The following is a 42,647-nucleotide window of genomic DNA, read 5'->3' on the forward strand; positions in this document are numbered from 1 at the left end:
GCATAGAATGCTCGAAGCTTACAAGTGTTGACGAGCTGGCAATGGAGTATTCCGAGCATCTGCAAAGGATTTCCCACATCAGCAATAGCAATATCCTGCCTGTTGCCGAGTCTTATCGCCCGGATATTACCCCTTTACCCCAACAGGGGCAGCATGATGCTGGCATCGTTGACCATAATGAAACGCCGGTTCTGCATTCAGTGAGTAACGCTACGATGACCCAGCTGAGGGAAAAACAAAGGATCCTGGATGAATGGAGAAACTGGGCTTCTCAGGGTAAACCGCACGAAGAGCGTTATTTGGCAGTCAAGAAATTAAGAGAGTTTTATCGGCATCACCAGGTTACGGAGTTAAGCCTGCAAGGACTCGGCCTGAGTTCATTACCGCAATGCTGGCCGGCAACCATTACCACGCTAGACTTATCGAAAAACAGGCTCAAATGTGTGCCGGGCGCGTTGCCAGCCAAGCTTGAGAAGTTGGACATCTCTTTTAATAGCTTATCGCTACTTCCCGGATTGCTACCTGATTGCCTTAAAAAAATGAGTGCCTCAAGCAATAAACTCATGCTCTTGCCCCCTTCGTTACCCGCCAAGCTTGATACGATGGATATTAGTCACAACAATGTGATCAATTGGCCGGCTGCCCTGCCCCGCAAGTTGCGGATTCTCATTGCCAATGATAATGCATTCACCCAGTTGCCCTGGCCCATACCGCCCTGTCTGGAGCGATTGGAGCTCAAGGAAAATCTGATATCGACCGTAGAAGGTAAATGGTTCTTCCAGCCCAGTCCGCCGACCGTCTCTTTGCAGAATAATCCCCTGACCGAACAAGCACGGCAGGATATCGATGAAGCCCACAAGCATGCTCATTATGGAATTCAACGTTTTCATTCTTCTCCTGAACGCTCAGTCGCTCAAATGAACAATAAAGCGACGGGTTCGATTCAATCTAATATGACGGGCAAACCTTGTCTGCTTAAATCTGCTGCCGGCTGGTATCCTGCTGACCAACTGCAACAGATTCTGACGCGCTGGCAGCCGTACAAGCGCGAACCTTATGCGGCCAATTTCGCTTATTTTCTAGACCGGCTCGCCAACACCGCCACTGCGAAAAATACCACTTTCATACAAAGCGTTAGAGAATGGCTGCATAAACTGTCATTGCACAGCATGTTGCGTGACGAAACATTCTCCTTATGCCGGACGTTACTGAATGCGAGTGATAACCGGATAGCACTGACCTTTAATACCATGACGATGCTGGGGATCAGGATTGATATAGAACAAGGCCTCTATCAGCATGTTCCCGATAGGCTTTACGCCCTTTCTAAAGGCATATTCAGGCTGCGCAAGCTGGAAACACTTATCTGGCAATTCATCATAAACACAAAGCCCGCTAATCAGATTGACGTTTACCTTGCTTATCAAGTCGAACTGAGAGACAGATTGAATCTGCCGTTATTGGTTACCGAGATGACGGCTTATGATCCGCAGATGATTGGTGAACAAGAATTTTCCCAAGCGGTAGCAGAAACTCTGCGTAGCGAAGAAGCTGATTTTATCCACTGGCTTGCCGTTGAATGGGCACCGTGGCTGACAATGATCGAGTATGAGTATCCGGCACTGTATCAGGTGGCGAAAGCTGATATTCAACAGTCGATTGAAGAACAATTCGATCATATGCTCAACAGCAGGTTAGCCCCCGATCACCTGGAAAACGACGACGATGCGCGCAGGATTGTCGGTTTGCAAATCATGAGTGAATTCAAGGCAGCACATTTCATGCCAATGACCCGCTTGATTATCCAGGACAAGAGCCTGGATCGAGATAAAAAGCCCATACGGTCAAAGAGCCAGCCAATGCCCCGCCAGACAGGGGCCGATAAAAGAGGCAATGTTTCCTGAAGCATCAACCGCTCAAGAAATAAAGCGCTGGCCGGCAAACAGATAGGCTTACCTTAAGGCGCTAAACAGAATCTGCATGTTTTGGCTGAGGCAACCATCTGGCACAGTGAACTAGGATCACAAACAAGCAACAGGCTAAATGGCAGGCGTAAAAAAACCGGCTTTACGCCGGCTTTTTTATTTGGTGGAGCTAAGCGGGATCGAACCGCTGACCTCTTGCATGCCATGCAAGCGCTCTCCCAGCTGAGCTATAGCCCCGAAATTCTCGGATGACCACATCAATAGCGGATACATAAACCAACCTGGTGATTGGTGGAGCTAAGCGGGATCGAACCGCTGACCTCTTGCATGCCATGCAAGCGCTCTCCCAGCTGAGCTATAGCCCCATTCCGTACTTATCGAATCCGGTGGACGGGGCGCATAATATGAAACCCGGCAAACGGTGTCAACGGCTAAATCACTCAATTGCATCAAACGCTGAAAAAGCCGCCAAATCAGCGGCCAGTGCTGCAAACTCAAGCGCGCTTGGCAATGAATTCCAGCGCCATGTCAATGCGCGCCAGGGAACGGGATTGCCCGATGGCATGTACTGTGACATCCAGGCCCGGTGACTGGCCCGCGCCGGTTACCGCAACCCTGAGCGGCATGCCGACCTTACCCATACCCACGCCAAGCTCATCAGCGGTATGCTGGATAGCTTCATGTACCGATTCAGGGGTCCACTGGGTTAATGCCGCCAGCTTGGCGCGAACCTGCTCCAGCGGCTCACGGGCAACCAGGCGCAGGTGCTTTTTGGCGGCATCGGCATCAAACTGTTCAAAGTCTTGATAAAAATAGTGGCAGCTGGCGGCCATTTCCTTGAGGGTCTTGCAGCGATCGCCCAGCAGTCGTACCAGATCGGCCAGCTGCGGTCCGTTCCGGGTATCAATCCCCTGCTGCTCGATATGCCATACCAGATGGGTAGCCACGTATTCAGGAGCCAGATGGTTGATATAATGATGGTTCAGCCACAGCAGTTTTTCAGTGTTGAACGCACTGGCCGATTTACTGACCGCATCCAGAGAAAATAACTGTTTCATCTCGTCAATGCTGAAGATTTCCTGATCGCCATGTGACCAGCCCATGCGAACCAGATAATTAAGCAGCGCTTCAGGCAGGAAACCGTCATCCCGATATTGCATAACACCGACCGCGCCATGACGCTTGGAGAGCTTTTTACCATCATCGCCAAGGATCATCGACACATGGGCATACTCTGGCACCTGGGCGCCCAATGCCTTCAGAATATTAATCTGGCGCGGTGTATTGTTGATGTGATCTTCTCCGCGGATGACATGGGTAATTTCCATGTCCAGATCGTCAATCACCACACAGAAATTATAGGTCGGCGAACCATCCGTACGACGAATGATCAGATCATCCAGTTCCTGATTGCTGAATTCAATTGGACCGCGGATCAGATCGTTAAAGATAACCGAGCCTTCCTGGGGATTACGGAACCGGACCACGCAGGGTTCGTGGTCATCATGGTGCTCGTGGCTGTCGCGGCAACGCCCGTCATAACGCGGTTTTTCACCCTGTTCCATTTGCTTTTCACGCAGGGCTTCCAGGCGCTCTTTAGAGCAATAACATTTGTACGCGGTACCTGATTCCAGCATCTCGTCGATAACGGCGTTGTAGCGATCAAAACGCTTGGTCTGGTAATAGGGACCCTCATCCCAGTCCAGATTCAGCCAATTCATCCCATCCATAATGGCGTGTATGGCTTCCTGCGTGGAACGCTCAAGATCGGTATCTTCGATGCGCAACACGAATTCGCCCCCGAGATGACGGGCAAACAGCCATGAATAAAGTGCGGTACGGGCGCCGCCCACATGCAGATAGCCAGTGGGACTGGGGGCGAAACGGGTTTTAATCTTCATCAGAAACACTGCCTTAATACGCTTGGCTGAACGCTGGAAGTCGGGCTTCCGGCGATATAGAAAAAGTGGGCAATATTCTACCACTCCCCCATGAATCCTCAACGCTTACCCACTTTTGCTGTTGGCATTCCGCTCATTTCGAATATAAAAACTGCCGGCTTGACTAAATTTGCGCCGAACACGCTTTTTACCATCAAAAATCGTTGACTCACTTTCAAGTATCCCTATAATGCGACTCCACACAGCGGGGGTGATTAGCTCAGCTGGGAGAGCACCTCCCTTACAAGGAGGGGGTCGGCGGTTCGAACCCGTCATCACCCACCAGACTTTTTTAAGTCGCTCTGCTGTGAGAAATAAAAGTAATACGCTGTAAGAAGTGGGTGATTAGCTCAGCTGGGAGAGCACCTCCCTTACAAGGAGGGGGTCGGCGGTTCGAACCCGTCATCACCCACCACTTCTTGAGTCTGTATTGTTTTGATTTTCGTTTTTCAGAATGGGGTGATTAGCTCAGCTGGGAGAGCACCTCCCTTACAAGGAGGGGGTCGGCGGTTCGAACCCGTCATCACCCACCATCATTTCTGAAGCTTTAGTGGGTCGTTAGCTCAGTTGGTAGAGCAGTTGACTTTTAATCAATTGGTCGCAGGTTCGAATCCTGCACGACCCACCACTTTCAAGCCCTGCACGACCCACCACTTTCAAGCTTATCTTCGCAGTCAAATCCAAACTGTTCTTCAAACATGTCGCACTGTCGTGCGGGATGAGAACCTGCGTTCAGGTTCGAGCCGAGCGCAGCGAGACAGCGTTGCCGTACGGCAACGACCCGAAGGGCGAGGCCACAGGCCGAGTCATCCTGCTAAAAAAAATATCCCTGAGGCGGGATATTTTATCTGCTTGCTCAATAACGACCTGCTAATGACCGCCGCCGCCGCCCTTGGCGCTGAAAGGCGGTTTGGCCAGCCAGATAACCAAGATAAGCGACATGAAGATCCACCCCATCAAGGTGAAGTAATCGATGGTCGACAGCATATAGGCCTGCCCTTCCACCAGCTTGTCCAACTGAGCCATGGCGGTTTGGCTGCTGCCTCCCAATTGATCAATGTAATCGCGGGTGACCGGATCATAAGTGTTAACATGCTCGGTAAGCTGGGCATGGTGAAAAATTTCCCGCCGTTGCCAGATCCAGGTGGTCAATGAAGAGGCAAAACTGCCGCCCAGTACCCGCAGGAAGGTCGCCAGTCCCGAGCCGTCAGCAATATCTTTCGGCGGCAAACTGGACAATAGAATACTGGTGGTCGGCATAAAGAATAGCGCTACACCGATACCCATGAATCCCTGGATCATCGCGATGTGGTAATAGTCTACCTCAGTGGTGAAATCCGCCCGCATAAAGCAGGAAATCCCGATGACCAGAAATGACCCTCCGGCCAGCAGCCTGAGGTCAAATTTATGGGCATAGCGACCAACCAGCGGCGACATGAACACCGGCAGGATGCCGATCGGCGCCGCCGCCAGTCCGGCCCACACTGGGGTATAACCTAACTGGGTCTGCAGCCATTGAGGCAACAGCAGATTGATACCGAAGAACCCGGAATAGCCCAGCACCAGCGCCAGGGTACCAAAAGAAAAATTTCGGTACTTGAATAGCCGCAGATTGATAATCGGATGCTTGTCGGTGAGTTCCCAGATAACCAGCGCTGTCAGCGAAACCACCGAGATAAGAGTTCCAATAACGATGAAATTGGATTCAAACCAATCCAGATCGTTGCCTTTATCCAGCACGACCTGCAAAACCCCGACACCGATAATCAGCAGCATCAGGCCGATATAATCGATGGGCTGGTGATGTGCCTCTTCCGGCCGGTCCTTTAACTGGGCGAAAACCAGCATCGCCGCCAGGACGCCTATCGGCACATTGATAAAGAATATCCATGGCCAGGAATAGTTATCGGTTATCCATCCGCCGGCCAGCGGGCCGACGATAGGAGCGACGACGGTAACCATCGCCAGCAGTGATAGCGCCATACCTCGCTTGGCCGCCGGGAATATGGCCAGCAGCAGCGTTTGCGCCATTGGGTAAAGCGGACCGGCAAAGAATCCCTGCAGGGCGCGGAACAGCACCAGTTCGGTCATGTTCTGCGCCACGCCGCACATAAAGGACGTAATGATGAACAGCACCACCGAGGCCAGAAACAGCTTCATCTGGCCAAAACGGCGAGACATCCACCCGGTCAGCGGCAAGGCAATGGCATTGGATACCGCAAATGAGGTGATGACCCACGTCCCCTGTTCTGAACTGACGCCCAGATTTCCGGAGATTGTCGGTAATGCCACATTGGCAATCGTGGTATCCAACACCTGCATAAACGTCGCCAGCGAGAGGCCGACGGTGGCGAGCACCAGGCTAGGCGGACGAAACGATTGTTCACTCATGGCTGCTCCGCATTAACCTTTTTTCTGGCCGGCGCTACGGGCCTGCTCGCCATTTTCATGGATGATGCGTTCCACCAGGGCATCCGCTTCAACCAACTGATGATCGAATACATTGGTGGTGTAGCGAGGCTGGTGCTGCGGTTCGGGCACCAGCACTCCGCCGTCCTGATTGTGCAAATCGACGGTAACGGCGGTCGACAGACCGATACGCAGCGGATGTTTATCCAGGTTATCCGGCTCCAGACGAATACGTACCGGCAGACGCTGGACGATCTTTATCCAGTTGCCGCTGGCATTCTGCGCCGGCAGCAGGGAAAACGCGCTGCCGGTACCGACGCCCAGGCTCTCTATTTTACCCCGATAGGCGATATCGCTGCCGTACAGATCGGCTTCTATCTCAACCGGCTGGCCGATGCGCATCTGCAGCAGTTGGGTTTCTTTGAAATTGGCGTCAATCCAGACCTGGTCCAGCGGTACCACCGCCATCAGCGCGGTGCCCGGCTGTACGCGGCTGCCGACCTGTACCGACCGTTTAGCTACATAGCCGCTTACCGGTGCCAGCAGGGTACTGCGCACATGGTCCAGATAAGCTTTGCGCAATGCCGCCGCCGCGACTTTCACGTCCGGATGGGAACTGATGGTGGTGTCATCGACCAATGCCGCCGTGGTGTCCAATTGCTGCTGTGCTGACGTCAGCGAGGTTTCTGCGGAGGTCAGGGCGTCGCGGGAATGTGACAGCTCTTCTTGAGAAATCGCTCCATTCCGTGCCAAGTTAGCGCGGCGCTGATAGTCCGAGCGGGCTCGTTCCAGCTCGATTTTCTTGGCGGCAACCATGGCTTTGTAATTATTCACATTGCTGTACATGCCGCGCACCTGACGAACCGCTTTTGCCAAGTTGGCTTCCGCATTCTCCTGACTGACCAACGCATCGCTGGGATCAAGGCGCACCAGGATCTGGCCCTGACGCACAAAATCACCATCATCGGCGGCAATGGCCGTCACCGTTCCCGCCACTTGCGGCGTGATCTGGACCAGGTTACCGGTGACGTAGGCGTCATCCGTCGTCTCAAAATAACGGGCATGCAACCAGTAATAAAGCCCGTATGCAATGGCCCCGGCGATCACCAGCAACAGCAGGATCACCAAAAACAATTTACGCTTGCCGGACTTTTTCGGTGCGGCGGATTTGCCGTTTTCAGCGCGGGCGCCCTCGCCCGTCTGCACGGTATTATCGTGTTTTTCAGCCATAAAAGATCAATTCCTGATGTGCTTAGTTCGCAGCCACGGTTGAGGTGGCGGTTGACGGACCTGAATTCTGATACCCTCCCCCCAGCGCCTGCATCAGCAGGATGGCGGTGTCGGTACGGTCAGCAGTGATGCTGGCCAATTCTCTTTCGCTCTGGATAAGTTGCTGTTCCACGCTCAATGCATCGATATAGTTGCCAATACCGGCGCTGTAGCGTTCCATGGCGCTGTCCCATGAGGCCTGCGCAATATCACGGGCGCGCCGCTGCTGCTGGATCTGTGTTTCCATCGATGCCAGCCGTGAAATGGCATCGCCAATATCACCCAAGGCATCGACCAGGGACTGGTTATACTGCGCAACCGCCAAATCGTAATCCGCATTGCTGCCGGCCAGATCGGCGCGACGGCGGCCGCCATCGAATATAGGCAGCGACAGCGCTGGCCCAATGGAGAAATAACGGCTCGGCGCGCCAAAGAAGGCATCCCCCAGCAGCGATTTGGTGCCGGCGGCGGCAGTCAGGTTGAGATTGGGGTAAAAGGCAGTGCGGCTGACTTTGATATCTTTGGTCGCCGCTTCCACCCGCCAGCGCGCGGCGACCAGATCAGGCCGACGGCCCAGCAATTCAGCCGGCAGCTGCGGCGGCAGGCTGACCGATTCCGGTGCAATCAGTTTGGGACGCGGCAAGCGCTCTGCGCCATCCGGCCCCTGGCCCATCAGTACCGCCAGACGAATGCCGGCGGTACGCACCTGCTGGCGCGCATCAGTCAGCGTCGCCTCGGCAGAAGCTTCCAGGCTTTCGGTCTGCTGATATTGGAATTTACTGTCCAGGCCGGCATTGTAGCGCCGTGAAGCCAGATCCAGCATGGTCTTGGTGCGCTTGAGATCCAGTTCAGCCAGACTGACCAGCGCCCAGGCATGGCCGTAGGTATTGTAAGCGCGGGCCACATCGGCAGCCAGCGTCAGCCTTGCCGCCTGCCGGTCCACTTCTGCCGCATTGGCACGCCCGACGGCGGCTTCCCAGGCGGCACGCTGACCGCCCCACAGGTCAAAGGTATAGTTGAAGTGGGCCGAAAGCGTACGCAGGGTGCCATACTGTTTACCCATGCCGTTAGGATCATCCACCCGGGCATTTCGCGAACGGGTCATGCCGGCATTGGCATCAAGCGTTGGCAAGCGTTCGGCTTCGGCTGCCAGCACCGAGGCGCTGGCCTGACGAGCACGGGCATCAGCCACCTGCAGGTCGGGGCTGTTTTGCAGCGCATGCCTGATGATGACATCAAGCTGTCTGTCGCCCAGGGTATTCCACCAGTCGACGGCCGGCCAGTGGGCGGATGAAAGCGTAGCGCCCGACAGCGTATGCTGACTGGCAAGGGATGAAGCATCCAGCGCCCTGCCCTGGGTATGCAGCCCATTTGGCATGGCGCAGCCTGCAAGCACGAGTGCGCTGCAAAGCGATAACAGATGAATGCGCGACGGCATAGTAAAAGAGACTCCTTAAATACCGGTATGATGTGTCACAAGCTTGGTCAGCAGGCGATCCAGTTCGTTACGTTCGGCGGGGGTGAGCGGCGCCAGCAAATCATTGAAGGTATCGACTACCACCTCAGGAATATGTCGGCAAAAATCCTGACCACCGGAGGTGAGCTTGATGTGCATTTGACGTCGGTCAGTGGGGCAGCGCTCCCGGGTAATCAGTTTTTTATTTTCCAGCCGATCCAGCATCCTCGACATGGCGCCGCTATCCAGCACCAGGCAGCGGGACAGATCGGCTGACGTTGATACCCCGTCACGACTCATCAACAGCAACACTTTGCACTGGGCGGCGGTTATCGCATAGGGGATAAGGTAATGCTCCAGCAGACGATCTTTATGCGCGTTCAACTGATGGATTTGACGTCCCCAGCGATGAACGGCGTTTAAATCGGCCAGTAAAAAGTGTGTCATCAGGGTCTATGCCTAGGCAGTAATTTACAATGTAACTATACGCCGGCAATTTATGCTCAACAACCGTCAGTTTTGTAAGCAGATATTTACATTATGCGTACTGGTTCACATTTTTATTAAAACACTAGGCAATGGAATCGTATTGAAAACCATTATCATCACCTTCAAAAGCGTGTAAATTAAGACCTTATTTTTTCGGGGCGGACAGTGACGGCAGTAAAATGGCCTTAACTCATCACCACCACCGGTCTATGATCAAGGAGCACACAGTGGTAACTGGGGCTAAGGCAACAATCAATGCCGGTCTGGCGGCGATATTATTGGGCGTTATCGCATGGGCGGCCGCCCTCGGACCGGTGCTGGCGGCGGATGAAGGCTGGCCCCGGACGATCCAGACCCTTAAAGGGCCGCTCAAGCTGGAACGGGCGCCTCAGCGTATCGTATCGACCAGCGTTACCCTTACCGGCACGCTGTTGGCAATCAATGCGCCGGTGATTGCCAGCGGTGCTACCCATCCTAACAGTCGGATCGCCGACGGTCAGGGTTTTCTGACCCAGTGGGGCGACATCGCCCGACAGCGGCAGGTCAGTGTGCTTTACCAAAGCCTGCCAAACGCTGAAGCCGTGGCCGCCAACGCGCCGGACCTTATTATTATCGCCGCCACCGGCGGCGATTCGGCGCTGGCGCTTTATGATCAGTTGTCGGTCATCGCCCCGACCTTATTGATAAACTACGACGATAAAAGCTGGCAGCAGCTCGCCGTACAGCTCGGCGAGGCTACCGGCCATGAGCTGGACGCGGCCAATACCATCAGTGCATTTGAACAGCGGGTCAGCAAGGTTAAAGCATCAATGACCCTGCCTCCCCAGCCGGTTTCCGCCTTTGTTTATCAGGAGGACGGCAAAGGGGCTAATCTTTGGACCTCAGCCTCAGCCCAAGGCCGACTACTGGAGGAATTGGGCTTTAGCCTGGCGCCGGTGCCTGAATCAGTCAGGGGAAATCACAGCATGGGCCAGCGTAAGGATATTGTGCAGATTGGCGGTGAAAATATGGCCTCCGGCCTGGCCGGCAATACCTGGCTGCTGTTTTCCGCTGACCAATCCAGCGTCGAAGCCCTGAAGAAAAACCGCTTCCTGGCCCAGCAGCCGGCAGTGCGGCGGCAGCATGTTTATGCCATGGGCAAAGACACCTTCCGTCTGGATTATTACAGCGCCGGCAATCTGCTGGACCGCCTGGAGGCGCAGTTTGTCCGTCAATCGCATTAAAACCGTCCGCCACGGCACCGGCAAGGTGCGCTCTGCCAAGGGACGCAGCCTGCTTATCATTGGCCTGACGGCAGTATTGATATTGGTCATGGTGCTCAGCCTGCTGGTCGGCGAGCGCAGCATTCCTGCCACTGACGTTTGGCAGATCATACAAGGGCGTCTCGGTGGCCCCGACAGCGTTATCATCATGGACGGCAGGTTGCCGCGCACCCTGGCCGGGATCCTGGCTGGCGCAGCCCTGGGGCTCTCAGGCGCACTGATCCAGGGACTGACCCGCAATCCGCTGGCCGACCCCGGCATCCTCGGCATCAATGCCGGGGCTGGCTTTGCCGTAGTGCTGGGCATTACCTTTTATCATGCCGGCACCCTGCCTGAGTATTTGCTGTTTGCTTTTGCCGGCACCTTGCTGAGCGCAGTGCTGGTTTATCTTATTGGAACCCTGGGCAGCCCGCGTATCAACCCGGTGCGGTTAACGCTGGCGGGTGTGGCGGTCGGCGCCGTGCTGCTGGGGGTATCAACCGGCATTTCGCTGCTGGATCCGCTGGTATTTGATAAAATCCGCTTCTGGCAGGCGGGCACGCTGGATATCCGTGCCCTATCGCCGGTGCTGACCGTGGCGCCGTTCGTTATTATCGGCTGCCTGCTGGCGCTTGGCCTCGGTCGAGGACTGAACGCCATTACCATGGGCGAAGACCTGGCATTGGCGCTGGGCACCCGATTGCGTCTTATCCAGGCGCTGGCGCTGCTGGCCATTACCCTGCTGTGTGGTTCTGCGACGGCGCTGGCCGGGCCGATTGCCTTTATCGGACTGATGATTCCTCATGTCGCCCGCTGGCTGGTGGGCCCTGACTACAATTGGATCCTGCTGTTAACCCTGTTGCTGACCCCAGTGCTGCTGCTGCTGGCGGATATTATCGGCCGAGTGATAGTGCCGGGCGAGCTTCGGGTATCGATAGTGACCGCCTTTATCGGCGCACCGGTGCTGATAGCGCTTGTGCGCAACAAACATCAGGTCGGCTCACTATGAACAGCAACTCGTTAGCCAAAGCGGGCGTGGCATCCGCATCGGCGGCAGCCCGCCGGCTCAGGCCCGCCCAGCTTATGGGTTGCTGCCTACTGGCGGCGGTCTGCGTGTTGATGTCACTGACGGCGCTGGGCTCAGGCGCGCTCGAATTACCTTTCAGCCAGGTCATGGCCGCTTTATTCGGGAAAGCGCCGGCCAATGTGGTGCTGATCGTGACCCAATGGCGTCTGCCGCGGGTTGCCATGGCCCTGATTCTCGGCGCTGCGCTGGGGGTCGCCGGTGCAGTGTTCCAATCGCTGACCCGAAATCCGCTCGGCAGTCCGGATATCATCGGCTTCAACACCGGCGCCTACAGCGGTGCGCTGCTGATGATCATGCTGACCGACGGCAGCCAGAATTATATCGCCCTAGGGGCTGTTGCCGGTGGCCTGCTGGCCGGGATGACAGTTTATCTGCTGGCTTGGCGCCAGGGTATCCAGGGATTCAGGCTGATAATCGTCGGTATCGCCATCAGCGCCATGCTCTCTGCCGCCAATAACTGGATGATTATCAGTGCCTCCCTCGCCTCAGCGATGTCAGCGGCCTTATGGATGGCAGGATCCCTAAACGGAATCACCTGGCATAAAGGCGTGCCTTCAATAGCGCTTATCGCTATCGCGCTGGTGCTGATGCCGGTGTTCAATCGGCGCATGCAGTTGCTTGAAATGGGCGATGACGCCGCCACCGCCTTGGGCGTTAACACTGGTCAGACCCGTCTGGCGCTGATGGTGCTGGGCATTACCCTGACTGCGGCGGTGGCCGCTGCCGCAGGACCGATATCCTTCATCGCCCTGGCGGCACCGCAGTTGGCCAGACGGCTGACGCAGAGCGCCGGCGTTCCCTTGCTGGCATCGGCGCTGATGGGGGCCGCCCTGCTGCTGTGCGCCGACGTTGTCGCCCAGCACCTGTTCAGTCCGAATCAACTGCCGGTAGGCGTTGTCACCATCAGTATCGGCGGTCTGTATCTTATCTGGCTGTTAATCAGGGAGTCCCGACGGCTATGAGCATGTCATTTTTAGACGCACCGCTAGAGGGGCAGGATCTGACCCTCGGCTACCGAGATAACATCATCACCCGTAATCTGAATGTCTGCATTCCGCGCGGCAAATTCACGGTTATCGTCGGTCCGAATGCCTGCGGTAAATCCACCCTGCTGCGGGCATTAAGCCGACTGCTGGCGCCCCAGTCCGGTCAAGTGTTGCTTGATGGCAAGCTTATCAGCAAACAGGGAAGCAAGGATATCGCCCGTAAGCTGGGCCTGCTGCCGCAAACCTCTGTGGCGCCGGAGGGCATTACGGTTGCCGATCTGGTGGCGCGGGGGCGTTATCCACACCAAAGCCTGTGGACCCAGTGGTCAGTCCTGGATGAACAGGCGACCCATGACGCCATGAAGGCCACCGGTGTGGATACCCTGGCGGATCGCGCGGTGGACTCCTTGTCGGGCGGTCAGCGGCAGCGGGTGTGGATCGCCATGGTGTTGGCTCAGCAAACGCCGGTGCTGCTGCTTGACGAACCGACCACCTATCTGGATATCACCCATCAGATTGAGTTGCTGGAGCTGTTTTGCCGTCTTAACCGCCAGCAAGGACATACCTTGGTGGCGGTGTTACATGATTTGAACCACGCCTGCCGCTATGCCGATCATATCATCGCCATGCGTGACGGCGCGATCCTGGCTGAGGGCGCACCGGCAGATATTATTACTGCCGAGTGCGTGGAGAAAGTCTTTGGCCTGCCCTGCGTCATCATAGATGACCCGGTATCCCATACGCCGCTGGTTATCCCTCAAGGGCGCTGGCAGCCAGACTGAATTCGATGACGCCAGCCGCAACTGCCTGATAAAAACACCAGAGGAACGTTGTGTTGCTGGCGCTTGTCAGCCGATGTTGAGGGATAACAGGGTAATAACATCTTCTGCATGCCGGGCATAGGCGCACTCGAATCGCATACCGGCGGTAACCTCCGGCGACAGGCCGACCAGCAATTGCAGGGTGATATGGCTCGCAGTCAGGTCGATCACCTGAGCATCCAGAAAATCAAAATAGCGCCGGACAGATGGATACAACGCTTTGAACAGCGTTTCCTTGGCGGAAAACGCCAGCGTCAGACTGACCGCAAACGGCAGCGACAGCGTATCCAGGTACTGACGCTCGGCGACATTAATGATACCGGACCACAACTCAAGCGCCTTGGCTGGGGCTATCAGCGTTTCGATATCAATGCCAACACCACCGATCCCGTTTTCTGAACGTTTACCCACTAGTGCCACTGCGGTAGAGGCGTGATGGCTAATAGCGCCATACAGGTTCTCCGGCCAGCAGGGCGCCCGATCTTCCCCCGGCAGCAGCACGAAGCCGGGATAGCCGAATTCAGCCAGTAACCTGTCGCACAGGATACGCCCGGCCAAATACTCGGCCCGACGTTTTACCGAAGCACTGGCGATGCTCTCCGGCAGCGCTATGCCCCTGGCCCGGTATTCTTCATCCTGATAAAACAGCGTATCAAAGGAACAATGCCAAACGCGGACCGGCAGCAATGCCTGCTGCAGCTCGGGCGGCCCAAACGGCAGCCCCTCCTCAATCAATAATAAATAGGGAGCCTGATTGTTCATTAAACAGCATCCTTTTCCAGCGAAACCATGGTATAGCTTCATAAGATATTAAACAGGCTTTTCATCAGTATAATCAGTGAACTGAAGATTGATGAATCCCAGCATCATTTATTATTTTCTAGGAGCTTCTTTATGGTCATCTCCTCTCAGATACTGCCATTTGCGGCGATTGCGCTGGGCCTGGTGCTGACGCCGGGCCCCAACATGATCTATCTTATCTCCCGATCCCTTAACGCAATGAATGCACTCAGCGCCGGGTCAATTGCGCAGAGGCTGAACGGGCGCCCCTTATGGTGGGTAATACAACGCTGGCTGATGGGCACGGTGCTGGCCGGACTGGCGATACGTATGCTGGCTGAGAGCCGCCGCTAGTCTGGCTACAGGTCCACGCGGGCTGTAGACCGGCGACAAGCGATATCAGCATACCCGTACCGAGCACCGTAACGAAGGTAGCCATGCCCATCATACCGGCGCGCTTGTGGCCTGCAGCGCGGTCTCTCACCGCGTATTGAGCCGTTGCCCTGACGGCCAGACGCGGGTCCAGACCGTCATGTGTCAGCGACTAGAAACGCTCCCAGGCATCTTTGTTGTTATCTTCTAATCTCAGATTGCCGCCACGGTTGGCGCTCAGCGAAGTCATAGGGACTTTAGCCATACCGGCAAAACCATTCTTCGGACTTGCCGACACGTTGTTGATAGTGAATATCGACATGGCGGTGTTCAGCGTGTGAGCCTGTTCCTGCAAACTCTGCGCTGCACAGGCAGATTGTTCGACCAGGGCCGCATTCTGCTGGGTAACTTGGTCCATTTCATTGACCGCCTCGGAAATCTGCGAAATACCAATGCTTTGTTCATCGGACGCCAGTGTGATTTCACCAATGATTTCACTGACTTTGGATACTGACTGTACGATTTCCTGCATGGTTTTGCCCGCATCGTCGGCCTGAGATGAACCCAGCACGACTTTCTGCACCGAGCTTTCAATCAAGGTATGGATTTCCTTGGCAGCATCGGCGCTGCGTTTGGCCAGATTGCGTACTTCGCCTGCGACCACGGCGAATCCACGTCCTTGCTCGCCTGCCCGTGCCGCTTCCACCGCCGCGTTAAGCGCCAGGATATTGGTCTGATGCGCAATGCCGTCAATGACCCGGTTGATATCGGCAATCCGCCGAGAACTGGTGGCTATTTCCTGCATCGTTTTAACCACACTATGCACGGCATCCCCGCCTTCGCTGGCGGTTTGTCGTGCCTTGATTGCCAGCTGATTGGCGTGATGCGCATTTTCGGCATTGTGCTTAACGGTGATTTTCAACTGTTCCATACTGGCTGCGGTTTGCTGCAGTGCTGATGCCTGCTCTTCAGTACGTGAAGAGAGATCATTACTGCCGGATGAGATCTCCTGGGCGCTGCTATAAATGGTCTCTGCGCTGTTTCTGACTTCGGAAACAATAGCGCTCAACGATGTCTGCACATCCGACAGCTCAGACAGCACCGTACCTATCTCATCCCGATGGCCGATATCAATCGGCGTCACCAGATTACCGTGGGAAATAATCCGGCAGTGCTCACACGCGAGCTCAAGTCTGACAAATAGGGCGCTATTTACCCAACGCCAGGTGATGTAGCCGAATAAAAACAGCAGTACAAAGGCGGCTATCGAGATAGTGAGATTACGAAAATATTGATCGTTAGAGATTTTGATCAATTGTCCCCAGCGCTCTTCCGCCCGGGCATTATACGCAGCCATGAGCTTATCGAAACGCTCGATAGCCGCAGTCAAATTGCCATTGTTACTGTTCCTGACGTTATTGTTTTTCAGAAACTCAATGTTCCCCTGAACCAGTGGGATAAGGTTAGCATAGGCCAGTTCAAGGTCTTTGAGCCGCCGCTCATACGCTGGCGAAAAGTAAGGCGGAGCAACCACTCCCCGCATAAGTTTTATGGATTCATCGATTAGCGTTTGCACTTTGGCTAAACTGGCCGTTCTCTCTTGCGCAGTGGCGATACCCGGCGTTGTAATCAGGTAGAGTTCTGCACTGATCTGCGCTCGCTTGGTATTGATGAGCTGCAGGTCATACGACCCTTCAGCCCGACGGGACATTTCTGAGAAATTGTCCCGGGCCTGGTGCGAATCTCTTACTGCAAGCAGTAAAAGGACCGAGATGAATATAAAGATGAACCCGCCAATAATAGCTATCGACGACGATAATTTCCTATTTTTGAACATATTTCTGCCGATGCGCCTTTAGAAAAGTGGAATGCCAGGCTATGTTATCGGCAACGCTTAGAAAAAATTTAATGGAATTAATTTGTCGGCTAAGTGAGTGTCTGTCATTAGTGAACCGGTTATTGACCTGACATCGACCCAGGGGCTATGTTGGGAGCGGAAAAATGGTCCGGTATTGATTAGCAGCCAGCAGCACGGCAGTTTCAGTCAGGCGTTATAGGCCTGCACTCAACCGGTGAAGGGTTAGCCGTGCAATCCAGTGCAATCGATTGCACTGTTGCACCACGGTGGTTGGGCAACCTGATGTCGGCGCGCGTCTGCCAGGATTTTCCTTCCTCACCGCACCACAGCCTTTGCAACGGCATTTGATCCAAAGAGCGGTTAAGCATAATGACCTCTCCACTGGCGGTGTTTTTCCATAGGGCAATGTTGAGTTGCTGACCGAGCGCTAACTGCCCGAGCGCGACGGAGTACCAGTGAGCAGTAGTGGCCTGGCAATCCAGCGGTTTGCTGCCGGCGTTATAAATGGACAGCGTAAAAGGCGTCAGGCCGGCAGTACCCTGCCTTACCACCGGTGCCTGTTCGGCACCGGCGTGACTGACAACCAAAAGACAGGCAGACAACAGGCAGGGCATTAATTTCATCACGCTTCTCCGGCACCGATAACAGTGAATTCGTCACTGCCAGAAGAAAATGTATCCAGGAATAAGTCAATAATAATATGTTGAGGAAAACGCTTATGTTCAAACCGTGGTTCACCTGTGCTGTTGTGATGATCGTCGCTTCGACAATCGGCTCGGTATCCTCCGCCGCTGAAATCAAATCAATCGCTATCCTGACCCCTGAACCCGGTACCGATTTTGGCTGGAACCAGCAAGGCATTGCCGCGGCCAGGCAGGCGGGTAAAAATGAGGGGGTGAACGTTATCATCGCCGACAACCTGGGCTATGGCGATGTTCGGCCGGCGCTGCGGGATCTGGCCGAAGACGGTGCCCAGTTGCTTATCGCCCATGCCAGCGGTTACAACCAGGCGGCACCGGAAATCGGCGACCAGGTCGGCGTGCCGGTCGCCATCACCGACAGCCCCGCCTCGCTTAAGGCAGGAAAAGTGGCGGATTATACCGTCAGTGGACATGAGGGCGCTTATCTGGCCGGTACGCTGGCGGCCACCATGACTCGCAGCGGCACAGTAGGTATCGTCGTTTCAGGGGAGCCTCCGGCCTGGAATGCCCAGTCCAGCGCGTTTATCCTTGGCGCACGCGCCGCCCGGCCAGACATCCATATTCGCTACGCCGTCATAGGGCCGGCCGCTTATAGCGACGCTACCGGCGGTAAACGGGTCACCTCTTCTGTCATCGCCGCCGGCGCGGATATCATTTTCGGTCAGGGCAACGGCTCAAGCTTTGGTATGCTGCAGGCGGTAGAGACCACCCCGGCCCCGGATGGCGGCAAAGTCTATTTCATTGATGTCATCGGCGACAAATCAACTATCGACAAAGGCCATCTGCTCAGTTCCGTCGTCTGGAACCTGGCACCGGTCTACACGGCAATGATTGAAGATCTGAAAAAAGATGCCTTTGGCGCGCACAACTATAAAACATCGCTGGCCGATGGTTCTATCAGTTTGCTGAAAACCCGCTATATCCCCGATGAGATCTGGCAAAAAGTTGGAAACGTGCGCCGCGCCATTATCAGCGGCCAAGTGAAGGTGCCCGCGGATTACGACGCAAAATCCTTGCATGCATTACTGGCCTCGACGCAATAAGTCGCCTGGCTTAGCGTTAAACAGACCCAACCCGCAGTCACGTTGACGTATTTTCGCAGGATAACAGCAACATGCGCCAGTCTGCCCCCGCTACCATCATGCCGAAGGTGGAGCTGAACCAGTTGAGTAAAAGCTTCGGTGATGTTGTCGCCTGCGAGCGGGTCAGTCTGGCCCTGTGGCCTGGCGAAGTACATGTCCTGCTCGGAGAAAACGGGGCCGGAAAATCGACACTGGTCAGCATGCTGTCCGGCCTGCAGCGTCCGGACAGCGGCGTTGTGCGTGTTGATGGCCGGCCGGAAAAACTGACATCGCCGCGTCGTGCGCTGGAATTGGGTATCGGCACGGTTTTTCAGCACAGTATGATGGTGCCTGAACTCAGTCTCATCGATAACATTGCTCTCGGCAACGGCACGTGGTGGCGCAGGCCTGACCGGCAGCAAATAGCCGCCGAGCTTAGGCGCATCGGTTTGGAAATCGGCATCCATCTGGATCCGCTGGCTAAAGCCGGATCATTGTCGCTGGGAGAACTGCAGCAGGCGGAGATCGTCCGTACCTTGATGCGCGGCAGCCGGGTCATTGTCCTGGATGAAGCTACCGCCATGCTGGCGCCTCATCATGCCGAGGAACTGGGGCAATTGATGGGCCGACTGGTTGGTCGGGGTCTGGCGGTGGTGTTTATCACCCATAGACTTACTGAAGCGCTGGCCTGGGGAGACCGAATCTCCGTATTACGCCAGGGACGCAAAGTCGGAGAATTGACGCCGGATCAGCTGAACGACCTTAGCCAGCCACAGGCGGTAGAGGAAATAATGCAACTGATGTTTAACCTGCAGGACGGCCCTGCCGCCCCGGCAGCGACCAGGATAAGCGCCATCAGCAAAGAGGCGCCCGCACGACTGGATATCCAGCGGCTGAAAATACCCGACCCGGTGGTACCCATCAACGCTTTCGACCTGCGGGTCGCCGGCGGTGAAATCCTCGGTATCGCCGGTATCGACGGCAATGGCCAAAAACAGCTGGCCGAGGGCCTGGCCGGGCAGCGTCCGCTATCGGCCGGCCATATTTATCTCGACGGTGAGCCTATTGAGGGTTATAGCGTCGGCGAAAGGCGCCGACGCGGTCTGCGCTATGTCACTGATGATCGGCTGGGAGAGGGAACGGTAGCCGGGTTTTCAGTGGCCGTTAACCTGCTGCTCAAGCAAATTGGTGAACCGCCTTTCTGGCGTCGAGGGCTGGAGCAGCCCGCGGCGATCGCCGGCTATGCTCGCGCCCGCGCCCGGCAGTTCGATATCCGCACGCCGAGCATTGATAGCCCCATAGCGAGCCTTTCCGGCGGTAATATCCAAAAAGTACTGCTGGCAAGGGAACTCGGCAAGCATGCCAAAGCCGTCATCTTTGCCAAACCGACCCATGGACTGGATGTAAAGAATATCCAGTCGATACGGCAGCGCATCCGCCAAACGGCAATAGAGGGCGCGGCTGTCATTTTGATATCGACCGATTTGGAGGAATTGCTGGCGCTGGCGGACAACATCGTGGTGATGTCCAGGGGCGTCATCATCGGCAGGGTCAGCAACCAGGGCGACGCACGTCTGAAAGTAGCCGAACTGATGAGCGGGGTAGGCCAATGATCGGTGGATCCCCTTCAGACGGCAAGCTGGCCTACCGGCTTATCGGTCGTCTGCACCCCAGACGCTGGCTCGCCCCTTTGCTGATGTCTGCAGGGCCGATGGTTGTTGCCTTGCTGGTGACCGGCGTGCTGCTGGTGATGATGGGTGTCAATCCGCTGGAGTACTATGGTTATATTGTGCGCCGTGGTCTGCTCAGCCCTTCAGGCCTGCAGGCAAGCCTGACCAGGATGGGCCCTCTGCTGCTTATTGCTGCCAGCCTGATTGCCGCCTTCCGCGCCGGGCTCTGGAATCTGGGCGGCGACGGACAATTCTTGCTGGGTGCCGTGTTCGCTTCGGCTTCGGCCCCGGCACTGCTGGCCGCCGGTACGCCGCTCTGGTTGACGCTGCTGGCCGCATCGCTGGTCGGCGCTGTTATCGGCGGGCTATGGGCGGTGCTGCCTGCCCTGCTTAAAGCCTGGCAAAATATCAATGAGATCATCACTACCCTGATGATGTCATTCCTGGCAATTTCTCTATCCAACTTACTGATAAAAAATGTCTTTTTTGATCCAGGCACCACAGTACCCCAGACCATCAATCTTGCTTATGCCGACCGATTGCCGCCGCTTTTCGACAGTCATGTTTCCAGCGGTGTGCTGATTGGCCTGTTCGCCCTTCTTCTGGTGCACTGGCTAATGACGCGTACCGCGCTTGGCCTGCAGCTGAGAGTTGTCGGCGCCAACCCCGGCGCGGCCATACACGCCGGGCTGCCGGTGATCGGCCTGACGGTCCTGGCGTTGGCTTTATCAGCCTCTCTGGCCGGCCTGGCCGGTGCCGTTGAGGTGCTTGGGGTACAGGGAAGCGTCCGCGCCGACTGGAACCCAGCCTACAGTCTGGTGGTGGTGCCACTGGTTTTCCTGGCACGGCTCAACGGCTTCGGCACCCTCGCTTTGGTGTTTATCTTTTCGGTACTGTCTATAGGCAGCGAGAGCGCCGCCAGGCGCATCGGGGTACCGAATCACTTTACCCTGGTCACGGTAGCCGTACTGCTGATTGTAATGGCGCTGACCGAACGGGTGGCGGGCCGTCGCCGCGAAAAAAAAGGGGGCTGAAAGATGGATCCATTAAGCCAGGGTTTTCTGACATCACTGCTGTTGGGCACGGTGGTCGCCGGCGTGCCTCTGCTGTTGGCCGGGCTCGGCGAGCAGCTGTCTGAAAAAACCGGCGTGCTCAATATCGGGCTTGAGGGCATGATGCTGACCGGTGCCTATGCCGGTTTTTATATCGCCTGGCAGACCGGCTCCCTGTGGCTGGGTCTGACCGGCGGCGCGATCGCCGGCCTGGCTGTTGCGGTTCTGATGGGCATTTGCTGCGTCTGGCTGCGGCTTAACCAGATCGTTATCGGTATTGCCATTACCCTTGGTGCCGAGGGCGCCACTGCCCTGCTGCATTATCTGCAGTTCAGCCGTACCTATCCGCGACTGGGAAGGACAGATACCCTGCTGCTGCCTGGGCTGGCGGACATTCCTTTCATCGGGCCGATTTTTTTTAACCAGCCAGCCATTGTCTATCTGGCAATACTCCTCACCGGGCTACTGTCATGGCTTTATCGACAGACCCATCTGGGTTTATCACTGCAGGCGGCAGGCGACAAACCTGAGTCGCTGGATGCGGCCGGTGTCGATGTGCTGTGGACTCGGACCCTGGGGGTACTGTCTGCTGGCCTGCTGGCTGGATTAGGTGGGGCGTTCATGTCGCAGATTGGTGCGGGAATCTTCGTGCCCTTCATGACCCAGGGTAACGGGTTTATCGGGATTGTGCTGGCGATGCTGGCCAGAGGCAAGCCCTGGTGGGTGCTGGCCGGTGCCCTGCTGTTCGGCGGTTGCCTGTCGATAACTACCGCGCTGCAGGTACTGGGGGTAAACGTACCGACCGACGCCATACAGATGCTGCCGTATATCGCCGTGATGCTGGTACTGATTATTTTTGGACGGCGGGCAAAACTGCCCGCCGCCTTGGCAACCGCTTACGTTCGCGGAGCGCGATGACCTTCTCTCAGTGGGTCAATCAGCCCCTCCAGCCCTTCGGTCTTGATAACCAGGGCCAGATTCATCAGCTCGCCGAGCCGCCCGGCAGGGAATTCATCCTTGCGGGCAAACCAGAGCAGGTAGGGCTCAGGCAAATCGATAAGCATCCTGCCCTGATATTTTCCAAAAGGCATCGCGGTATTGGCGATGGCGATCAGATCCTCTTTTTCCATAGTGGTTCTCCTGTCAGGGTTGTTCACTTAACAGTCGGATCATTTCAGCCTCATCGATCACCGGAATATTCAACTGCTGCGCCTTGGACAGCTTTGAGCCCGCAGCTTCGCCGGCAATAACCAGGTGGGTTCTGGCTGAAACGCTGCCGCTGACTTTAGCCCCCAGCGCTATCAGACGATCCTTGGCTTCATCCCGCGATAAAGTGGTCAGCGAACCGGTCAGAACGATGGTTTTGCCGGCAAAGGGATTATCCTGCTGCGCCGCATTATCGCTGGTGGCCGGTTGCGGCCAGCGAAGTTGAATTTCATGACTGAGCAAATCCTGAATGACGTCCAGGTTGTGGCGCTCTTCAAAAAAATTGTGCACATGGGCCGCCACCACTTTACCAATATCCGGCACGGCGACCAGCGCCTCTTCATCAGCCTCGATCAGTGCATCAAGCGTTTTGAATTCAGCCGCCAGATTGGCGGCGGTCGCTTCACCGACCTCACGGATGCCCAACGCATACAGGAAGCGGGCAAAGGTTGTTTCCTTCGCTTTTTCCAGCGCATCCAGCAGGTTTTGCGCTGATTTCGGCCCCATCCTGTCCAACCGGGTCAAGGTTTCCCGACTCAGCCGGAACAGATCGGCAGGGGTTTTAACCACTTCCCGCTCGACCAGTTGATCAATGATTTTATCACCCATGCCGTCCACATCCAGCGCCCGCCGCGAAACAAAGTGTTTGAGCGCTTCCTTACGCTGAGCGGCGCACACCAGACCTGCGGTACAGCGCAGTACCGCCTCGCCTTCCACCCGCTCCACATCAGAACCGCAGACCGGACAACAGTCGGGAAAGACCACCGCACGGGCATCAGCCGGTCGTTCGCTGTCCACCACCCTCACTATCTGCGGAATCACGTCGCCGGCGCGACGGATTATCACCATATCGCCTATCTGCAGTCCAAGGCGTTCGATTTCATCCGCATTATGCAGGCTGGCATTACTTATCATGGCACCGGAAACCAGTACCGGCTCAAGTCTGGCGACCGGCGTTATCGCGCCGGTTCTGCCGACCTGGAACTCCACGTCCCGGACGCGGGTCATCTGCTCCTGGGCCGGGAATTTATAGGCTATCGCCCAGCGCGGGGCGCGGGCGACAAAGCCGAGCCGCTTTTGCAGCGCCAGGTCATCGACCTTGACCACGACCCCATCAATATCAAATCCCAGCTGGGCCCGGCCGGCCAGTACCTGTCGATAAAACTCGAGCACCGCTTCACTGCCGGTAGCACGTTTCACCCGCTCGCTGACCGGCATGCCCCAGGATTTGAACAGCTGCAACCTTTCCCAATGGCTGTCCGGCAATTCGCCGCCCTCCAGCAGGCCGACGCCATAGCAGAAAAAGGTCAGCGGTCGCTTGGCGGTAACAGCCGGATCCAACTGACGGAGTGAACCGGCAGCGGCGTTACGCGGGTTGGCAAACAGTTTGCCATTCTGACGCCGGGCATCGTCGTTCAACCGCTTGAATCCGTCTTCGGTCATAAATACTTCACCACGGATTTCAAGTTGGTGCGGCACCGGGGCCAGCCCCGGTTTCAGGCGCAGCGGTATTGATCTGATAGTACGAACATTGTCGGTGATGTCTTCACCGGTAGTGCCGTCACCACGGGTTGCGGCGCGGGTAAACTGGCCGTCAATATAAAGCAGACTGACCGCCAGACCGTCCAGCTTGAGTTCACAGCAATAGGTCAGTTCATCATCACGTTTGAGCCGGTCGCTGACGCGCTTGGCAAAGGCCAGTAAACCGGCCTCGTCGAACACATTATCCAGCGACAGCATAGGGACTTCATGCCTGACCTCGCCGAAAGCCGTCAGCGCCATGCCGCCAACCCGCTGGGTCGGTGAGTCAGGGGTGATACGCTCAGGATTGTCGGTTTCAAGCTGGCGCAGTTCAGCCATCAGCTTGTCATATTCGGCGTCGGGAAGCTGTGGGTCATCCAGCACGTAATATTGGTGCTCGTGATGGCGCAGAGTGGCGCGCAGCGCATTGATTTTAACGTCTATCGGGTCCATGTTTCACCATCGATAATAACGGAAAACCCCCGCGTACGGGGGTTGTATGATTCAGGGGCGCGGCCGAGCTGACGACATTCAGGCGTCGGCAATGACCTCAAGCACATCACGGATACGGGCTTTATAGGTATCCAGCTTCTGCGGCGTTAACATCCGTCGTTCATCATCCAGCACCACTCCACCGCAGTCATCGGCAATGCGCTGGGCGGACTGCAGCATCAGCTTGAAGTTCTGATGGGCGTCGCCATAGGAAGGCACCATCATGAACATCGAGATCCCGGGGGTGGTAAATTCAGCCATGGCATCTGGGTTAAAAGAACCCGGCTTTACCATATTGGCAAGGCTGAACAGGACCGGTCCACTGCCGGCCGGGCTGAGGTGACGATGGAAAATATTCATTTCCCCGTACTGGAAACCGGCCTGAAGAACGCTCTGCAGCAAATCTTCTCCGCCGATGACCGTGCCGTTATGGGCAGCGACATGCAGCACCAGCACCGTCTCCCTTGGCCTGGCCGGTGCGGCGGGTCGCGTGGGTTCGACGGCCGGTTGCTGGTGCGACGATGGGGAATGGGCATGCCCGCTTTCGCCGACGCCGTGTCCGCCATCGCGCCCATCTTCATCACTTCCATGACGGCGGTGTTGCTCAGGATTTTCCTGCACTGATCGAGGTTTGATCTGCGCTGACGAAGGCAGCAGTGGATCGTCGCCGTGCTGGTCGAAATCTGATATGTCGTCTGCAGCTTCAGGCTGCTGTACCGGAGCAAATGGCTGTTGCTTGCCAAGGGCATGGCGGATGGGTTCTGAAACAGTGTCCTGTTCCCCGGGCTGGTCGTCAAACAATGGGTCAAATACCTGCCCTGGTTTTTGACCCACTGGAGCGGCGTGACTTGATGAAGGCGCCGCCGGTTCCGACGGATCGCGGTATTGCCCCAGGGGAGGTACATCATTATTATTACGGACGCGAGTAATACGAACCTCACCCACACTTTCCTCGCTGTCATCCAGCGATGGGTCGTTAGGTTCCTGACGTTCTTGTTTCAGTCGTTTTACCGGGCGGTCGCGGAAAATCGAAGAGCGTTCTTTACGGCTGGTCCACAAGCCGTGTAACAGCAACGCAATAATTGCGACCGCACCTACAACGATTAATATCAGACGCAAATCCTGCATCATTGCCATCTCAGTTGTTCTGATTCATTGTTCATTGCCATAATTGGCAAACATTTACTTTCTTAACTGTATTTGCCCGCGTAGACAAGTGCAAGTCCACGCGGTATTTTCTGTTAAAAAGATATCACATGTACAATTTTTTGCTGGTTTTTCAACCAAAAGTGCCTATATGGGCGGACATCATAATGATCATGACGCCGCTCGCGGATTAAATCAATACAACCCATGGTCTGAAAGCGATGCAAAATGACGCTAGAAAACGCAGTGGATTACATTATTTTATCTCTGGTTGGCGACTTGTCACCCTGCCCGGCATAAAACGCTATGTCATGATCCCGCTGCTGCTCAATATTATCCTGCTGGGAGGCTCATTCTGGTGGCTTTACAGCAAACTGAATGAATGGATGCCCAAAGCCATGGCCTATATCCCCGACTGGCTGCAGTGGCTCAGCTATATTCTCTGGCCGCTGAGCGTGGTCGCCATCCTGCTGATATTCGGTTACTTTTTCAGCACCATTGCGAATCTCATCGCCTCTCCTTTCAGCGGACTGCTGGCCGAGAAACTGGAGGCCAGGCTGACCGGCAAACCCCTGCCGGACAGCGGCTGGATCGGACTTCTCAGGGACACCCCGCGCATCCTTCACCGGGAGTGGCTGAAGCTGGTCTATTACCTGCCGCGGGCGGTGATGCTGTTGCTGCTTTATTTCATTCCCGGCTTCGGCCAGACCGTGGCGCCGATTCTGTGGTTTGCCTTTAGTGCATGGATGCTGGCGGTGCAGTACTGTGATTTCCCCTTTGATAACCATAAAGTTCCTTTTCGAACCATGCGTGGTGCCTTGAGACGCCACAAATACATTAATCTGCAATTTGGCGCGCTGGTGAGTATTTTCACCCTTATTCCCGTGGTAAACCTGATGATCATGCCGGTCGCAGTTTGCGGCGCCACAGCGATGTGGGTAGATCGTTATCGGGATGAATTCGTCGCCGACTCTCCCCGTCCCTGACCTCGAAAAGACAGGTGCGGCCATCGCACCTGCCTCCTCTTGTGCCCTGCAGTCCGGCAGCGATCCTGTTCTTAAAACTTATGTCTTAATAACATATCGATATACCATTCTTTTACTTCCGTCAAACGGCTGAAAGGGTATGCTCTTTGTATTCTCGCCCTCAATGGGCTGTAAGCAGCTAAGCATAAAGGACTGGGTCATGAGCAAGATTTACGAAGATAATTCACTGACGATCGGCCATTCACCACTGGTTCGTTTAAACCGTATCGGTAACGGACGTATCCTGGCAAAAATCGAGTCGCGCAATCCAAGCTTCAGCGTGAAATGCCGAATCGGATCCAGCCTTATCTGGGATGCGGAAAAACGCGGTGTGCTTAAGCAAGGGATCGAACTGGTCGAACCCACCAGCGGCAACACCGGGATTGCTCTGGCTTATGTTGCTGCAGCGCGCGGTTACAAACTGACGTTAACCATGCCGGAAACCATGAGTGTGGAACGTCGCAAGCTGCTTAAAGCCCTGGGTGCCAGCCTGGTGCTGACCGAGGGTCCTAAAGGCATGAAAGGCGCTATCGCCAAAGCTGAAGAAATCGTCGCCACCGACCCCGAGCGTTTCCTGATGCTGCAGCAGTTCAGCAATCCCGCCAACCCGGCAATCCATGAGCAGACGACCGGCCCGGAAATCTGGGAAGATACCGATGGCGAAGTCGACGTTTTCATTGCCGGCGTCGGCACCGGCGGCACCCTGACCGGTGTCAGCCGTTATCTGAAACATACCCAGGGTAAAGCGGTGTTGAGCGTAGCGGTTGAACCGAGCGACTCGCCGGTTATCAGCCAGGCGCTGGCGGGTGAAGAAATCAAGCCCGGCCCCCATAAGATCCAGGGTATCGGCGCCGGGTTCATCCCCGGAAACCTGGACCTCAGCCTCATTGATCGGGTTGTGCAAATCACCAACGATGAAGCGATCAGCACCGCCCGTCGCCTGATGGAACAAGAAGGCATACTGGCCGGCATCTCATCAGGCGCTGCGGTTGCCGCGGCCCTCAAGCTGCAGGAAGATGAAGCCTTTGCCAATAAAAATATTGTCGTCATCCTGCCCTCTTCGGGCGAGCGTTATTTGAGCACCGCCCTGTTTGCCGACCTGTTCACCGAACCGGAATTGAAATAGTCCCGATAACGCCTCAGTGTGTAAAAAAGCACCCGTCAGGGTGCTTTTTTGTGGGAGGGATCAAACTTTTAACCCTTGGCGAATTGATTTTATTGGTTCAGTCTTGTATTTAGACAGACAATTATTTCGATGCATGAAATTAATCTGCTATTAATTGTTCTGCTGGCTGAATCGATTAACAGCCTGTAGCTTTCCGTTGAAAAGCGGCATAATAATAAAGAGAGGAATAATTCAGAATCGGGTGGTTTAGCAATCTGGCCATAACCGTCATTTTATTCCCTCACATGCCCAGTCCGGGTTGATACCTCCCGGCGTGTACCAAACAGGCTAAAGTGCGTCTTTTAGGCTAAACTTTAGCCCCACAACACTGATTTCATCTAATAAGTTGGGGAAAAACAATGTTCCAGCAAGAAGTTACGATTACTGCACCTAATGGCCTGCATACCCGCCCTGCCGCACAGTTCGTCAAGGAAGCAAAAGGTTTCAGTTCCGATATTACCGTTACCTCGAATGGCAAAAGTGCCAGCGCTAAAAGCCTGTTCAAACTGCAAACCCTGGGCCTGACCCAAGGCACCGTCGTCAGTATTTCCGCCGAAGGCGAAGATGAACAACAAGCAGTAGAGCATCTGGTTAAACTGATGGCAGAGCTTGAGTAACAAAAAGCCCGGTCTTTTTAGTTAACATGGATCAAGAGTAAGGTAGGGTTATGATTTCAGGCATTTTAGCATCACCGGGTATCGCCTTTGGTAAGGCTCTGCTACTAAAGGAAGATGAAATAATCATCAACCGGAAAAAAATCACTGCGCCAGAGGTTGAGCAGGAAATTGAGCGTTTCCTTAACGGACGGGCCAAGGCATCGGCTCAGTTGGAAGCGATTAAAACCAGAGCCGGTGAGACCTTCGGTGAAGAAAAAGAAGCCATCTTCGAAGGCCATATCATGCTTTTGGAAGATGAAGAGCTTGAGCAGGATATCATAGCCCTGATTAAAGATGACTTGGCTGCCGCCGATGCTGCGGTGTACACCGTAATCGAGACTCAAGCCAAGGCGCTGGAAGAGCTGGACGACGAATACCTCAAGGAACGCGCGACCGATGTGCGCGATATCGGCAAACGTCTGCTGCGTAATATCCTCGCAATGCCGATCATCGATTTGACCTCTATCAATGAAGAAGTGGTGTTGGTCGCCGTTGATTTGACGCCTTCAGAAACGGCGCAGCTTAACCTGGATAAAGTCCTCGGATTCGTTACCGACCTGGGTGGACGGACGTCCCATACGTCGATCATGGCCCGTTCTCTTGAACTCCCCGCTATCGTTGGTACCGGCAGCGTCACTCGTCAGGTAGTCAACGGTGATTACCTGGTACTGGATGGCGTAAACAACCAGGTTTATGTCAATCCGACACCGCAGCAGATTGAAGAGCTGAAAGCCCTGCACAGCCAGTATGTGTCAGAAAAAAATGAACTGGCCAAGCTCAAAGACCTACCGGCAATCACTCTCGACGGTCATCAGGTAGAAGTCTGTGCCAATATTGGCACAGTGCGCGATGTGGCGGGCGCCGAACGGAACGGTGCCGAAGGCGTAGGCCTGTATCGTACCGAATTCCTGTTTATGGATCGTGATTCATTGCCGACCGAAGAAGAGCAGTTCCAGGCCTATAAGGCCGTGGCGGAATCCATGAGCACCGGTTCTATCATTGTTCGAACCATGGACATCGGCGGAGACAAAGATCTGCCGTATATGAACCTGCCGAAAGAAGATAACCCTTTCCTTGGCTGGCGCGCCATCCGTATTGGTCTGGATCGTAAAGAGATGCTCCATGCCCAGTTGCGCGCTATTCTGCGTGCATCCGCATTTGGCAAACTGCGCATCATGTACCCGATGATTATTTCGGTTGAAGAAGTGCGCCAGTTGAAAACTGAACTTGACCTGCTCAAAGCGCAGTTGCGCGAAGAAAGCAAAGCGTTTGATGAGTCGATTGAAGTCGGCGTCATGGTGGAAACACCGGCCGCAGCGACCATTGCTCACCATCTGGCTAAGGAAGTTGATTTCTTCAGTATTGGGACAAACGACTTAACCCAGTATACTCTTGCTGTAGATCGCGGTAACGAGTTAATTTCTCACCTGTATAACCCGATGTCTCCAGCAGTATTGACATTGATTAAACAGGTTATAGACGCCTCGCACGCGGAAGGTAAATGGACGGGCATGTGTGGCGAGCTGGCGGGAGATGAACGTGCTACACTACTGTTATTAGGGATGGGACTGGATGAATTCAGCATGAGTTCTATCTCTATCCCACGCATCAAGAAAATCATTCGCAACACGAATTTTGGCGATGCAAAGGCGTTAGCAGAGGAAGCTTTAGCTCAACCTACCGCGGATGAGCTGATGAATCTGGTCAACACGTTCATTGAAGAAAAAACGCTCTGCTGATTTCACGACGCTGACCCGATATAAATGCTTAGGAGAAGATCATGGGTTTGTTCGATAAACTGAAATCGCTGGTTTCTGATGACAAAAAAGACACCGGAAGCATCGAAATTGTTGCACCTCTTTCAGGTGAGATCGTCAATATCGAGGATGTTCCTGATGTTGTTTTCGCTGAGAAAATTGTCGGCGATGGCATTGCCATTAAACCCAGTGGTAACAAAATGGTAGCGCCGGTGGACGGCACTATCGGTAAAATTTTTGAAACTAACCATGCTTTTTCTATCGAGTCCGACAGCGGCATCGAGCTTTTTGTTCACTTTGGCATCGATACCGTTGAATTGAAAGGTGAAGGTTTCAGGCGCATTGCCGAAGAAGGCCAGCGCGTGAAAAAAGGGGATGTGGTCATCGAGTTTGATCTGCCATTACTGGAAGAGAAAGCAAAATCCACCCTTACCCCGGTCGTCATCTCCAATATGGACGAGATCAGGGAATTGGTTAAACTGACCGGCAGTGTTGTGGTTGGCGAAACCCCGATTATCCGCATCAAAAAATAATGCTCTGGGCCGCCGGCCAACACCGGTGGACTATCAGCAGCATCAGCCTTACCGTCTGATAGCCCGATTCACATCGGGCGTTTTAAGACCTCAAGGTTGCCCTTCCCGCCAGTGAGGCAGGTGGATAGCAATCGCCAGGCCGCCGTCAGGCAGATTGGTCGCCTCCACCTGGCCTGCGTGTTCCATGATAACTTTGCGGGTAATAGCCAATCCCAGTCCGTAACCTTTACCGCCTTGGGGAGAGTTGATGCGCACAAAAGGGTCGAAAATGCTGGAGAGTTTGCTTTCTTCGACGCCAGGTCCCTGGTCGGTCACCAGGATATCCAGGCGTGCTCCATGTTGCGTCAGCCTGATGACCACCCGTTGCTCGGCGATGGAAAAACGCAGTGCATTCCGCACTATATTTTCCACTGCCCGGCGCATCATTTCTGCATTTCCGCGCACCGTATAGTCACACTGAACATTTACCTCAAATTCTACCGCAACGCCGGTATTCTGCGCTTCATAGCGGGCATCGCTCAAGATTGACTCAATCAGCAGCCGAAGATCAAAATAGTCCTCATCCGGCGGGTTGCCATGCCCAACCCGGGAAAGCGCCAGCACATCGCCAATCATCTTATCCATTCTGGCCGCTTCGTGCTCAATGCGCTTAAGCGAGGCGGGAAGGTTATCCTGATTCTGGTGGGCCAGTCCGATGGCCAGCTGCAGCCGAGCCAGCGGCGATCGCAACTCATGGGACACATCATGCAGCAAGGCGGCACGGTTACTGACCAAGAGCTGCAGGCGTTCAGCCATAGCATCGAAATCCCGCGCCACATCACTTATTTCATCGTGCCGGCGGCGCATTAACGGCAGCAGACGCACGCTGAGATCACCTAATGACACCTGGTTAAACGCTTTTTGCAGCTGGCGCATCGGCCGGGTCAGGTTCCATGCCATCAGCATGCTGAACAACAGGCCCACCGTAACGCCAAGCCAGAACAAGGGGCTGGGCATATGCAGGATGCTGCCGTTACGATTATTATGCAGTTGGTGACGCAGTTCACCGGCATCATAACTGACCCGGTAAAGCTGCCCATCACTATCGGTGAAAAGCTTTTCGACACTGGTCGGCAGGCGGCCGGGTACTTGAGGCAACGCTGCTGCGGCCTTGCCAGACACTCTGCCCGATGCAGCGCCAGTCTGGCGGTCGCCGGTGCCAGTTTGCCGACTGTCGATCGCGGCGGCCGCCAGCGGCACGATATTGACCAACGCGCGCTCGTCTGCCGGCCATTGCGCCATCAGCGACTGCAGTGCCGGCATGCCGCCGGTTTTCAATGCTGTTTCCACAGCTGTCATCTGCAGCTCGACGATGCGTCGGGCGCCGTTTTCTTCCGGCGGTTGATGATCATTACCGTAAAGCGTAAAAACGGCCCACAGTATTTGGGTGATTAACAAGAAGATAAGCCAGAACCCGAGCAGGATCTTCCAAAAGAGACGTCCGCGGGTGGTCATCAGCGGATTCTGTAGCCGATACTGCGAACGGTTTCGATACTGAGCGTACAGCCAGGCAGCAGCGAAAGCTTGTGCCGGATATTGCTGATATGAACATCTATGCTGCGATCATAGGCCTCGCGCCGGCGTCCCAGCGCTTTCTCGGACATGTCGTCCTTTGATACCACCCGGTCCTGAGCCCGCATCAGCAGTTCCAGCAAATTGAATTCCGAGGCGGTGAGATCAAAGGGCTTATCCTGCCATAGACTGCCGCGGGTAGCCGGGTTAAGCGTCAGTTTGTCATAAGTGACGATACCCTCTGGCACCGTTTTATCCGGCAATTCATCAAAGCGACGCAATACCGCGCGCAGTCGAGCCACCAGTTCCCGGGGATAGCAGGGTTTCGGCATGTAATCATCAGCGCCCATTTCCAGACCGATGACCCGGTCGATATTGTCGCCTTTGGCCGTCAGCATGATAATCGGGATGCGGCTGCTTTTGCGGACCTGGCGCAGCACATCGGTTCCGCTCATGTCAGGCAGCATGATGTCCAGAATGATGGCGGTGTATTGGCCGGACAACGCGCCTTCCACGCCTTCTTTACCGGTCAGGACCAGCGAGGTGGCAAAGCCTTCGGCGGTCAGGTATTCACTCAGCATCTTGCCCAGTTCGCGATCATCGTCGACCAGTAGGATATTCATGTTTATTCTCCGAATGGGTGCCGCGGCACGGCATATTTGCAGACTATGACAACGGAAAAGCCCGACGGGTCATCGAAAATACGGTTTCGAAGATAAAAATAACCTCTCTGCAGGCAGGCCCGTCTTATGCCGGACTGAATATGCCGGTCGACAGGTAGCGATCGCCGCGATCGCAAATGATAGCCACCACCATGCTGCCCGGTGCGGCGGCAGCCACCCGTAACGCCCCGGCCACTGCGCCGCCTGAACTGACACCACAGAAAATGCCCTCTTCCCTTGCCAGAAGACGCATGGTTGTCTCGGCTTCGCTCTGCTGGATATCCAGAATTTCATCCACCGCCTCCGGTCGAAAGATGCCGGGCATATAGGCCTCGGACCAGCGGCGGATTCCCGGGATACTGCTACCGGCGGCAGGCTGCAGGCCGACGATCCGAATATCCGTTCGCTGTTGTTTCAGGTACTGACTTACGCCGGTGATGGTGCCTGTCGTGCCCATACTGGATACAAAATGGCTAATCCGGCCGTGGGTCTGCCGCCAGATTTCCGGACCGGTGGTGGTAAAGTGCGCCAGCGGGTTATCCGGATTGTTAAACTGGTCCAGTAGCTTGCCTTCGCCATTGCGCGCCATCTGCAATGCCTTATCCCGGGCCCCTTCCATGCCCTGGTCGCGACTGACCAGAATCAATCGGGCGCCGTAAGCGAGCATTGCATCCTGACGTTCCTGGCTCATGTTCTCCGGCATTAGCAAGGTCAGCGAATAGCCTTTCATCGCCGCAATCATCGCCAGCGCAATGCCGGTATTACCGCTGGTGGCTTCGATAAGCCTGTCACCTGGGGTGATTTCCCCGCGAAGCTCGGCCTGGCTTATCATCGATAAGGCCGCCCGGTCCTTGACCGAGCCTGCCGGGTTGTTCCCCTCCAGTTTAACCAGAATATCGCTGCCGGTATGGCTTGCCAGCCGCTGCAGTTTCACCAGCGGAGTGTTGCCTATGCACTGTTCCAGGGTCATCAAAATGGCTTATCTCAATAAAGACGCAGGCGGCCGGGAGGCCGCCTGCGACAAGGCTAGGAGTGAAAATATACCGTATCAGGCGCTTTGGGCGAAAGCAACCGGTTGCAATCGCTTGTCACCCGCATACAGCCGGGCATTCTGGCCGCCCAGGTAATAGCGCTGGCCGCGCACCGGCGGCGTGGCCGCTTCGCCGGGTAATACCACATTCAGCATCTCATGATGCCAGCCAACCGGCTGGACCGACAGTTGCCAGTAATGGCCCCGCGGGCTGACGTCGATAACCTGGACCGGCAGCGGACAGCGTTCATCAGGCTGCGGACTGATCTGCATCTCCCATGGGCGCAGGAATACATCCACTTTGCCCTGATGAAGAGGTGCATAATGCAGTGGCCAGTGGTGACTGCCGATATACAGTTGGGATCCGCGGATTTCGCCATCCAGCCGATTAACCTCTCCCATGAATTCGAGCACAAAACGGCTGGCGGGCTCACGCCATACGTCGTAGGGCGAGCCAACCTGCTCAATGTTGCCGTGACTCATCACCACCAGTCTATCAGCGACTTCCATGGCTTCTTCCTGGTCGTGGGTGACAAACACGCTGGTGAATTTGAGTTCTTCGTGCAACTGACGCAACCAGAGGCGCAATTCTTTGCGCACCTGGGCATCCAGTGCGCCGAACGGTTCATCCAGCAGCAAAATCTGCGGTTCAACCGCCAGGGCGCGGGCCAGAGCCACACGTTGCTTCTGTCCGCCCGACAATTGGGAGGGATAACGATCGCCCAAATGCGCCAACTGGACCATATCCAGTAATCGGGCGACCCGTTTCTTGATACCGGCCCTGTCCGGACGTTCTTTGCGCGGCAGTACGCTCAGTCCAAAAGCAACATTATCGGCAACCGTCATATGGCGGAACAGGGCGTAGTGTTGGAACACAAAGCCGACATGGCGATCACGAGCATGTGTCCGGCTCACGTCTTTACCGTTAAAGCGCAGGCGGCCGCTATTATGGTGCTCAAGGCCGGCGATAATGCGCAGCAAGGTGGTTTTACCGGAACCGGAGGGGCCAAGCAGCGCAACCATCTCGCCGGTCGGGATATCCAGCGAAACGTCATTCAACACTTTGGTACGGTCGAAGTATTTGCTGATGTTATCGATTTCGATACTCATAGGGGCTCCCCTTTTTGAAGTTCCGCCTGATGACGCGCCAGGCGCCACTGCAAACCGCTTTTGACGAATAATGTAACGATGGCCATCAGAGTCAGCAGAGCAGCAGCGGTAAAGGCGCCGACCGTGTTGTAATCCTGATGGAGTAATTCAACCTGCAGAGGCAAGGTATAGGTTTCGCCGCGAATAGCGCCGGAGACCACCGATACCGCACCGAATTCGCCGATGGCGCGGGCGTTGGTCAGTATCACGCCGTACAGCAGCGCCCAGCGGATATTGGGCAGCGTCACGCGGCGGAACATCTGCCAGCCGGAAGCACCCAGCAGAATGGCGGCCTCATCTTCCTCGCTGCCCTGACTCAGCATCACCGGAACCAGCTCGCGCACCACAAAAGGACAGGTAACGAATACGGTCACCAGCACCATGCCGGGCCATGAAAACATCAGTTGGACATTGTGCTCATCCAGCCAGCCGCCCAAGGGACCATTGGAGCCGTAGAACAACAGGTACAGCAGGCCCGCCACCACCGGCGACACCGCAAACGGGATATCCATCAGGGTCAGCAGCAGCTGACGCCCGCGAAACGCAAAGCGCGTTACCAGCCAGGCAAGCAAAATGCCGAATACCAGATTGACCGGGACGGTGATTAAGGCCATCAATACCGTCAGCCAGATGGCATGCAGCATGTCCGAGTCGCCAAGGTTGGTCCAGACTACGCCGAGCCCCTGTGACAGCGCGGTAATAAAAATGTAGACCAGCGGCACGATCAGCAGCAGGAAAGACAGCAGCATGCCGGTACCGACCAGCGCCCATTTGGTCCAGTCGATGCGCGAGCGAGCCACGCCGTTGAACGTGCCGACATCAGACATCAGTGGCCTCCCAGGCGCCGGCCAAACCGTGACTGCAATACGTTGACGCCGAACAGCAGCAGCAGGGACGCCGCCAGGATCACCGACGCTACCGCGCTTGCTGCCGGATAGTCGAATTCCTGCAGGCGGATAAAAATCATCAGCGAGGTGACCTCGGTTTTCCAGGCAATATTGCCGGCGATAAATATCACCGCGCCGAACTCTCCCAGGCTGCGGGTGAAGGACAGTACCGTTCCAGCCAACAGGGCCGGTGAGACCTCAGGCAACACGACGCGCCTGAAGCTTTGCCAGCGGCTGGCGCCCAGGGTCTGGGCCGCCTCTTCGTATTCCGGGCCCAATTCCTCAAGTACCGGCTGCACGGTGCGTACCACGAAAGGGATGCTGGTAAAAGCCATCGCCACGGTAATGCCGAGCCAGGTATAGGAAACCTTGATACCAAATGCCGCAAGCCAGGCGCCGTACCAACCCGTCGTGGAAAACAGCGTGGCAAGCGTCAGGCCGGCCACTGCGGTTGGCAGGGCAAAAGGCAGGTCCATCAGACCATCGAGCAGGGATTTACCGGGAAAGGTGTAACGGGTCAGGATCCAGGCCATCAGCATGCCGAACACGGCGTTGAACAGCGATGCCACCCCGGCCGACAGTAACGTTACTTTATAGGCGGCTATCAGTTGGGGAGCGGTCACTACCTCCCAGTACTGCTGCCAGGTCATCTGCGCCAGTTGCATGACCAGCGCACTGAGCGGCAGCAAGAGAATCAGACAGACAAACAGCAGACTGCTGCCCAGGCTCAGGCCAAAACCGGGCAATACGCGTTTTGTTCCGAGAGCCAGCATTACTTATGCCCCGCCGCCAATAGCCGATCCAGTTCGCCCCCGTTGTTGAAATGATCTTTCATTACCTGCGGCCAGCCGCCGAACTGTTCCTCTACCCGGAACAGATTGACCTTTGGAAAACGGCTACCGGCTTCTGCCATGATCTGTGGATTATTGACCCGGTAGGCGTAGCTGACGATGATGTGTTGTGCTGCCGGACTATAGAGGTAGTTCAGATAGGCTTTAGCCGCTTCGGTAGTGCCATTTTTGGCGGTGTTCTTGTCAAGCCATGCTACCGGGAATTCAGCCAGAATGTTGGTTTCAGGTACGATAACGTCATACTTGTCGGCTCCATACTGGTTGCGGATATTATTCACTTCGGATTCGAAGGTTATCAGCACATCGCCCTGACCACGTTCGACGAAGGTCGTTGTCGCACCACGGCCGCCGGTGTCGAACACATCGACATTGGCCAGGAACTTCTGCATCCAGGCACGGGTTTTCTGCGCATCGCCGCCGTTGGCACGGCTGGCGGCACCCCAGGCAGCCAGATAGGTGTAACGGCCATTACCCGAGGTTTTGGGATTTGGAAACACCAACTTCACATCACTGCGGGCCAGGTCTTCCCAGCCGTGAATGTTTTTGGGATTGCCCTTGCGCACCAGGAACGCCATGGTGGAATAAAATGGCGAACTGTTGTTTGCCAGCCGCCCCTGCCAGTCTGCCGGCAGCAGGTTGCCGCGATCGTGCAGGATCTGGACATCGGTTACCTGATTATAGGTGACCACATCCGCACTCAGCCCTTGCAGGATCGCCAGCGCCTGACGAGATGATCCGGCATGGGATTGCTTGATGGTCAGTGTGTCGTCCGGATGTTGCTGCTGCCATTGCTTTTCGAATCCTGGGTTCAACGCAGTAAACAATTCCCTGGAAACGTCATAGGAACTGTTGAGCAGTTCGCTCGACATCGCCGGGCCGCAGGCAAGCATGATTGCCGCCACTAACCCCTGGATGGTACGGCCTATTCTGTGCGTCAGCTTCATGATGTTTCCTAGGTGTGTTAACCGGTCTTTATCCCCGAATACGCTTAGTTTATTTATAACTACCCCGTTTGCTGTAACGCTTTTATATATCGTTTGGTGCTTTATGAGCATTAAACGCTATAAGCCTGGAAACGGTGCGGGCGGGTGCGGTGTGCAATGGCATTGAGTCGGCCACTAATCGCCGGGAGAAAGCAGGAAATTCAATGAGATAGGTAGAACTCATGCGTCAAACCAGGCTGGCAACGGGAGTGTCGCCAGCTTAGGGGTCAACCTTAACAGGCCGGCCTCTTTAGGCAGCCGGTTTATCTTGGTCGCGTTTCAGGCAGGGTTTGCGGCACTGTGCCAGATAATTTTGCTGACTTTCCAGCTTTTAAGGGCATCGTCGGACGGCATTAGCTCATCCGGTCCATGCCAGCTGCCGGAAAAAACATAGCTGATATGGCCACTTTGCGGGGCGGCACAGACCACACTGTCACGCTCGGCCCCGTCGCCTTTCTGACAGGCACCGAAGGCTTTGCTGTAAAGGGCGCTGAACGGCGTGCCTATTTTGATGCCGGTCGCGCTGGGAATCGCGGGATCGGCGACCACAACCTGCTCAACACGCCCGCCGCCCTTGCCATACAGGGTCAGTCTGACGGTATTGTCGCTCAGGGCTTCATAGAAATTGACTATCGAGCCGTTACGGGTTTCTGCGCCACCTCGCAGCCGATAGCCGCCTCCCAGCCCCTCATCGATAGCCTCCTCGTTAAAGGCGGTCGAAGCACTGATTTTGCCGACCCCCTGCTCGGTCACCATCACCTGGTCGCCGAACCAGTTGAAAGGCGACAGGCTGGACCACGACATTGACGACAGGGTGGAACAACCGGCCAGCATCAGCGGCAACACAAGCAAGAACGGGCGAAACTGTTTCATGGCAAATCCTTTAAAAAAAGTCCGGGTGGATGTCACCAGACGGTAACGAATATGTCTTGGATACCCATCTCGTTCAAAAGTGCCCCAGCATACCGGCTATTCACCGACTTGTGGGCGCCATTAACCTTTTCGCCGCCCCAGGCTCGCAAATCATCGCTCATGTGCCATGCTTAAGCCATGGTTTATTAAGGTGAAGTTAAACGCCTTAGCATAAAACTCATGCGTCCGAAGCTGGACCCGCACGACGATAAAGGAGAACAAAGCATGAAAAGACTGATTATCGCCGGATTTTTCACCCTGGCAAGCCTGCCGGCGCTGGCCCAGCCCGGTGGCGGCTTCAAGGCAGACGCAGTGCCGCCGCCGCCTGAAAAGCATGACAGTGGCTATCGCGGAACCGAGGATGCCAAATCTACCTCAATAGAGGATGTCAAAGCTCTGCGTGACGGTGCCTGGGTTACTCTGGAGGGACATATCATCCGTAAAATAGATGATCGCCGCTATGAGTTCCGTGATAACACCGGTTCGATTAATATCAAGGTGGCCGGCGACACCTGGAATGACCAGGAGGTGTCGCCTGAGGATCTGATTGTCATCAGCGGCAAGAAACATCAGTCCGGCAACACCTTCGGTGTCGATGTTGAATACGTGCTAAAACAATAGCGTATTACGCACACTGGCTTAGGCAGCGCAGGGCTGCTTATCCGCCCTGCGGTTGGCCATATTTCAGGCGGGCAGCCGCCGCCTATCCAGCACCATCGTTGCCCTTTACCTTCTGACTGGCGAGCAACCTGGCTATGCATTCCCCTGATCGACTAATACTCCTGGTCGACGATCAGGCGTTTGCCCAGTAAAATAGTATCCTGGGTTTCGTAATCCAGTTTTTCATACATGCCGAGCACAGCGTCATTATCCTCGCGCACCATCAGATTTATTTTCGGGCAGCCGCGGGCCATCAGCTTTTTCTCCAGCCGGCTTATCAGCGCATTGGCAATACCACGTCCACGGTAGTCGGGGTGAACGCCAAGATAATAAGCCGAACCGCGATGACCATCATAGCCCCCCATCACCGAGCCAACGACTTCACCCGCGACTTCTGCCACCAAAAACAGCGAAACATCGTCCTCAATCTTGCGCTCAATATCCATTTCCGGATCATTCCAGGGCCGCAATAAATCGCATCGCTCCCACAGAGTGATTACCTCTTCAAAATCCTCTTGCCGAAATACACGGATTTCCATCGCTGCCGCCACCGTTATCAAATTGAGCCTTGATGATGATTATCACGTAATCCGGGTTCAAGGCAAATAGCATCGTATTATCGCCGCCCTCCCCCCGCTGCGCCGGGTCGTTGATTGGTCATGCAACCAGGGTGAGGTTATACTGCCAGTCGATCATTGCCTGTAGCCTGTAACCTTGATGAGCGAAGTAAATCAAATGAGCCAACCTGACACCAGCACCATCAAATCATTCCTGCTTTCCCTGCAGGACACCCTTTGTGATGCGCTTGCCGCGGCCGATGGCCAAGCGATGTTCAGTGAAGACCGATGGCTGCGCGAAGGGGGAGATGGCGGTGGCGGCCGTACCCGGCTGCTGCGCCAGGGAGCGGTATTCGAGCAGGCCGGGGTTAATTTCTCCCATGTGTACGGCCAGGCCCTGCCCCCTTCGGCGACCGCCCACCGCCCAGAGCTGGCCGGTCGGTCGTTTCAGGCCATGGGCGTCTCCCTGGTGGTCCACCCCCTAAGTCCACAGGTACCGACCAGCCACGCCAATGTTCGCTTTTTCATTGCCGAGAAACCCGGCACTGATCCGATTTGGTGGTTTGGCGGCGGGTTTGACTTGACGCCCTATTATGGTTTTAAGGAAGACGCGGTCCACTGGCATCAGACGGCTGAATCCCTGTGTCGCCCGTTTGGCGACGATGTCTACCCGCGGTATAAAAAATGGTGTGATGACTATTTCTATCTCAAGCATCGGCAGGAAGCCCGCGGTATCGGGGGACTGTTTTTCGATGATCTTTCCAAACCCGGCTTTGAGGAGGCCTTTTCCTTTACTCGGGCAGTCGGCCAGGGTTATCTCGATGCTTACCTGCCGATTGTCGCTCGTCGTAAATCGCTGCCCTGGGGTGAGCGCGAGCGGCAATTCCAGCTTTATCGGCGCGGGCGTTATGTCGAATTCAACCTGATCTGGGATCGGGGTACGCTGTTCGGACTGCAGTCCGGCGGACGCACTGAGTCAATATTGATGTCGATGCCGCCGCTGGTGCGGTTCGAATATGATTACCACCCCGAACCTGATAGCCCTGAGGCGCGGCTATATCAAGACTTCCTGCCGGTCCGCGACTGGCTGGCGGAGGGCTGTTGATGGTTATCTGGGTCGATGCTGATGCCTGCCCAAAGGTGATAAAGGAAATCCTGTTTCGCGCCGCCCAGCGCGAGTCGGTCACCACCACCCTGGTGGCTAATCAAAGCCTGGCGGTGCCCCCTTCTCCTTTTATCCGCACTCTGCGAGTATCGGCGGGGTTTGATGTGGCGGACAACGAAATCGTCAGGCGCGTCAGTGCTGGCGATTTAGTGGTTACCGGCGATATCCCGCTGGCCGCCGACGTTCTGGAGAAAGGAGCGATAGCCCTGAACCCGCGCGGCGAGCTTTATCGGCCAGAAACCATCCGTGAAAAACTGACGCTGCGCGACTTTATGGACACCCTTCGCGGCAGCGGCATCCAGACTGGCGGCCCACCGCCGCTCAGCCAGCGCGAGCGCCAGGAATTTGCCCGCGAACTGGACCGCTGGCTGGCGCAACTCAAAACCAATCAGTGAAGCTTGCCCGGTTTTGCAGCAAAAGAATGCTTTATCATTGCATTTACTCATTACAATAATCAGAAAAAGCGTATTTCATTCTGCGTCCTGTTGAGGCAGTGTTATTCTTAAGTTAATCATCGCAAATTTTGAGTCGTTTTTTTATTCATGGAGCCAAGAAATGAATCAGTTAGAAGCGCTTAAGCAATATACTACTGTTGTCGCCGACAGCGGCGATATCGAGTCTATTCGCCATTACACACCGCAGGATGCCACGACTAATCCATCATTAATCCTTAAAGCCGCCAGTCTGACCGCTTACCAGCCGCTGTTTGAAGACGCGCTGGCTTATGCGCGCCAACAGGGCGGCAATCGCGAAACGCAGCTCATCAATGCCAGCGACAAACTGGCGGTCAACATCGGCGTTGAAATTCTCAAAAGCGTGCCGGGTCGTGTTTCGACCGAAGTCGATGCCCGTTTATCGTTTGACCGCGGTATGTGTGTGGCCAAAGCGCGGAAACTGGTGGCCATGTACCAGAATCAGGGCATCGATAAATCACGGATCCTGATCAAACTGGCTTCTACCTGGGAAGGCATCAAGGCAGCCGAGGAGCTGGAGCGTGAAGGCATCAATTGCAACCTGACCCTGCTGTTCTCTTTTGCCCAGGCACGTGCCTGCGCCGAAGCCGGTGTATATCTTATTTCACCGTTCGTTGGTCGTATTTATGACTGGTATAACAAACGTGAACCGATGGAACCCTATGACGTTAGCCAGGATCCGGGCGTCAAATCCGTTCGCAGCATCTATGAATATTACAAACAGCATCGCTACCAGACGGTGATTATGGGCGCCAGTTTCCGTAAAGTGGAACAGATCCTGGCACTGGCCGGCTGTGATCGCCTGACCATATCGCCTAATCTGCTGGATGAACTGCACAAGAGCGATCAACCGCTGGAACGTAAGCTTTCCCCCTCAACCGAAGGTTTCCATCAGCCGGCACCGCTCAGCGAGTCCGAATTCCGTTGGGAACACAATCAAGACCCGATGGCAGTCGAAAAACTGGCCGAAGGCATCCGCCAGTTCGCGGTTGACCAGCAGAGCCTGGAAGACTTACTGTCAGCAAAATTGTAATCTGGAGCTTAAATGACCTCTCGTAAAGTGCTTGCCAATGCCATCCGCGTCCTCAGTATGGATGCGGTGCAGAAAGCCAACTCCGGCCATCCCGGTGCCCCAATGGGCATGGCCGA

39 protein-coding genes, 6 tRNA genes, 1 other RNA gene and 1 pseudogene are annotated in these 42,647 nt (G+C 55.4%); 25 read left to right on the forward strand and 22 right to left on the reverse strand.

Features of this window, described 5'->3' with window-relative positions; all coding sequences use genetic code 11:
- The first annotated feature begins 41 nt into the window (after window positions 1–41).
- Window positions 42–1,904: an NEL-type E3 ubiquitin ligase domain-containing protein gene (locus tag EDC52_RS03925; protein ID WP_165911644.1), complete on the forward strand. Its 1,863-nt coding sequence runs from the start codon at window positions 42–44 to the stop codon at window positions 1,902–1,904.
- A gap of 182 nt (window positions 1,905–2,086) precedes the next feature.
- On the opposite strand, the gene EDC52_RS03930 is transcribed toward EDC52_RS03925, so the two are convergent.
- The 3 genes from EDC52_RS03930 to gltX all read right to left on the reverse strand — a co-directional run bounded on the left by EDC52_RS03930 (window position 2,087) and on the right by gltX (window position 3,826).
- Window positions 2,087–2,162, reverse strand: a tRNA-Ala gene (locus tag EDC52_RS03930).
- Window positions 2,163–2,214: 52 nt separating this feature from the next.
- Window positions 2,215–2,290: transfer RNA gene (locus tag EDC52_RS03935), tRNA-Ala, on the reverse strand.
- A gap of 129 nt (window positions 2,291–2,419) precedes the next feature.
- A complete protein-coding gene (gene gltX / locus EDC52_RS03945) occupies window positions 2,420–3,826 on the reverse strand; it encodes a glutamate--tRNA ligase (protein WP_131864012.1) in 1,407 nt (468 codons plus the stop codon).
- A gap of 248 nt (window positions 3,827–4,074) precedes the next feature.
- Between gltX and EDC52_RS03950 the strand changes: the two genes are divergently transcribed.
- The 5 genes from EDC52_RS03950 (at window position 4,075) to EDC52_RS03970 (ending at window position 4,691) form a co-directional block, all read left to right on the forward strand.
- Window positions 4,075–4,150: transfer RNA gene (locus tag EDC52_RS03950), tRNA-Val, on the forward strand.
- A gap of 54 nt (window positions 4,151–4,204) precedes the next feature.
- Window positions 4,205–4,280: transfer RNA gene (locus EDC52_RS03955), tRNA-Val, on the forward strand.
- A 42-nt stretch (window positions 4,281–4,322) separates the two neighbouring features.
- Window positions 4,323–4,398: transfer RNA gene (locus tag EDC52_RS03960), tRNA-Val, on the forward strand.
- Between the two features lie 19 nt (window positions 4,399–4,417).
- A tRNA-Lys gene (locus tag EDC52_RS03965) sits at window positions 4,418–4,493 on the forward strand.
- Window positions 4,494–4,562: 69 nt separating this feature from the next.
- A non-coding RNA gene (locus EDC52_RS03970) (RtT sRNA) lies at window positions 4,563–4,691 on the forward strand.
- Between the two features lie 44 nt (window positions 4,692–4,735).
- On the opposite strand, the gene EDC52_RS03975 is transcribed toward EDC52_RS03970, so the two are convergent.
- From EDC52_RS03975 to EDC52_RS03990, 4 genes are read right to left on the reverse strand one after another with little or no spacing between them, the layout of a single operon-like run.
- A complete protein-coding gene (locus EDC52_RS03975) occupies window positions 4,736–6,256 on the reverse strand; it encodes a DHA2 family efflux MFS transporter permease subunit (protein WP_131864013.1) in 1,521 nt (506 codons plus the stop codon).
- 12 nt (window positions 6,257–6,268) lie between these two features.
- Complete coding sequence (locus EDC52_RS03980) at window positions 6,269–7,504, reverse strand: efflux RND transporter periplasmic adaptor subunit (protein WP_131864014.1); 1,236 nt, start codon at window positions 7,502–7,504, stop codon at window positions 6,269–6,271.
- 22 nt (window positions 7,505–7,526) lie between these two features.
- A complete protein-coding gene (locus EDC52_RS03985) occupies window positions 7,527–8,981 on the reverse strand; it encodes an efflux transporter outer membrane subunit (protein WP_131864015.1) in 1,455 nt (484 codons plus the stop codon).
- Window positions 8,982–8,996: 15 nt separating this feature from the next.
- Window positions 8,997–9,446 (reverse strand): MarR family winged helix-turn-helix transcriptional regulator, encoded by a 450-nt coding sequence (locus EDC52_RS03990; protein ID WP_131864016.1) that lies wholly within the window; start codon window positions 9,444–9,446, stop codon window positions 8,997–8,999.
- Between the two features lie 320 nt (window positions 9,447–9,766).
- On the opposite strand from EDC52_RS03990, the gene fepB reads away from it, so the two are divergent.
- From fepB to EDC52_RS04010, 4 genes are all read left to right on the forward strand, one after another.
- On the forward strand, window positions 9,767–10,711 hold the full coding sequence (fepB, locus tag EDC52_RS03995; RefSeq protein ID WP_407924195.1) for a Fe2+-enterobactin ABC transporter substrate-binding protein: 945 nt from the start codon (window positions 9,767–9,769) through the stop codon (window positions 10,709–10,711).
- A complete protein-coding gene (gene fepD / locus EDC52_RS04000; protein WP_268990338.1) occupies window positions 10,692–11,738 on the forward strand; it encodes a Fe(3+)-siderophore ABC transporter permease in 1,047 nt (348 codons plus the stop codon). The genes fepB and fepD overlap by 20 nt, the downstream gene beginning before the upstream one ends.
- A gap of 74 nt (window positions 11,739–11,812) precedes the next feature.
- The gene (gene fepG / locus EDC52_RS04005) at window positions 11,813–12,778 is read left to right on the forward strand and encodes an iron-enterobactin ABC transporter permease (protein WP_131864099.1); all 966 of its coding nucleotides are present in this window, start codon (window positions 11,813–11,815) and stop codon (window positions 12,776–12,778) included.
- A 2-nt stretch (window positions 12,779–12,780) separates the two neighbouring features.
- Complete coding sequence (locus EDC52_RS04010) at window positions 12,781–13,584, forward strand: ABC transporter ATP-binding protein (RefSeq protein ID WP_230467937.1); 804 nt, start codon at window positions 12,781–12,783, stop codon at window positions 13,582–13,584.
- Window positions 13,585–13,650: 66 nt separating this feature from the next.
- Here the strand turns inward: EDC52_RS04010 and EDC52_RS04015 are convergent, their stop codons facing one another.
- Entirely contained in the window at window positions 13,651–14,385 is a 735-nt protein-coding gene (locus EDC52_RS04015; RefSeq protein WP_165911646.1) for a 4'-phosphopantetheinyl transferase family protein, read from the reverse strand.
- Between the two features lie 132 nt (window positions 14,386–14,517).
- On the opposite strand from EDC52_RS04015, the gene EDC52_RS04020 reads away from it, so the two are divergent.
- Window positions 14,518–14,757, forward strand: a complete 240-nt coding sequence (locus EDC52_RS04020) for a hypothetical protein (protein WP_165911647.1) — start codon at window positions 14,518–14,520, stop codon at window positions 14,755–14,757.
- Between the two features lie 190 nt (window positions 14,758–14,947).
- Here EDC52_RS04020 and EDC52_RS20390 read toward each other — a convergent pair.
- Both EDC52_RS20390 and EDC52_RS04030 read right to left on the reverse strand, forming a co-directional pair.
- Window positions 14,948–15,844: pseudogene (locus tag EDC52_RS20390) on the reverse strand (methyl-accepting chemotaxis protein); the annotation flags it as partial.
- A 971-nt stretch (window positions 15,845–16,815) separates the two neighbouring features.
- Entirely contained in the window at window positions 16,816–17,256 is a 441-nt protein-coding gene (locus EDC52_RS04030; protein WP_131864020.1) for a hypothetical protein, read from the reverse strand.
- A 95-nt stretch (window positions 17,257–17,351) separates the two neighbouring features.
- Here EDC52_RS04030 and EDC52_RS04035 point away from each other — a divergent pair, with 95 nt between their 5' ends.
- From EDC52_RS04035 to EDC52_RS04050, 4 genes are all read left to right on the forward strand, one after another.
- The gene (locus EDC52_RS04035) at window positions 17,352–18,377 is read left to right on the forward strand and encodes a putative B6 ABC transporter substrate-binding protein (RefSeq protein WP_230467938.1); all 1,026 of its coding nucleotides are present in this window, start codon (window positions 17,352–17,354) and stop codon (window positions 18,375–18,377) included.
- Between the two features lie 71 nt (window positions 18,378–18,448).
- A complete protein-coding gene (locus tag EDC52_RS04040; RefSeq protein ID WP_131864021.1) occupies window positions 18,449–20,008 on the forward strand; it encodes a putative B6 ABC transporter ATP-binding protein in 1,560 nt (519 codons plus the stop codon).
- A complete protein-coding gene (locus tag EDC52_RS04045) occupies window positions 20,005–21,099 on the forward strand; it encodes a putative B6 ABC transporter permease subunit 2 (RefSeq protein ID WP_131864022.1) in 1,095 nt (364 codons plus the stop codon). Before EDC52_RS04040 ends, EDC52_RS04045 begins: the two co-directional genes overlap by 4 nt.
- Window positions 21,100–21,102: 3 nt before the next feature.
- A complete protein-coding gene (locus tag EDC52_RS04050) occupies window positions 21,103–22,035 on the forward strand; it encodes a putative B6 ABC transporter permease subunit 1 (RefSeq protein ID WP_131864023.1) in 933 nt (310 codons plus the stop codon).
- Here EDC52_RS04050 and EDC52_RS04055 read toward each other — a convergent pair.
- From EDC52_RS04055 to zipA, 3 genes are all read right to left on the reverse strand, one after another.
- Window positions 22,014–22,247: a DUF3820 family protein gene (locus EDC52_RS04055; RefSeq protein WP_131864024.1), complete on the reverse strand. Its 234-nt coding sequence runs from the start codon at window positions 22,245–22,247 to the stop codon at window positions 22,014–22,016. The two genes, EDC52_RS04050 and EDC52_RS04055, sit on opposite strands and share 22 nt — an antisense overlap.
- Before the next feature lie 13 nt (window positions 22,248–22,260).
- On the reverse strand, window positions 22,261–24,297 hold the full coding sequence (gene ligA / locus EDC52_RS04060; RefSeq protein ID WP_131864025.1) for an NAD-dependent DNA ligase LigA: 2,037 nt from the start codon (window positions 24,295–24,297) through the stop codon (window positions 22,261–22,263).
- 78 nt (window positions 24,298–24,375) lie between these two features.
- Window positions 24,376–25,467 (reverse strand): cell division protein ZipA, encoded by a 1,092-nt coding sequence (gene zipA / locus EDC52_RS04065; protein ID WP_131864026.1) that lies wholly within the window; start codon window positions 25,465–25,467, stop codon window positions 24,376–24,378.
- 236 nt (window positions 25,468–25,703) lie between these two features.
- Between zipA and cysZ the strand changes: the two genes are divergently transcribed.
- The 5 genes from cysZ (at window position 25,704) to crr (ending at window position 30,618) form a co-directional block, all read left to right on the forward strand.
- Window positions 25,704–26,468 (forward strand): sulfate transporter CysZ, encoded by a 765-nt coding sequence (gene cysZ, locus EDC52_RS04070; RefSeq protein WP_131864027.1) that lies wholly within the window; start codon window positions 25,704–25,706, stop codon window positions 26,466–26,468.
- 199 nt (window positions 26,469–26,667) lie between these two features.
- Window positions 26,668–27,633 (forward strand): cysteine synthase A, encoded by a 966-nt coding sequence (gene cysK / locus EDC52_RS04075; RefSeq protein WP_131864028.1) that lies wholly within the window; start codon window positions 26,668–26,670, stop codon window positions 27,631–27,633.
- Between the two features lie 398 nt (window positions 27,634–28,031).
- Window positions 28,032–28,289, forward strand: coding sequence for a phosphocarrier protein Hpr (ptsH, locus tag EDC52_RS04085; protein WP_131864030.1), 258 nt, complete (start codon window positions 28,032–28,034; stop codon window positions 28,287–28,289).
- A 50-nt stretch (window positions 28,290–28,339) separates the two neighbouring features.
- The gene (gene ptsI / locus EDC52_RS04090; RefSeq protein ID WP_131864031.1) at window positions 28,340–30,067 is read left to right on the forward strand and encodes a phosphoenolpyruvate-protein phosphotransferase PtsI; all 1,728 of its coding nucleotides are present in this window, start codon (window positions 28,340–28,342) and stop codon (window positions 30,065–30,067) included.
- A 41-nt stretch (window positions 30,068–30,108) separates the two neighbouring features.
- Complete coding sequence (crr, locus tag EDC52_RS04095) at window positions 30,109–30,618, forward strand: PTS glucose transporter subunit IIA (RefSeq protein WP_131864032.1); 510 nt, start codon at window positions 30,109–30,111, stop codon at window positions 30,616–30,618.
- Between the two features lie 90 nt (window positions 30,619–30,708).
- On the opposite strand, the gene EDC52_RS04100 is transcribed toward crr, so the two are convergent.
- From EDC52_RS04100 to EDC52_RS04135, 8 genes are all read right to left on the reverse strand, one after another.
- Complete coding sequence (locus EDC52_RS04100; protein ID WP_131864033.1) at window positions 30,709–32,112, reverse strand: ATP-binding protein; 1,404 nt, start codon at window positions 32,110–32,112, stop codon at window positions 30,709–30,711.
- The gene (locus EDC52_RS04105; RefSeq protein WP_131864034.1) at window positions 32,112–32,792 is read right to left on the reverse strand and encodes a response regulator transcription factor; all 681 of its coding nucleotides are present in this window, start codon (window positions 32,790–32,792) and stop codon (window positions 32,112–32,114) included. The genes EDC52_RS04100 and EDC52_RS04105 overlap by 1 nt, the downstream gene beginning before the upstream one ends.
- A gap of 124 nt (window positions 32,793–32,916) precedes the next feature.
- Complete coding sequence (cysM, locus tag EDC52_RS04110; RefSeq protein WP_131864035.1) at window positions 32,917–33,804, reverse strand: cysteine synthase CysM; 888 nt, start codon at window positions 33,802–33,804, stop codon at window positions 32,917–32,919.
- A 75-nt stretch (window positions 33,805–33,879) separates the two neighbouring features.
- Window positions 33,880–34,971, reverse strand: coding sequence for a sulfate/thiosulfate ABC transporter ATP-binding protein CysA (gene cysA, locus EDC52_RS04115; RefSeq protein WP_131864036.1), 1,092 nt, complete (start codon window positions 34,969–34,971; stop codon window positions 33,880–33,882).
- Window positions 34,968–35,837, reverse strand: a complete 870-nt coding sequence (cysW, locus tag EDC52_RS04120) for a sulfate/thiosulfate ABC transporter permease CysW (RefSeq protein WP_131864037.1) — start codon at window positions 35,835–35,837, stop codon at window positions 34,968–34,970. The genes cysA and cysW overlap by 4 nt, the downstream gene beginning before the upstream one ends.
- Complete coding sequence (gene cysT / locus EDC52_RS04125; protein WP_131864038.1) at window positions 35,837–36,670, reverse strand: sulfate/thiosulfate ABC transporter permease CysT; 834 nt, start codon at window positions 36,668–36,670, stop codon at window positions 35,837–35,839. The genes cysW and cysT overlap by 1 nt, the downstream gene beginning before the upstream one ends.
- A complete protein-coding gene (cysP, locus tag EDC52_RS04130) occupies window positions 36,670–37,692 on the reverse strand; it encodes a thiosulfate ABC transporter substrate-binding protein CysP (protein ID WP_131864039.1) in 1,023 nt (340 codons plus the stop codon). Before cysP ends, cysT begins: the two co-directional genes overlap by 1 nt.
- A 318-nt stretch (window positions 37,693–38,010) precedes the next feature.
- The gene (locus EDC52_RS04135; protein WP_131864040.1) at window positions 38,011–38,604 is read right to left on the reverse strand and encodes an RpoE-regulated lipoprotein; all 594 of its coding nucleotides are present in this window, start codon (window positions 38,602–38,604) and stop codon (window positions 38,011–38,013) included.
- 264 nt (window positions 38,605–38,868) lie between these two features.
- Between EDC52_RS04135 and EDC52_RS04140 the strand changes: the two genes are divergently transcribed.
- Window positions 38,869–39,264 (forward strand): YgiW/YdeI family stress tolerance OB fold protein, encoded by a 396-nt coding sequence (locus EDC52_RS04140; protein ID WP_165911648.1) that lies wholly within the window; start codon window positions 38,869–38,871, stop codon window positions 39,262–39,264.
- A gap of 152 nt (window positions 39,265–39,416) precedes the next feature.
- Here the strand turns inward: EDC52_RS04140 and EDC52_RS04145 are convergent, their stop codons facing one another.
- Window positions 39,417–39,842, reverse strand: a complete 426-nt coding sequence (locus EDC52_RS04145; RefSeq protein ID WP_131864042.1) for a GNAT family acetyltransferase — start codon at window positions 39,840–39,842, stop codon at window positions 39,417–39,419.
- A 196-nt stretch (window positions 39,843–40,038) separates the two neighbouring features.
- Between EDC52_RS04145 and hemF the strand changes: the two genes are divergently transcribed.
- The 4 genes from hemF to EDC52_RS04165 form a co-directional block, all read left to right on the forward strand.
- Complete coding sequence (gene hemF / locus EDC52_RS04150) at window positions 40,039–40,965, forward strand: oxygen-dependent coproporphyrinogen oxidase (RefSeq protein WP_131864043.1); 927 nt, start codon at window positions 40,039–40,041, stop codon at window positions 40,963–40,965.
- The gene (locus EDC52_RS04155) at window positions 40,965–41,420 is read left to right on the forward strand and encodes a YaiI/YqxD family protein (RefSeq protein WP_131864044.1); all 456 of its coding nucleotides are present in this window, start codon (window positions 40,965–40,967) and stop codon (window positions 41,418–41,420) included. Before hemF ends, EDC52_RS04155 begins: the two co-directional genes overlap by 1 nt.
- 160 nt (window positions 41,421–41,580) lie before the next feature.
- Window positions 41,581–42,531 (forward strand): transaldolase, encoded by a 951-nt coding sequence (gene tal / locus EDC52_RS04160; RefSeq protein WP_131864045.1) that lies wholly within the window; start codon window positions 41,581–41,583, stop codon window positions 42,529–42,531.
- A 12-nt stretch (window positions 42,532–42,543) separates the two neighbouring features.
- Window positions 42,544–42,647 (forward strand): hypothetical protein (locus EDC52_RS04165; RefSeq protein WP_131864046.1); only part of this gene is annotated, 104 nt, incomplete at its 3' end.

It is taken from the genome of Biostraticola tofi, assembly GCF_004343195.1.
Classification (GTDB): Bacteria; Pseudomonadota; Gammaproteobacteria; order Enterobacterales; family Enterobacteriaceae; genus Biostraticola; species Biostraticola tofi.

What these genes read in the sequence shown, in the direction of transcription:
- EDC52_RS04155 (WP_131864044.1), top strand. Translation starts at nt 40,965, where the DNA reads ATGGTTATCTGGGTCGATGCTGATGCCTGCCCAAAGGTGATAAAGGAA.
- zipA (WP_131864026.1), bottom strand. Translation starts at nt 25,467, where the DNA reads ATGATGCAGGATTTGCGTCTGATATTAATCGTTGTAGGTGCGGTCGCA.
- EDC52_RS04105 (WP_131864034.1), bottom strand. Translation starts at nt 32,792, where the DNA reads ATGAATATCCTACTGGTCGACGATGATCGCGAACTGGGCAAGATGCTG.
- cysT (WP_131864038.1), bottom strand. Translation starts at nt 36,670, where the DNA reads ATGCTGGCTCTCGGAACAAAACGCGTATTGCCCGGTTTTGGCCTGAGC.
- cysZ (WP_131864027.1), top strand. Translation starts at nt 25,704, where the DNA reads ATGCAAAATGACGCTAGAAAACGCAGTGGATTACATTATTTTATCTCT.
- EDC52_RS04055 (WP_131864024.1), bottom strand. Translation starts at nt 22,247, where the DNA reads ATGGAAAAAGAGGATCTGATCGCCATCGCCAATACCGCGATGCCTTTT.
- EDC52_RS03925 (WP_165911644.1), top strand. Translation starts at nt 42, where the DNA reads ATGGAGTATTCCGAGCATCTGCAAAGGATTTCCCACATCAGCAATAGC.
- EDC52_RS04045 (WP_131864022.1), top strand. Translation starts at nt 20,005, where the DNA reads ATGATCGGTGGATCCCCTTCAGACGGCAAGCTGGCCTACCGGCTTATC.
- hemF (WP_131864043.1), top strand. Translation starts at nt 40,039, where the DNA reads ATGAGCCAACCTGACACCAGCACCATCAAATCATTCCTGCTTTCCCTG.
- crr (WP_131864032.1), top strand. Translation starts at nt 30,109, where the DNA reads ATGGGTTTGTTCGATAAACTGAAATCGCTGGTTTCTGATGACAAAAAA.
- EDC52_RS04030 (WP_131864020.1), bottom strand. Translation starts at nt 17,256, where the DNA reads ATGAAATTAATGCCCTGCCTGTTGTCTGCCTGTCTTTTGGTTGTCAGT.
- EDC52_RS03985 (WP_131864015.1), bottom strand. Translation starts at nt 8,981, where the DNA reads ATGCCGTCGCGCATTCATCTGTTATCGCTTTGCAGCGCACTCGTGCTT.
- gltX (WP_131864012.1), bottom strand. Translation starts at nt 3,826, where the DNA reads ATGAAGATTAAAACCCGTTTCGCCCCCAGTCCCACTGGCTATCTGCAT.
- EDC52_RS04015 (WP_165911646.1), bottom strand. Translation starts at nt 14,385, where the DNA reads ATGAACAATCAGGCTCCCTATTTATTATTGATTGAGGAGGGGCTGCCG.
- tal (WP_131864045.1), top strand. Translation starts at nt 41,581, where the DNA reads ATGAATCAGTTAGAAGCGCTTAAGCAATATACTACTGTTGTCGCCGAC.
- fepG (WP_131864099.1), top strand. Translation starts at nt 11,813, where the DNA reads ATGGGTTGCTGCCTACTGGCGGCGGTCTGCGTGTTGATGTCACTGACG.
- cysP (WP_131864039.1), bottom strand. Translation starts at nt 37,692, where the DNA reads ATGAAGCTGACGCACAGAATAGGCCGTACCATCCAGGGGTTAGTGGCG.
- EDC52_RS04040 (WP_131864021.1), top strand. Translation starts at nt 18,449, where the DNA reads ATGCGCCAGTCTGCCCCCGCTACCATCATGCCGAAGGTGGAGCTGAAC.
- cysK (WP_131864028.1), top strand. Translation starts at nt 26,668, where the DNA reads ATGAGCAAGATTTACGAAGATAATTCACTGACGATCGGCCATTCACCA.
- ptsI (WP_131864031.1), top strand. Translation starts at nt 28,340, where the DNA reads ATGATTTCAGGCATTTTAGCATCACCGGGTATCGCCTTTGGTAAGGCT.
- ligA (WP_131864025.1), bottom strand. Translation starts at nt 24,297, where the DNA reads ATGGACCCGATAGACGTTAAAATCAATGCGCTGCGCGCCACTCTGCGC.
- cysA (WP_131864036.1), bottom strand. Translation starts at nt 34,971, where the DNA reads ATGAGTATCGAAATCGATAACATCAGCAAATACTTCGACCGTACCAAA.
- EDC52_RS04035 (WP_230467938.1), top strand. Translation starts at nt 17,352, where the DNA reads ATGTTCAAACCGTGGTTCACCTGTGCTGTTGTGATGATCGTCGCTTCG.
- EDC52_RS04010 (WP_230467937.1), top strand. Translation starts at nt 12,781, where the DNA reads ATGTCATTTTTAGACGCACCGCTAGAGGGGCAGGATCTGACCCTCGGC.
- EDC52_RS03975 (WP_131864013.1), bottom strand. Translation starts at nt 6,256, where the DNA reads ATGAGTGAACAATCGTTTCGTCCGCCTAGCCTGGTGCTCGCCACCGTC.
- cysW (WP_131864037.1), bottom strand. Translation starts at nt 35,837, where the DNA reads ATGTCTGATGTCGGCACGTTCAACGGCGTGGCTCGCTCGCGCATCGAC.
- EDC52_RS03990 (WP_131864016.1), bottom strand. Translation starts at nt 9,446, where the DNA reads ATGACACACTTTTTACTGGCCGATTTAAACGCCGTTCATCGCTGGGGA.
- EDC52_RS04020 (WP_165911647.1), top strand. Translation starts at nt 14,518, where the DNA reads ATGGTCATCTCCTCTCAGATACTGCCATTTGCGGCGATTGCGCTGGGC.
- EDC52_RS04050 (WP_131864023.1), top strand. Translation starts at nt 21,103, where the DNA reads ATGGATCCATTAAGCCAGGGTTTTCTGACATCACTGCTGTTGGGCACG.
- EDC52_RS04140 (WP_165911648.1), top strand. Translation starts at nt 38,869, where the DNA reads ATGAAAAGACTGATTATCGCCGGATTTTTCACCCTGGCAAGCCTGCCG.
- EDC52_RS04100 (WP_131864033.1), bottom strand. Translation starts at nt 32,112, where the DNA reads ATGACCACCCGCGGACGTCTCTTTTGGAAGATCCTGCTCGGGTTCTGG.
- ptsH (WP_131864030.1), top strand. Translation starts at nt 28,032, where the DNA reads ATGTTCCAGCAAGAAGTTACGATTACTGCACCTAATGGCCTGCATACC.
- EDC52_RS04145 (WP_131864042.1), bottom strand. Translation starts at nt 39,842, where the DNA reads ATGGAAATCCGTGTATTTCGGCAAGAGGATTTTGAAGAGGTAATCACT.
- EDC52_RS04135 (WP_131864040.1), bottom strand. Translation starts at nt 38,604, where the DNA reads ATGAAACAGTTTCGCCCGTTCTTGCTTGTGTTGCCGCTGATGCTGGCC.
- EDC52_RS03980 (WP_131864014.1), bottom strand. Translation starts at nt 7,504, where the DNA reads ATGGCTGAAAAACACGATAATACCGTGCAGACGGGCGAGGGCGCCCGC.